This window comes from Janthinobacterium sp. NKUCC06_STL, assembly GCF_019345455.1.
GTDB classification, from domain to species: domain Bacteria; phylum Pseudomonadota; class Gammaproteobacteria; order Burkholderiales; family Burkholderiaceae_D; genus Janthinobacterium; species Janthinobacterium rivuli.
This window is the reverse complement of the sequence record NZ_JAHKQY010000006.1, coordinates 286,854-344,524: the sequence shown is the minus strand read 5'-3', so window position 1 is coordinate 344,524 and position 57,671 is coordinate 286,854. Positions and strand designations below refer to the sequence as shown.

Annotated in this window: 46 protein-coding genes and 1 pseudogene (2 of these 47 cut by a window edge); 30 read left to right on the top strand and 17 right to left on the bottom strand. The window is 62.1% G+C overall.

Annotated features, from left to right (window positions below):
• Window positions 1–175, bottom strand: the 5' end (the start) of a protein-coding gene (gene uraH / locus KO539_RS20305) for a hydroxyisourate hydrolase (RefSeq protein WP_070303439.1). The gene continues 179 nt to the left of window position 1, outside the view; the window shows 175 of its 354 coding nt (coding positions 1–175); the start codon lies at window positions 173–175; its stop codon lies off the left edge, out of view.
• Between the two features lie 121 nt (window positions 176–296).
• On the opposite strand from uraH, the gene puuE reads away from it, so the two are divergent.
• From puuE to KO539_RS20255, 10 genes are all read left to right on the top strand, one after another.
• Window positions 297–1,250: an allantoinase PuuE gene (puuE, locus tag KO539_RS20300; RefSeq protein WP_219311201.1), complete on the top strand. Its 954-nt coding sequence runs from the start codon at window positions 297–299 to the stop codon at window positions 1,248–1,250.
• Window positions 1,251–1,349: 99 nt separating this feature from the next.
• The gene (xdhA, locus tag KO539_RS20295) at window positions 1,350–2,816 is read left to right on the top strand and encodes a xanthine dehydrogenase small subunit (RefSeq protein ID WP_219311199.1); all 1,467 of its coding nucleotides are present in this window, start codon (window positions 1,350–1,352) and stop codon (window positions 2,814–2,816) included.
• Between the two features lie 10 nt (window positions 2,817–2,826).
• Window positions 2,827–5,172, top strand: a complete 2,346-nt coding sequence (xdhB, locus tag KO539_RS20290; RefSeq protein ID WP_219311197.1) for a xanthine dehydrogenase molybdopterin binding subunit — start codon at window positions 2,827–2,829, stop codon at window positions 5,170–5,172.
• A 9-nt stretch (window positions 5,173–5,181) separates the two neighbouring features.
• Window positions 5,182–6,249 (top strand): xanthine dehydrogenase accessory protein XdhC, encoded by a 1,068-nt coding sequence (gene xdhC / locus KO539_RS20285; protein WP_219311195.1) that lies wholly within the window; start codon window positions 5,182–5,184, stop codon window positions 6,247–6,249.
• A 9-nt stretch (window positions 6,250–6,258) separates the two neighbouring features.
• Window positions 6,259–7,575: a guanine deaminase gene (gene guaD / locus KO539_RS20280; protein ID WP_219311193.1), complete on the top strand. Its 1,317-nt coding sequence runs from the start codon at window positions 6,259–6,261 to the stop codon at window positions 7,573–7,575.
• A gap of 43 nt (window positions 7,576–7,618) precedes the next feature.
• Complete coding sequence (locus tag KO539_RS20275; RefSeq protein WP_219311191.1) at window positions 7,619–9,121, top strand: adenosine deaminase; 1,503 nt, start codon at window positions 7,619–7,621, stop codon at window positions 9,119–9,121.
• Between the two features lie 672 nt (window positions 9,122–9,793).
• Window positions 9,794–12,013 (top strand): TonB-dependent receptor, encoded by a 2,220-nt coding sequence (locus KO539_RS20270; RefSeq protein ID WP_257626367.1) that lies wholly within the window; start codon window positions 9,794–9,796, stop codon window positions 12,011–12,013.
• Window positions 12,014–12,171: 158 nt separating this feature from the next.
• Window positions 12,172–13,857 carry a bifunctional UDP-sugar hydrolase/5'-nucleotidase gene (locus KO539_RS20265; RefSeq protein WP_257626366.1) on the top strand — a complete coding sequence of 562 codons (1,686 nt, stop codon included), beginning with the start codon at window positions 12,172–12,174 and terminating at the stop codon, window positions 13,855–13,857.
• A gap of 16 nt (window positions 13,858–13,873) precedes the next feature.
• On the top strand, window positions 13,874–15,103 hold the full coding sequence (locus KO539_RS20260) for a phospholipase D-like domain-containing protein (protein WP_219311187.1): 1,230 nt from the start codon (window positions 13,874–13,876) through the stop codon (window positions 15,101–15,103).
• 8 nt (window positions 15,104–15,111) lie between these two features.
• A complete protein-coding gene (locus tag KO539_RS20255; RefSeq protein ID WP_219311185.1) occupies window positions 15,112–16,182 on the top strand; it encodes a S1/P1 nuclease in 1,071 nt (356 codons plus the stop codon).
• A gap of 49 nt (window positions 16,183–16,231) precedes the next feature.
• Here KO539_RS20255 and KO539_RS20250 read toward each other — a convergent pair whose 3' ends face one another.
• Window positions 16,232–16,996, bottom strand: a complete 765-nt coding sequence (locus KO539_RS20250) for a DeoR/GlpR family DNA-binding transcription regulator (protein WP_219311183.1) — start codon at window positions 16,994–16,996, stop codon at window positions 16,232–16,234.
• A gap of 85 nt (window positions 16,997–17,081) precedes the next feature.
• Here KO539_RS20250 and KO539_RS30290 point away from each other — a divergent pair.
• Window positions 17,082–17,666, top strand: a pseudogene (locus KO539_RS30290) (NUDIX domain-containing protein); the annotation flags it as partial.
• 419 nt (window positions 17,667–18,085) lie between these two features.
• Here KO539_RS30290 and KO539_RS20240 read toward each other — a convergent pair.
• The 7 genes from KO539_RS20240 to KO539_RS20210 all read right to left on the bottom strand — a co-directional run bounded on the left by KO539_RS20240 (window position 18,086) and on the right by KO539_RS20210 (window position 26,216).
• On the bottom strand, window positions 18,086–19,057 hold the full coding sequence (locus tag KO539_RS20240; protein ID WP_219311179.1) for an ABC transporter permease: 972 nt from the start codon (window positions 19,055–19,057) through the stop codon (window positions 18,086–18,088).
• Window positions 19,058–19,061: 4 nt separating this feature from the next.
• Window positions 19,062–20,141: an ABC transporter permease gene (locus KO539_RS20235; protein ID WP_219311177.1), complete on the bottom strand. Its 1,080-nt coding sequence runs from the start codon at window positions 20,139–20,141 to the stop codon at window positions 19,062–19,064.
• Window positions 20,138–21,667, bottom strand: a complete 1,530-nt coding sequence (locus tag KO539_RS20230; protein WP_035824977.1) for an ABC transporter ATP-binding protein — start codon at window positions 21,665–21,667, stop codon at window positions 20,138–20,140. Before KO539_RS20230 ends, KO539_RS20235 begins: the two co-directional genes overlap by 4 nt.
• Window positions 21,668–21,748: 81 nt before the next feature.
• A complete protein-coding gene (locus KO539_RS20225) occupies window positions 21,749–22,744 on the bottom strand; it encodes a BMP family protein (RefSeq protein ID WP_035824980.1) in 996 nt (331 codons plus the stop codon).
• 388 nt (window positions 22,745–23,132) lie between these two features.
• Window positions 23,133–24,035, bottom strand: a complete 903-nt coding sequence (locus KO539_RS20220; protein ID WP_219311175.1) for a LysR family transcriptional regulator — start codon at window positions 24,033–24,035, stop codon at window positions 23,133–23,135.
• A gap of 90 nt (window positions 24,036–24,125) precedes the next feature.
• Window positions 24,126–25,055 (bottom strand): pseudouridine-5'-phosphate glycosidase, encoded by a 930-nt coding sequence (locus KO539_RS20215; protein ID WP_219311173.1) that lies wholly within the window; start codon window positions 25,053–25,055, stop codon window positions 24,126–24,128.
• A gap of 3 nt (window positions 25,056–25,058) precedes the next feature.
• A complete protein-coding gene (locus tag KO539_RS20210; protein WP_219311171.1) occupies window positions 25,059–26,216 on the bottom strand; it encodes a carbohydrate kinase in 1,158 nt (385 codons plus the stop codon).
• A 374-nt stretch (window positions 26,217–26,590) separates the two neighbouring features.
• Between KO539_RS20210 and xapA the strand changes: the two genes are divergently transcribed.
• The 7 genes from xapA (at window position 26,591) to KO539_RS20175 (ending at window position 35,205) form a co-directional block, all read left to right on the top strand.
• Window positions 26,591–27,430, top strand: a complete 840-nt coding sequence (gene xapA, locus KO539_RS20205) for a xanthosine phosphorylase (protein ID WP_128140502.1) — start codon at window positions 26,591–26,593, stop codon at window positions 27,428–27,430.
• A gap of 119 nt (window positions 27,431–27,549) precedes the next feature.
• A complete protein-coding gene (locus KO539_RS20200) occupies window positions 27,550–28,743 on the top strand; it encodes a phosphopentomutase (RefSeq protein ID WP_219311169.1) in 1,194 nt (397 codons plus the stop codon).
• Window positions 28,740–29,699: a deoxyribose-phosphate aldolase gene (gene deoC, locus KO539_RS20195; protein WP_034785577.1), complete on the top strand. Its 960-nt coding sequence runs from the start codon at window positions 28,740–28,742 to the stop codon at window positions 29,697–29,699. Before KO539_RS20200 ends, deoC begins: the two co-directional genes overlap by 4 nt.
• A gap of 12 nt (window positions 29,700–29,711) precedes the next feature.
• Window positions 29,712–32,093 carry an aldehyde dehydrogenase family protein gene (locus tag KO539_RS20190; protein WP_374106464.1) on the top strand — a complete coding sequence of 794 codons (2,382 nt, stop codon included), beginning with the start codon at window positions 29,712–29,714 and terminating at the stop codon, window positions 32,091–32,093.
• 76 nt (window positions 32,094–32,169) lie between these two features.
• Window positions 32,170–33,492: a thymidine phosphorylase gene (deoA, locus tag KO539_RS20185; protein ID WP_219311167.1), complete on the top strand. Its 1,323-nt coding sequence runs from the start codon at window positions 32,170–32,172 to the stop codon at window positions 33,490–33,492.
• A gap of 83 nt (window positions 33,493–33,575) precedes the next feature.
• Window positions 33,576–33,983, top strand: coding sequence for a cytidine deaminase (locus KO539_RS20180; protein ID WP_219311165.1), 408 nt, complete (start codon window positions 33,576–33,578; stop codon window positions 33,981–33,983).
• A 4-nt stretch (window positions 33,984–33,987) separates the two neighbouring features.
• Window positions 33,988–35,205, top strand: a complete 1,218-nt coding sequence (locus KO539_RS20175) for a nucleoside deaminase (RefSeq protein WP_219311241.1) — start codon at window positions 33,988–33,990, stop codon at window positions 35,203–35,205.
• Here the strand turns inward: KO539_RS20175 and KO539_RS20170 are convergent.
• The 6 genes from KO539_RS20170 to KO539_RS20145 form a co-directional block, all read right to left on the bottom strand.
• Window positions 35,202–36,365: a dipeptidase gene (locus KO539_RS20170; RefSeq protein WP_219311163.1), complete on the bottom strand. Its 1,164-nt coding sequence runs from the start codon at window positions 36,363–36,365 to the stop codon at window positions 35,202–35,204. The two genes, KO539_RS20175 and KO539_RS20170, sit on opposite strands and share 4 nt — an antisense overlap.
• Before the next feature lie 11 nt (window positions 36,366–36,376).
• Window positions 36,377–36,799 (bottom strand): VOC family protein, encoded by a 423-nt coding sequence (locus KO539_RS20165; protein ID WP_128140497.1) that lies wholly within the window; start codon window positions 36,797–36,799, stop codon window positions 36,377–36,379.
• A 160-nt stretch (window positions 36,800–36,959) separates the two neighbouring features.
• Window positions 36,960–37,229, bottom strand: coding sequence for a hypothetical protein (locus KO539_RS20160; protein ID WP_219311161.1), 270 nt, complete (start codon window positions 37,227–37,229; stop codon window positions 36,960–36,962).
• A gap of 142 nt (window positions 37,230–37,371) precedes the next feature.
• Window positions 37,372–37,887 (bottom strand): hypothetical protein, encoded by a 516-nt coding sequence (locus KO539_RS20155; protein WP_081922693.1) that lies wholly within the window; start codon window positions 37,885–37,887, stop codon window positions 37,372–37,374.
• Between the two features lie 91 nt (window positions 37,888–37,978).
• On the bottom strand, window positions 37,979–38,656 hold the full coding sequence (locus KO539_RS20150) for a TetR/AcrR family transcriptional regulator (RefSeq protein WP_219311159.1): 678 nt from the start codon (window positions 38,654–38,656) through the stop codon (window positions 37,979–37,981).
• A 10-nt stretch (window positions 38,657–38,666) separates the two neighbouring features.
• The gene (locus tag KO539_RS20145; RefSeq protein ID WP_219311157.1) at window positions 38,667–40,124 is read right to left on the bottom strand and encodes a PLP-dependent aminotransferase family protein; all 1,458 of its coding nucleotides are present in this window, start codon (window positions 40,122–40,124) and stop codon (window positions 38,667–38,669) included.
• Between the two features lie 201 nt (window positions 40,125–40,325).
• On the opposite strand from KO539_RS20145, the gene KO539_RS20140 reads away from it, so the two are divergent.
• The 7 genes from KO539_RS20140 (at window position 40,326) to KO539_RS20110 (ending at window position 50,179) form a co-directional block, all read left to right on the top strand.
• Window positions 40,326–41,642, top strand: coding sequence for an aspartate aminotransferase family protein (locus tag KO539_RS20140; RefSeq protein WP_176390514.1), 1,317 nt, complete (start codon window positions 40,326–40,328; stop codon window positions 41,640–41,642).
• Between the two features lie 96 nt (window positions 41,643–41,738).
• A complete protein-coding gene (locus KO539_RS20135; RefSeq protein WP_374106465.1) occupies window positions 41,739–43,223 on the top strand; it encodes a CoA-acylating methylmalonate-semialdehyde dehydrogenase in 1,485 nt (494 codons plus the stop codon).
• A 46-nt stretch (window positions 43,224–43,269) separates the two neighbouring features.
• Window positions 43,270–44,637: an NAD(P)-dependent oxidoreductase gene (locus KO539_RS20130; protein WP_219311155.1), complete on the top strand. Its 1,368-nt coding sequence runs from the start codon at window positions 43,270–43,272 to the stop codon at window positions 44,635–44,637.
• Complete coding sequence (gene preA, locus KO539_RS20125) at window positions 44,637–45,917, top strand: NAD-dependent dihydropyrimidine dehydrogenase subunit PreA (RefSeq protein ID WP_219311153.1); 1,281 nt, start codon at window positions 44,637–44,639, stop codon at window positions 45,915–45,917. The genes KO539_RS20130 and preA overlap by 1 nt, the downstream gene beginning before the upstream one ends.
• 122 nt (window positions 45,918–46,039) lie before the next feature.
• A complete protein-coding gene (locus KO539_RS20120; protein WP_219311151.1) occupies window positions 46,040–47,524 on the top strand; it encodes an NCS1 family nucleobase:cation symporter-1 in 1,485 nt (494 codons plus the stop codon).
• Between the two features lie 17 nt (window positions 47,525–47,541).
• The gene (gene hydA / locus KO539_RS20115) at window positions 47,542–48,933 is read left to right on the top strand and encodes a dihydropyrimidinase (RefSeq protein WP_219311149.1); all 1,392 of its coding nucleotides are present in this window, start codon (window positions 47,542–47,544) and stop codon (window positions 48,931–48,933) included.
• A gap of 10 nt (window positions 48,934–48,943) precedes the next feature.
• The gene (locus tag KO539_RS20110) at window positions 48,944–50,179 is read left to right on the top strand and encodes a Zn-dependent hydrolase (RefSeq protein ID WP_219311236.1); all 1,236 of its coding nucleotides are present in this window, start codon (window positions 48,944–48,946) and stop codon (window positions 50,177–50,179) included.
• A 2-nt stretch (window positions 50,180–50,181) separates the two neighbouring features.
• Here the strand turns inward: KO539_RS20110 and KO539_RS20105 are convergent, their stop codons facing one another.
• Complete coding sequence (locus KO539_RS20105; RefSeq protein WP_219311147.1) at window positions 50,182–51,936, bottom strand: allantoate amidohydrolase; 1,755 nt, start codon at window positions 51,934–51,936, stop codon at window positions 50,182–50,184.
• 73 nt (window positions 51,937–52,009) lie between these two features.
• On the bottom strand, window positions 52,010–52,948 hold the full coding sequence (locus KO539_RS20100; RefSeq protein WP_034754583.1) for a LysR family transcriptional regulator: 939 nt from the start codon (window positions 52,946–52,948) through the stop codon (window positions 52,010–52,012).
• Between the two features lie 131 nt (window positions 52,949–53,079).
• Between KO539_RS20100 and KO539_RS20095 the strand changes: the two genes are divergently transcribed.
• The 5 genes from KO539_RS20095 to KO539_RS20075 form a co-directional block, all read left to right on the top strand.
• Window positions 53,080–54,312, top strand: a complete 1,233-nt coding sequence (locus KO539_RS20095; RefSeq protein WP_219311145.1) for a urate hydroxylase PuuD — start codon at window positions 53,080–53,082, stop codon at window positions 54,310–54,312.
• Entirely contained in the window at window positions 54,309–55,544 is a 1,236-nt protein-coding gene (locus KO539_RS20090; RefSeq protein WP_219311143.1) for a M20/M25/M40 family metallo-hydrolase, read from the top strand. The genes KO539_RS20095 and KO539_RS20090 overlap by 4 nt, the downstream gene beginning before the upstream one ends.
• A gap of 56 nt (window positions 55,545–55,600) precedes the next feature.
• On the top strand, window positions 55,601–56,515 hold the full coding sequence (locus tag KO539_RS20085) for a LysR family transcriptional regulator (RefSeq protein WP_219311141.1): 915 nt from the start codon (window positions 55,601–55,603) through the stop codon (window positions 56,513–56,515).
• A 174-nt stretch (window positions 56,516–56,689) separates the two neighbouring features.
• Window positions 56,690–57,361, top strand: a complete 672-nt coding sequence (locus tag KO539_RS20080; protein ID WP_219311139.1) for a DUF4286 family protein — start codon at window positions 56,690–56,692, stop codon at window positions 57,359–57,361.
• Between the two features lie 108 nt (window positions 57,362–57,469).
• Window positions 57,470–57,671, top strand: the 5' end (the start) of a protein-coding gene (locus KO539_RS20075; RefSeq protein WP_219311138.1) for an MFS transporter. Its footprint extends 1,127 nt past the window's final position; 202 of the gene's 1,329 nt are visible here — the first part of the coding sequence; its start codon is at window positions 57,470–57,472; its stop codon lies beyond the right edge, outside the window.

The window sequence follows — 57,671 nt, the reverse complement described above, 5'->3', positions numbered from 1 at the left end:
CCGCTTTCATGCTCTCGCCCTCCAGCAATGGCGTGCTGCAGCGGCCGTCGCTGTTCGTCATATCCATCTTCAATAGCACTTTTCCTTCCGGCGCGACTGAAAACAGGGCAACCTTGACGCCGGCTCCTGGCCTGCCGTGGGCGATATCGAGTACATGCGTGCTGAGTTTTCCCATTTGCTATCCTGTATATAGGGTGAGTGAATGTACTTATCGTGCAAATCATATACCGACGACTGCGCCTGGCTATATGATTGGGCATATAGCCAACATTGTCCTCCTATAGGTGCGCCTCCGCATGAACAATTACGAAGATTATCCACGCGACTTGATCGGCTATGGCCGCACGCCACCCCATCCGCTATGGCCGGGCAAGGCCCGCATCGCGCTGCAATTCGTCCTCAATTACGAGGAGGGGGCGGAAAACAGCGTGCTGCATGGCGATCCCGCGTCGGAAACGTTTTTATCGGAAATGATCGGTGCGGCCGCCTTTCCCGCGCGCCATCTGAGCATGGAGTCGATTTATGAATACGGTTCGCGCGCCGGGCTGTGGCGCTTGCTGCGCATGTTCGAGGAGCGGCGCCTGCCGCTGACGGTCTTCGGCGTATCGATGGCCTTGAAACGCAATCCGGAGGCGGTGGCCGCCTTCCAGCAATTGGGGCATGAAATCGCCTGCCATGGCTTGCGCTGGATTTCCTACCAAAACATGGACGAGGCGACGGAACGCGAACACATGCGCGAAGCCGTGCAGATCATTCGCGAATTGACGGGTTCCGCCCCGCAAGGCTGGTATACCGGGCGCGATTCGCCGAATACGCGCAAACTGGTGGTCGAGCATGGCGGTTTCCGCTATGACGCCGATTATTACGGAGACGACCTGCCATTCTGGGACAAGGTGGCGTACACGGATGCCGCCGGCATGCCGGCCGTGCAGCCGCAACTGATCGTGCCCTATACCCTGGATACGAACGATATGCGCTTTGCCGCCATGCAAGGCTTTAATTCGGGCACGCAGTTTTTTGACTATCTGAAGGATGCCTTTGATGTGCTGTACGCGGAAGGCGATCCGAACGGCTTGAATCAGCCGAAGATGCTGTCGGTGGGCTTGCATTGCCGCCTGGTGGGACGGCCTGGACGGGCCGCGGCGCTGGCGCGCTTCCTCGACTATGTGCAGGGCCATGAGCAGGTATGGATCACGCGCCGCATCGATATCGCCGAACATTGGCATGCGACGCATCCATTCCAGGACTGAGTTCTATTGAGATAAGATGATAAGTAAAATCAGTCTTTGCATATAGTTGTCTCATATGCCGGTGTTAATCTCCTATACTGGGACTATACCGAGGCCAGCATGTCAGAACCTATCCGCTTTTACTACCGTGGTGCCGTACAGGAAGTACGCGACGCCGCCCTTACGCAGACTGTGTTGCAGCACCTGCGCGAGGACTTGCATTGCACGGGCACCAAGGAGGGCTGCGCCGAGGGCGATTGCGGCGCCTGCACGGTGGTCATTGGCAGCCTGGTCGATGGCCAGGTCGAGATGAAGGCCGTCAACGCCTGCATCCAGCTTACGCCCACCCTTGATGGCAAGGCCCTGTTTTCCGTGGAAGACTTGCAGCAACCCGACGGCGCCTTGCACCCGGTGCAACAGGCGATGGTCGAGTGCCACGGTTCCCAGTGCGGTTTTTGCACACCCGGTTTTGTCATGTCCTTGTGGGGCATGTATCTGAAAAAAAACGGCGAGACGCCCACGCGCTGCGAAATCGACGACAGCCTGTCGGGCAATCTGTGCCGCTGCACCGGTTACCGGCCCATCATCGATGCCGCCAAACGCATGGGCGAATTGCCGCACGTCATGTTCGACCGCGATGCGTTGCGTGTGCAATTGCAGGCGCTGCAGCGTAGCAGCCTGACTACGTATGAACATGGCGGCCAGCACTTCCACGCGCCGCGCACCGTCGAGGAACTGGTGGCGCTGCGCGCGGAAAAGCCGCAAGCGTGTCTGCTGGCCGGCTCCACCGATATCGGCTTGTGGGTGACCAAGCAGCTGCGCGACTTGGGCGACATTATTTATCTGGGCAACGTTGCGGCGCTGAAAACCATCGCCGTGGACGATGGCAAGCTGCACATCGGCGCCGGTGCCAGCCTCAACGATGCCTATGCGGCGCTGTGCCAGCATTATTCTGATGAGCTGTCGGAACTGTGGCAACGCTTTGCCTCCTTGCCAATCCGCAACGCCGGCACTTTGGGCGGCAATGTGGCGAATGGCTCGCCCATCGGCGACTCGATGCCATGGCTGATTGCGCTGGGCAGCGAGATCGTGTTGCACGGTCCAGGTGGCCAGCGGATCATGCCGCTGGAAAACTTCTATCTGGCTTACCAAAAGAAAGATTTGCAACCCGGAGAATTCGTCGAAGCCGTGCGCGTGCCCTTGCCGCGTGCCGACGTACATTTCCGCACGTATAAACTGGCGAAACGCTTTGACCAGGATATTTCGGCCGTGTGCGCCGCGTTTGCCTTTGAACTCGATGGCGAGCGCATCGTCGATGCGCGCATCGCTTTTGGCGGCATGGCGGCCACGCCGCAGCGCGCCGCGCAAACGGAAGCGTTTTTGCGCGGACAGGCGTGGACGGAAGACAATCTGCTCATCGCCATGCGCTTACTGGCCGACGATTACGCGCCCCTGTCCGACATGCGCGCGTCGAATACCTACCGCATGACGACGGCGCAAAACCTGTTGCGCCGCTTCTGGCTGGAAACACGCCCCGGTGCGCCTTTGCAACGCACCGCCGTCAACGCCTACGCTTGCCGCGCCTGAAAGGACCAGCATGAACCATCCTGCCACGCCTGAATTGCAAGCGGCCACCTGGGCCGCCGTGGGCAAGCCCAGCCCGCATGAATCGGCGCAATTGCATGTGCTGGGGCAAGCCACGTACACGGACGATATCGCCGAATTACAGGGTACCTTGCACGCAGCGCTGGGCCTGTCGCAAAAGCCGCACGCGCGCATCACGGCCATGGATTTGTCGGCCGTGCGCAGTGCGCAGGGTGTCATTGCCGTCTACACGGCACACGACATTCCCGGCACCAACGATTGCGGCCCCATCATCCATGACGATCCCATCCTGGCTGCGGAACTGGTGCAATACGTGGGCCAGCCCATCTTCATCGTGGTGGCCGATACGCATGACCATGCGCGCCGCGCCGCGCGCCTGGCGCAGGTGTCGTACGAGGAATTGCCCGCGATCATGACGCCGCAAGCGGCCAAGGCCGCGCAATCGTATGTGTTGCCGCCAATGCAGCTGACGCGCGGCAATTACCAGGCCGCGTTCGAGGGCGCGCCGCACGTGGTCAAGGGGCAGCTGTATGTGGGCGGGCAGGAACAGTTTTATCTGGAAGGACAGATTTCCTACGCGATTCCGAAGGAAGCGCAGGGCATGCTGGTGCTGTGTTCGACCCAGCATCCGAGCGAGATGCAGCACGTGGTGGCGCATGCGCTGGGCGTGCATTCGCACAACATCACCGTCGAATGCCGGCGCATGGGTGGCGGTTTCGGCGGCAAGGAATCGCAGTCGGCCCTGTGGGCGGCGGCCGCATCGATTGCGGCGGCGAAACTGAAGCGTCCCGTGAAATTGCGCGCCGACCGCGACGACGACATGCTGGTGACGGGCAAGCGCCACTGTTTTTATTATGAGTACGAAGTGGGCTACGACGACGATGGCCGCATCCTCGCCGCCAAGGTCGACATGACCACGCGCGCCGGCTACTCGGCCGACTTGTCCGGCCCCGTCGCCACGCGCGCCGTCTGCCACTTCGACAACACCTATTATTTGTCCGATGTGGACATCCGCGCCGCCTGCGGCAAGACGAACACGCAGTCGAACACGGCTTTCCGCGGCTTTGGCGGGCCGCAGGGCGCCATTGCCATCGAGTACGTGATCGATGAAATCGCCCGCCACTTGCAACGCGATGCGCTCGATATCCGCCTGCTCAATTTCTACGGCCGCAACGATGCGGAAGGGCGCAACGTCACGCCGTACGGGCAGACCATCGTCGACAACGTCATTCATGAGATCGTTGCTGAACTGGAAGAGAGCAGCGATTACCGGGCGCGCCGCCGCGCCATCGATGCGTTCAACGAGGCCAGCCCCATCCTGAAAAAGGGCTTGGCATTCACGCCCTTGAAATTCGGCATCGCCTTCAACGTCACGCATCTTAACCAGGCCGGTGCTCTCGTGCACGTGTATGTGGATGGTTCCGTCTTGGTCAACCATGGCGGCACGGAAATGGGGCAGGGCATCAATACCAAGGTCATGCAAGTCGTGGCGCACGAGCTGGGCCTGGACCTGGAGCGCGTGCGGGCCACGGCCACCGACACCAGCAAGGTGGCGAACACGTCGGCCACGGCGGCGTCCACCGGTGCCGACCTGAACGGCAAGGCGGCGCAGGATGCGGCGCGCCAGATCCGTGAACGCCTGGCCGATTACGCGGTCAAACTGTACGGCGGTGAAGCGGCGTCCGTGCGTTTCTTCGACAACCATATCCACGTGAATGGCCATGCCGTGCCATTTGCCGAGTTGGTGCAGAAGGCGTATCTGGCTCGTGTGCAACTGTGGTCGGACGGTTTTTATGCCACACCGGGTTTATCGTGGGATGCAAAGACGATGACGGGGCATCCGTTTTCGTATTATGCGTATGGCGCGGCCGTGGCCGAAGTGGTGGTCGATACCTTGACCGGTGAATGGAAGTTGCTGCGCGCCGATGCCTTGTACGATGCGGGCCAGTCGCTCAATCCCGCGATTGATCTGGGTCAAGTGGAAGGCGCATTTATCCAGGGCATGGGCTGGCTGACGACGGAGCAGCTGTGGTGGAATGCGGCGGGCAAGCTGATGACGCACGCGCCATCGACGTATAAAATTCCCGGCATTTCCGATTGCCCGGAAGACTTCCGTGTGAACCTGTTCCAGAACCGCAATGTGGAAGACAGCATCCACCGTTCGAAAGCCGTGGGCGAGCCACCGCTGTTGCTGCCGTTTTCCGTGTTCTTTGCCATCCGCGACGCCATTTCCAGCGTGGGCCATCATGCCGTGCAGCCACCGTTGAATGCGCCTGCCACCAGCGAGGAAATCCTCAAGGCGGTCATGGCCGTGCAAGCGGCGCATGCCGGCGCCTAGGAGCAGCGGATGAGCGACTGGCTGACAGCAATCGAGAATGACACGCAGACATCCGTGCTGGTGACGGTCGCCCTGGTGGAAGGTTCCGGACCGCGCGAGGCGGGGGCGAAGATGCGCGTCACGCTCGATGGTCAAATGGACACTATCGGCGGAGGCCACCTGGAATTGCGCGCCGTGGAAATCGCCAAGACCATGCTGGCGACGGCAGATACCCATGCGCGGCTCGAACGTTTCGCGCTGGGTCCCAGTCTGGGGCAATGCTGCGGTGGCGTCGTTCACCTGGCTTTTGAATATGTCGATGCCAGCCTGCGTGCATTGCTGGCCGCCTTGCGCGAACGCCGTCAGCAAGACAGCTGGCGTTTGACGGCGCTCGACGGGGAACCCGCCTCGGCCCTGTTCGATGTTGCCGGTCGCTTCATCGCCGGCACTGGCGAACAGGCACCCGACACGTTTTCCCGCGAGCGCGCAACCCATGTGGCGCAGGGCAGCGAAGGGCGGCGCTGGCTGGTCGACCCATGCCTGGCGCCGCGCGCGCACCTGACCTTGTTCGGCGCCGGCCACGTGGGCGCCGCCATCGTGCGCGCGCTGGCCCACTTGCCCTGCACTATCACCTGGGTCGATGAACGCGAAGACATGTTTCCCGCGCAACTACCCGATAATGTGCGCATCGCCGCCACCGATACGCCCGAGGAGTTTGTCGCCATGGCGCCGCCGGGCGGCAGTTTTCTTGTCATGACGCATAGCCATGCGCTCGATCAACGCTTGACGCAAGCCATCATGGAGCGCGAGGATGCGGGCTGGTTCGGCTTGATCGGTTCGCACACGAAACGCAAGCAGTTCGAGCACCGCCTGCAGGCGCGCGGCGTGCCGGATGAGCGCATCGCCGCCATGGTGTGCCCGATCGGCATGCCCGGCATCCGCAACAAGGCGCCGGCCGTAATCGCCGCCTCCGTTGCCTGTCAATTACTGATGGTGTGGGAGGAAGCGGCTGCCGCCGCCCTGGCCACACCGCTGCGGCTGGCCTCTGCCGGCGCGCCACCGCGCCGCCAAGCACGCGCCGCCATTCACCCGTTATAGAAAGAAGTCATGCCGATTGTTCCTGCTACATTGCAAGCTTACCGTGCCAGCTTGCTGCACTTCCACGCCGATCCCGCCTTTAGCGAGGAGGCGCACGCCTGGCATGCGGATGGCTTGCTGATCGTGGCCGATGGCAAGGTCGTGGCCGCCGGCGATTATGCGCAGTTGCAACCGACTTTGCCGCCCGGCACCGAGATCATCGATTACCGGGGCAAGCTGATCGTGCCAGGTTTCATCGATACCCATTTGCACTTCCCGCAGACGGAAATGATCGCCTCGCCCGCGCCCGGTTTGCTGCCGTGGCTGGAAACGTACACCTTCCCCACCGAGCGCGCGTTTGAAAATCCTGAACATGCGCGCAACGTCGCCGAGTTTTTCCTCGATGAGCTGCTGCGCTGCGGCACCACGACGGCCATGGTGTATGGAAGCGTGCATCCGCAGTCGGTCGATGCCTTCTTCGGCGCCAGCGAGGCGCGCGGTTTGCGCATGGTGGCGGGCAAGGTCATGATGGACCGCAATTGTCCCGAGTTCCTGCGCGACACGGCCGAGTCCGGCGCGCGCGACAGCGAGGAGCTGATCCAGCGCTGGCACAAGCGCGGCCGCTCGCTGTATGCGATCACGCCGCGTTTCGTGCCGACGTCGACGAATGAACAGATGCATCTGGCGGGCGAGCTGGCGCGCGCTTATCCGGACACGTACTTGCAGACGCACGTGTCGGAAAACGAGGATGAATGCCGCTGGGTGCGCGAACTGCACCCGCAGGCGCGCAGCTACCTCGATGTGTATGACCAGTACGGGATGCTGCGCCCGCGCGCCATGTTTGGCCACTGCATCTGGCTCGACGAGCGCGACCGCGCGCGCATGGCGGAAACGTCGTCGGCGGCCGCCATTTGTCCTACGTCAAACCTGTTTCTCGGTAGCGGCCTGTTCGATTTCGAGCGGGCCGATGCGGCGAAAGTGCTGCTGTCGCTGGCGACGGATGTGGGCGGCGGCACCTCGTTCTCGATGTTGCAAACCATGAACGAAGCCTATAAAGTAGCACGCTTGAAAGGCAGTTATCTGCCCGCTTTGCGCATGTTTTACCTGGCGACTCTGGGCGCCGCGCGCGCCATGCAACTGGAAGGCACGCTGGGCAATTTCACGGCAGGCACGGAAGCGGATTTTATTGTGCTCGACAAGCAATCGACGCCGCTGCTCGAGCGCCGCACGGCTGGCTGTCAAAGCCTGGAGGAATTGCTGTTTGCCTTTGCGCTGCTGGGCGACGACCGTGCCGTTGCCGCCACCTATTCGGGCGGGCAATGCGTGCATGTGCGGGGGCAGGGCTGACCTACCCGTTGTTCCATACGATTTATCCTGAGCGAGAACGCGAATGCACAAGAAACTCACTGGCCTGGCGCTTGGCGCCGCGCTGGCATTGACCGGAACGGCGCAGGCCGCCAAGGCCGTGCCCACCCCGTCTTCCAACGAAGCGGCCACCGCGCGCCATTTTGCCGCCCTGGTCTCGGGCACCCAGCCGAAGACAGCCGAGCTGAGCCTGTTCTTTTCCATGATGCCCAAGGGCGGTGATCTGCATCATCATTACTCGGGCGCCATTTACGCCGAGCAATTTCTTGAGTGGGTCGACAAGGAAAACTATTGCGTCAACAAGACGACTTATCGCATCGAAAGCAACAAGGATGTCGTCGCGGCCGAGCGCGCCAAGCCGGCCTTGCAGCGTGGCTGCCTGTCGTCCACGGAAGTATTTGCCGACGCGGGCCTGTATGCGGAATTGCTGCAGCGCTGGTCGACCAAGGATTTCTATAACCACGGCGCCATCCAGACGCCGCCGGACCGTACTTTTTTTGACACCTTCGGCTACTTCGGCCCCGTCGCGTCGAGCAACACGGCCGATGGCCTGAAAACCCTGAAGCAGCGCGCCATCGCGGAAAACCTCAGCTACATCGAGACGATTTTCGAACTGTCGCCATTCGTGCAAAATGCGCAGTTCGACCAGCAAGTGCTGGCGCCGGGCTTGCAGCCGGCGGCGTTGCAAGCGGTGCTGGCCAACTGGACGCAAAACCTGGAGCAAGACGCCAGCTTCCAGAAAAGCATCACCGCCTACAACGACAACGTCAACGCCAGCAGCGCCGGCATCGACGATGCGAATTTCACCATGCGCTACCAGGCGTATGTGCTGCGTTTCCTGTCGCCATCGCAAGTGTTCTCGTCCATGGTGGCCGCCTTCAAGGCAGCGAGCCTGAATCCGCTGCTGGTGGGCGTGAACATCGTGGGCCAGGAAAGCGTGAACGTATCCATGCGCGACTACAGCCTGCACATGGAAATGTTCAAATTCCTCAAGGCTAAGTATCCGAACGTCAAGATCGCCCTGCACGCCGGCGAACTGGCGCTGGGCATGGTGCCGCCGGAAGGCATGACGTTCCATATCGCCGAAGCCGTCGATGTGGCGGGCGCCGACCGTATCGGCCACGGCATGGATATCGCGTACGAAAACAATGCGCTGGCGACCATGCAGAAAATGCGCGAGCGTAACATTCCCGTGGAAGTGAACCTGACCAGCAACGATTACATTCTTGGTATCAAGGGGCAGGCACATCCGATCACCCTGTACCGCAAGTATGGCGTGCCCTTCGTCATTTCCACCGATGACGCGGGCGTTTCGCGCAATACCTTGTCGAATGAATACGTGCTGTTTGCCAGCCAGTACAAGACCGATTATGCGGAAATCAAAAAGCTGTCCTACAACAGCCTGCGTTATTCGTTTTTGGCGGAAGCGGACAAGCAACGCTTGCTGAAAGCACTCGATGCCCGTTTCACCCGTTTTGAAGCCTTGATCGCAAATAGTGATCGCAAAGCAACTGTTGTAAAACCGTAAAAGTATTTCATCCCTCCTGCCTGCTACGCGACCGCAACTAGCGGTCGCGTAAGCTCCTGATCTTCATAGTTACAAAACCCTCCTTTTATCCATTTTGTTGTGTCTTTACGACAAAAAATGATGCGCTGGTAGTGCTTTCTTGCAATTATTTTCTGAAACAATTTCCAAGTGTTGCCGCTCATCTATAATTTCGCCCCGATGAGGTGAGCTTGCTCGGTTGATACAAAAAATGCGGCTTCCAGCGGTGATTTATATTTTTTATATATAAATTATTAAAAAAAAACGTATTTGTCAGCCTACAGACCTTAATGCATAGTTGGACGGCGAAGAGTTGAATAAGTCATTTTTGCTATCGCTTTTGTGACAATTCAGGATGTCTAGCGGCTCCTGTCACATTGCGGTCATATCCGTGTAACGGATTTGAAATATTCGATCTTTATACTGCCGTGTCTAGTTGGATAGTTTCCGTGTTTCACCACAATATAAGCAAGTCAAAATCTTGTAAGTTACAACACACTCTAGGGGGTTCAAATGCAGTTCATTCAACAACCAAAATTGCGACTAAGTATGATCGCAGTGGCATGCCAACTGGCTTGCTTCGGCATCTCTACTGCGCATGCGCAAAGTGCTGACGAAGCCACAAAAGTGGTCATTACCGCGAAAAAAACCGGTATGGGCCTGATGGTGACGGAAGATGCGCCAAAAGCACGCAGCACGATTACGGCAGAAGAACTGGAAAAGCAGCGTCCAACGGGCAATGCGTACGAAGCCCTGGAGATGTTGCCAGCTGTTAATAGCTACAACTACGATGCAACCGGCCTGTTCGGCGGCGGCCTGACACTGCGCGGTTTTAACTCCGACCAGATCGGCGCCACGATCAATGGCGTGCCGGTGAATGACTCCGGTAGTTTTGCCATCTACCCACAAGAATATGTCGACCAGGAAAATACCTGCTCGCAAACCGTGACCCAGGGTTCGACCGATGCCGATTCGCCACAAGTGGGCGCTACCGGCGGCAACTTTGGTATCAATACCTGCAATCCTGAAGACAAGCACCGCCTGCGCATGATGCAGACCTTCGGTCAACTGAACATGAAGAAAACCTTCGTGCGCGTCGACACCGGCCTGTTCTCGGACAAGCGCACCAAGATGTTCGTGTCCGCTTCGCATGCTGAAGCCGACAAATGGAAAGGCAAGGGCGGCGCCAAGCGCGACCATATCGACGCCGGTATCAACTACGACTGGGATCGCTTCAACTATATTCACGCCACCTTGCTGTACAACGAGGCGATGAACAACAACATCAATAACCTGACCTTGGCTGAAATCAACAAGAACGGTTATAACTTCGACTATGCTGATACTTTCAAGGGCCATCTGAAGCCGGTAAAAGGTGTGGAACAAAAGGAAAGTACCCAGTCGCCAGCCTTCTATAAACTGGGCATCAATCCATTCAAGAATGCCATCGCTTCGGCCACGGCAAAGTTCCGCCTGAACGAGAACTTGGATCTGAAAGTACTGCCATACATCTGGTACGGCTACGGTAACGGTGGCGTGCAACAGCGTGCCCAGTCGGAAAAAGCTTTCTATGACGCGACCACCGGCCTGCGCAATAGCGGCGTGGACTTGAACGGCGACGGCGATACCCTCGATACCATCCTGGTCGCCAACGCCAGCGTCACCAAGACCTTCCGTCCAGGTGTGACCGCGTCGCTGAACTGGTCGTCGGGTAACCACGATGTGCTCGGTGGTTTCTGGTACGAGCGCGCTCGCCATCAGCAAACGGGCCCGATGCTGGCATTGAGCAATGATGGTATCTCGCAAGATCCTTGGCTGCAAAACGGCCAGATCCTGCGCCCGGATGGCACGCCAGCGCAAAGCCGCAACTGGATGTCGATTTCGACCGCCTATCAGTTCTTCCTGCAAGACACGATCAGCCTGAATGATGACAAGCTGAAGATCAATATCGGCGTGCGCAGCCCTAACGTGAAGCGTGACTTCACCAACTACGGCGACGAAAACAACAACGTCAAGCCGTACAACCTGATCAAGAAATACAACACCCTGCTGCCGCAACTGGGTGCCCGTTATCGCATCACCAACGACGATCAAGTGTTCATTTCGGTCGCCAAGAACGTCAAAGCACCACCTAATTTCGTGTTTGGCAACATCGGCACCAGCGTGAAAGTGGTCAATGGCGTCGCCAACTTTGTTGGTGATGTGAAACAAGAATCGTCGTGGAACACCGATATCGGCTATCGCCACCAGGATGACAAGTTCATCGCTTCGGTAACGGCGTTCTTCGTCGACTTCAAGGATCGCCAGGCAACCACCTTCGATCCAATCACGCAGGCGAGCAGCTACACCAACGTGGGCCGCGTCAGCAACAAGGGCCTGGAATTTGAAATCGGCAATACGCCGATCAATGGCTGGGCAATGTACGGTTCGCTGGGTTTCAATAACAGCAAGATCAAGGACGACATGCTGTCCGCGACGAATGTGTACCTGCCAACGGCTGGCAAGGAAATGATCAACACGCCGAAGAAGAAAGCCGGCCTGTCGATCGAATACCAGAATGGTTCGTTCTGGACCCGCGTGAAAGCGCGCGCCACCGGCCAGCAGCAAGCATCGATGGTCAATGATGAAACGGCACCAGGCTACACCACCTTCGGTATCGATGGCGGCTACACCTTTGCCAACTTCGGTTACATCAAGCGTCCTAAACTGACGTTTAACCTGAGTAACATCACGGACAAGCAGTACCGCAATCCGTCCTCGACCACCGTTAAAAATACCCAGCCTATCGCTGGTGTGACGACGGCCGTTGATACCCAGCGTTACTACCTGGGCGCACCACGCTTCGTATCGGTCACCCTGTCGATCGATATCTAATCGGCGCTGACGCGCAGCCTGCAGGCCAGGCTGCGCGCGATGTGTTGCAACGGGCCTCAGGGCCCGTTTTTCTTTTCTGCCGGTGTTGTGCAGCCGGACCTTGTTTAACCCGTTTGCGCAATGCCGTATCCCGGCCCTTGCGCTATGCTGCGAAGCCTATGAAAACACTGCCCTTATCCCTGATCGCGGTGGCCATCGCCGCCGCCATGTCCGGTTGCGCCACCCATCCCGTGGCGCCCGTCGACATCAACCTGGTTGCCCTGAACGATTTTCACGGCAATCTCGACCGCAGCAAATTTAGCTACACGAGCGTTGCCGATGCCGAGCGCAAGACGGTGCAGGCTGGCGGCATCGATACCTTGTCCGGCGCCCTCACCGCATGGCGGCGCGAAGATGCGCAGCTGATTTTCGTCGGCAATGGCGACCTGGTCGGTGCCAGCCCCGCCATGTCGGCGCTGTGGGCGGACGAGCCGAGCATCGTGGCCATGAACATGCTGGGCATGAAGGCCAGTTCTGTCGGCAACCACGAATTCGACCAGGGCAAGGCGGAATTGCTGCGCCAGCAGCACGGTGGCTGCGAATCGTCGCGCGCCGACAAGGCGTGCAAGTTTACGCCGGACTTCAAGGGCGCCAGCTACACCTATATGGCGGCCAATGTCATCGATACGCAAACGGGCAAGCCCCTGCTGCCGGCCTACCGCATCGAAGAGGCGCATGGCGTCAAGGTGGGCCTGATTGGTGCCGTATTGAAAGATACACCGTCCGTGGTGACGGCCGCCGGCATTGCCGGCTTGCAGTTCGGCGATGAGGCGGACGCCATCAACGCCACCTTGCCGCAACTGCGCGCGCAAGGCGTGGGCGTGTTCGTCGTTCTGCTGCACCAGGGCGGCGAGACGAAGGAAGCCGTCGACCAGGCCGACTGCAGCCATTTGAAGGGCGAAGTGGTCGACGTGGTGAAGCGCCTCGACCCGGCGATTCAATTGGTCATCAGCGGCCATTCGCACCAGGGTTATCTGTGCCGTGTCGATGGCCGCCTCGTGACGCAAGCACAGATGGGCGGTCACATGTTGACGCGCATCAAGCTCAAGGTTGATCCCGTCAAGAATGCCGTCGTTGATGCCAGCGCGCAAAATGTCGTCATGCTGCCAGGCATGTATGAGCCGGACCCGGCCGTCGCAGCCTACCTGGAATCGGTCAAGCAGCGCAGTGCGGCGGAATTGTCGCGTCCCGTGGCCGCCATCGCCGTGCCGAACGTGGGCCGCAGCACCAAGGGCGGCGGCGCTTCCCCGCTGGGCGACCTGGTGGCTGACAGCACTCTGTTCGGCGCGCGCGCTGCCGGTGCGCAAATCGGTTTGATGAACAATGGCGGTATCCGCAAGGACCTGGAAGCGGGCGCCGACCTGATGACGAACGTGGGCCAGAACCAGGCAGTTGTCCCGTTCGGCAATACCCTGATCGTCGTGAGTCTTTCCGGCGCGCAAATCCGTACCTTGCTCGAGCAGCAATGGCCGGGTGCAGAGGCCGGCGAGGGCAATCTGCTGCAAGTGTCCGACGGTTTTACTTATCGCTGGGACAGCACCAAGCCGCAGGGGCAGCGCGTGCTGCCGGGCAGCATCATGCTGAATGGCATTCCCCTTGATGACAATCAACAATACAGAGTCGCCGCCAACAGTTTTCTGGCCGGCGGCGGCGACCGCTTCACCGTGCTGGCGGCCGGCACGCGCCGGCTCGACACGGGCGTGCGCGACATCGACGCCTTCAGCAATTACCTGATCGACCGAGCCCGTGCCGGCAAGCCGGCTGGCAGCGCCACGGCGGCCGGCCGCATCGTGCGCGTCAAATAATTTACAAGGAAAAACCATGCGTCGTTTATTTGTTTCCCTGCTCGTCACTACCCTGTTCGCGGGCACGGCCCACGCGGATTTCACCATTCCCGGCTTTGAGCTCGTGCACACCTCGCCCGTGGAAACCAGCCTGACGAATCCCGACCTGCGCGAGCCTGTTGCCGTGTGGAGCGAGCTGTTTGATTCGGCCAAGAAAGAGATCGTCATCGCCCAGTTCTATGCCGTCAGCAAACCGGGCACGGCTTTTGAAAAGGTGCTGGCCAGCCTGACGGCCGCCGGCCAGCGCGGCGTGAAGATCCGCTTCCTGCTGGACCAGAAGGGCGTGGGCTTGTCGGAAGCGGCCACCATCGCGCAGATCAAGGCGATTCCCAACCTGGACTTGCGCCTGATCGATTTCAATAAAGTCACGGGCAACGGCATCGTGCACGCCAAATACCTGGCCGTCGATGGCCAGGTGGCGTACATCGGCAGCCAGAATTTCGACTGGCGCTCGTTCGAGCACATCCATGAGACGGGCTTGAAGATCACGGAAGCCGCCATGGTTGGTCAGGTGCAGGCGATCTTCGAGCAGGATTGGCAAGCCCAGGCATTGACGTCGCAAGGCAGCCGCGCCACCGTACTTAACAGCAAGGTGGTGCCGGCCAATTACGCGCAAAACGCTTTCCTGCTGGCCAGCCCGAATGCCTACAACCCAGCTGGCGTGGGCGACTCGGAAACGGGCTTGCCCGCCTTGCTGGCCGAAGCGAAAAACGAAGTGCGCATCCAGTTGCTCGACTACGCGCCGCTGTCCTACGGCCCCAACCGCACGCGGCCGTACTACGCCGTGATCGACAATGCCGTGCGCGCCGCCGCCCAGCGTGGCGTGAAAATCAAGCTGATGGTGTCAAGCTGGAACACGGAAGCGCCGGCCATTGCCTACCTGAAAAGCCTGGCCCTGGTGCCGAACGTGGAAATCCGTATCGTGACGATTCCCGCGGCGTCGACCGGTTTCATCCCGTTCGCGCGCGTGATCCACAGCAAGACCATGAGCATCGACGGCAAGCTGGCTTGGGTCGGCACCAGCAACTGGGCCGGTGGTTATTTCGACCTCTCGCGCAACTTGGAAGTGGTGCTGCGCAACGAACAGATGGCACAGCGCATTGCCGCGCTGCATGAGCAGACGTGGAGCTCGGCGTATGCGCAGCCTATCGATATCAACAAGCAGTATCCAAAGCCGGCCAAGGCCGCGCCGCAAGGCAAGGAGTAATAGTGAACATGAAAAAACTGCTGAGCGTGCTGGCGCTGGGCGCCGCTTTCACCTCCGGCAATGTGCTGGCTTGGGGCAATGACGGCCACCGCGCCGTGGGCGCCATCGCCGATCAATTGCTCAAGGGCAGTGCGGCCCAGGCGCAAGTGGCCAAATTGCTGCTGCCGGGCGAAAGCCTGGAAAAGATCGCCAACTGGCCCGATTGCGTGAAGGGCACGTATTGCGGCCCGCAAACACCGGAAATGCTGACCTATGTCGCGGCGAACCCCAAGCATGGCGAATACCACTACACGAACGTGCCTTTCCAGAACGCGCACTACCATGACCATGGCGTGGGCACGGCCGACGACGATATCGTGCAAACGCTCAAGCAGGCGATCCTGGTATTGCAAGGTAAGGCTGATGCGGCCAGCAATCCGCACGGCTTCAGCCAGCGCGAAGCACTGATCCTGATCACGCATCTGGTGGGCGATATCCACCAGCCGCTGCATGTGGGCAATGCGTTTCTCGGCAAGGATGGCCAGTTTTTCGTGCCCGCCACGCAGGCGCAGATCGATGACGTCGGCATTTTCAATGCACGCGGCGGCAACGACTTGCTGCTTGACGATGCGAAGATGACGGCCTTGTCCGATGCCGTGATTCCTGCGCCGCTGCCGGCCGAGGATGGCGCGGCCAAGCCCGCCAGCAGCTATCCGAAATCGCCCACCAAGCCCCTGCATTCGTACTGGGATACGACCGTGGTCGATTACGCGATGCGCCGCCTGAGCACGCGCACGCCGCAGCAGTTCGCCCGCACCGTGATCGCCAGCGCGCCGGTAGTGAGCGCCAACAGCGGCGACCCTGCCACCTGGCCGTATCAGTGGGCCGATGCCTCGCTGGCGGCGTCGAAGGTTGCTTTCACGGACGTGGTGGCCGGCCCGGCCACGCAGCAGACCAGTCGCAAGGGCGATGTCTACAACGTCTGGAGCTTGACGGTGCCGGACAATTATCCCGTGCCCAGCTCGGCGCTGGCGAAGCAGCAGCTGATCGAGGGCGGCTATCACCTGGCGGCCGTGCTGCAGGCGATCTGGCCGCAGTAATTTGGCCGCAGTAAGATGTCATTCGAAAGCGGCCTGCGGGCCGCTTTTTTCATGCCAGTGTGATGGTGATCCCCATCTCGCGGTAGGGTGCGAGCAGGGCATCGTCCACGTCGCGGTGCACGATGATATCGTTGACCTGGCTCAAGGGCGCGATTTGGAACGGCGAAGCCGTGTTGAACTTTTCCGGCGAGGCCAGCACGACGGTGCGGTTTGACGCGTCGCTCAGCGCGCGTTTTACGCACGCTTCTTCATAATCGCCGGTGGTGATGCCCGCTTGCGGATGCAGGCTGGACACGCCCATGAAATACAAGTCGGCGCGGATGCGGCCGATGGCTTCCACGGTGGCGGCGCCGACGCCCACGATCGAGTGCTTGTACAGGCGCCCGCCCAGCATCAGCACCTCGATCGATGGATGATGCACCAGTTCGACGGCAATTGATGGACTGTGCGTGACGATGGTGGCGCGCAAGTCGCGCGGCAGCTGGCGCGCCAGCTGCACGGCGGTCGTGCCGCCATCGAGGAACACCACTTGTCCCGTTTGTATCATGGCGCCCGCCGCGCGGCCGATGGCGGGCTTGGCTTCGGAAGAAATCTGTTCGCGTCCCGCAAACGGCGCCAGCGCGGGCGAGCGCGGCAGCAAGGGCAGGGCGCCGCCATGCACGCGCTCCAACAACCCATCTTTTGCCAGTTCGCGCAGGTCGCGCCGTATCGTGTCTTCCGACAAGCCCAGGCTATCGCTGACGGCCCTGGCGACGATCTGGCCTTCGCGCTGGAGCAAGTCCAGCAGGTATTGTTTGCGTTGATGTGTTAGCATGGTTTTTCTTGTATTTTCTTGATATTGCACGAGTTTGCATGATAAAGTCGGCGAAGGCAAGTACATGCAAGCACAAGGAGACACTATGCGCGAAGAAAACAGCAAGCAGGAACGGGTGCGCATCCAGGGCGTGCAGACCCTGTCGCACGACTGGTATCTGTTGCAAAAGACCACGTTCGACTACCTGCGTCACGATGGCGAATGGCAGACGCAGACGCGGGAAACCTATGACCGCGGCGATGGCGCCACCATCCTGCTCTACAACAAAGTCCAACGCACGGTGATCCTGATCCGCCAGTTCCGCTTTCCCACCTACCGCGACGGCCATGATGGTTTCCTGATCGAAGCGGCGGCCGGCTTGCTGGAAGAGGCCAGCGCGGAGCAGCGCATCCGCGCCGAGGTGGAAGAGGAAACCGGTTACCGGGTGGGACAAGTGCACAAGGTCTTCGAAGCCTTCATGAGTCCCGGTTCCGTGACGGAGCGTTTGCATTTCTTTGTCGCTGAGTACGACCCGGCCAGCCGCATCGGCGACGGCGGCGGCCTGGCGCACGAGGGCGAAGACATCGAAGTACTGGAGCTGCCCCTGGCGCAGGCCATGCGCATGGTGGCCGATGGCCGCATCTGCGACGGCAAGACCATCATGCTGCTGCAGCATGCGCAATTGCAACTGATGCCGGTGAAGCGGGGCATGCAGATCCTCGTTGCCGGCCCGTATCGCTCCGGCACGGGCGATGATCCGGCCCTGATGGCGGCGAATGTGGCGGCCATGCAAGCAGTCTGCCTGCCGCTGTATGCCAAGGGCCACATGCCCGTGCTCGGTGAATGGCTGGCCTTGCCCATGCTGGCGCTGGCAGGCTCAAGCCAGGTGGGCGACGCCGTGTACGAGGAATTATTTCACGCGCATGCGACGCGTTTATTGAGTCATTGCGATGCCGTACTGCGTATTGGCGGCGCTTCCCAGGGCGCCGACCAGATGGTGGAAGTGGCGCGCAGCCTGGGGCTGCCCGTGTTTTTCTCGCTGGACACAATTCTTCAGGCGTAAAAAAGCGAAGCCCGTGAGCTTCGCTTTTTGTCAGCGCTCGCAGAAACTTAGCGGGACTTGACGAATGGAATGCCGATCGCTTTCGGCGCGATGGATTTCGCCATCAAGCCCGCCAGCACGATCACGGTAACGACATACGGCACCATCTGGATCAAGGAGCCGGGGATACGGCCCACGACGGGCAGATCCACGCCTTCAATTTGAATCTGGATGGCGGCGAAGAAGCCGAACATCAGGCAGCCAAGGAAAGTGTAGACGGGACGCCAGTTGCCGAACACCATGGCCGTCAGGGCCAGATAGCCGGCGCCGGCCGACATGTCGCGCAGGAAGAAGCCGCTTTGCACGATGGCCAGGTAGGCGCCCGAGAACGAACACAGGACGCCGGCCACCAGCATGGCCAGGTAGCGCGTCGCTTCCACGCTCACGCCGGCCGAGTCAGCCGCATGCGGGTTTTCGCCGCAGGCGCGCAGGCGCAGGCCGAAGCGCGTGTGGTACAGCAACCAGTGCACGAGCGGAATCAACAGGAAGGCCACGTAGACGAGGATGGAGTGGCCGCCGATCAAATGGGCATACACCCAGCCGATGAAGGGAATGTGTTCCACGTACTGTGTGCCCGGCAGGACCACGTCGAACAGGCGCGCCGAACCGAGGTCGGGCGTGCGGCCGCCTTGCTGGAAGAAAAATTGCGCCAGCACGAACGTCAGTCCGCTCATGGCGATATTGATCGCCATGCCGGCCACCAGCTGGTTGCCCTTTTGCGTGATGCTGACGTAGGCCTGCAGCAGGGCCAGGGCGACGCACACGAGCATGCCGGCAGCCATGCCGTAATACGGGTTTTGCGTCGTGTAGGCCACGGCGGCGGAAGCAAACGCGCTGGCCAGGATCTTGCCTTCCAGGCCGATGTCGATCATGCCGCTGCGTTCGGCGAACAGGCCGGCCATGGCTGCAAAGATCAGGACGGGCGCATTGCGCACGGTCGATACCAGGATGCTGGCGAATTGAAAGTCGTCGAGTGTCATGGTGTTAGCCTTTGGTGCGCTTGAGCAGGGCGGAAATGGCCGGTGCGTAGAAGTTTTCCATGGCGCCGCAGAACAGGATGATCAAGCCCTGGATGAAAATGAAAGTTTCCGTCGGGATATTCGGTTTTTCCAGCGACAGGTCGAAACCACCCTGGATCAACGCGCCGAACAGCACGGCCGACAGGAAGATGCCGACCGGATGCTGGCGGCCCATCAGGGCGATGGCGATGCCGATGAAGCCGGCGCCGCCAACAAAGTTGAGCGACAGATAATGCGTCGAACCCATGATGGAATTGACGGAACCCAGGCCCGCCAGCGCGCCCGAGATCAGCATGACGATGATGATCATCTTGCTGATCGACACGCCCGCATAGTGGGCCGCGTGCTTGTTAAGACCCGTGGCGCGCAGCTTGAAGCCCCACGACGAGCGCCACACCATCACGCCGTAGATCACCAGCGCGGCGATCGCCAAAATAAAACTGATGTTCAGCGGCGTGTCGCCCAAGGATGGGAACCAGGTACTTAAGCGCGGCATTTCGCCGCTTTCCGCAAACACGCGGCTGGCCGTGTTCTGCTCGCCCGGTGGGATCAGGTATTTCACGATCACGAAGTTCATCAGGCTGGCGGCGATGAAGTTGAACATGATGGTGGTGACGACGATGTGGCTGCCGCGCTTCGCTTGCAGGTAGCCGGGCAGGAAACCCCACAGCGCGCCGAACAGGGCCGCGCCTATCATGGCCGCTGGAATCAAGAGCCAGGCGGGCAGGGTCTGGTCGAAGGCCAGCATGGCCACCGTCAAGCCCAGGCCGCCGATATACATCTGGCCTTCGGAACCGATATTGAACAGCCCGGCCTGCATCGCCACGGAGACCGACAGGCCCGTGAAAATGAAGGTGCTGGCGTAGAACAGGGTGTAGCTCAAGCCTTCCGGATTGAGGATGGCGCTGTGGATCAGGATCGACAGCGATTCGGCCGGGTCTTCGCCCAGCATATAAATCACCAGGGCGGCGACCAGCAAGGCCGACAGCAGGTTTAACATGGGCATGACAAAGGCTGTCGCCCAGCGTGGCAAGTCGTTATTCATGATTTATGCATTCCCCCCATCAACAGACCGATGCGGGTGGTATCGAATTCTTCAATTTTCAGTTCGCCGGTGATGCGTCCGCCGCACATGACGAGAATGCGGTCGGCCAGCGCCCGCACTTCTTCCAGTTCGACCGACACCAGCAGGATCGCCACGCCCGCGTCGCGCAGGGCCAGCAATTGCGTATGGATGCTTTCGATGGTGCCGATGTCGACGCCGCGCGTGGGTTGCCCCACCAGCATCAGCTTCGGCTTGGCCAGCACTTCGCGCGCGATCACCACCTTTTGCTGGTTACCGCCCGACAACAAGCCGATGCGCAGGTCCGGATTGGCCGGGCGCACGTCGAAGGTTTTCAGCAGTTCCGCGCAGCGGGCGCCGATGGCCTTGAAGTTGAACAGGCCCCAGCGGTTTTTCAGGTGATCCTGGTAACCAAGGATGGTGTTTTGCATGACGGAGAAATTCTTTACTACGCCATCGCGCAAGCGGTCTTCCGGAATGTGGGCAATGCCCAGCTCGCGGAAGGCCAGCGGCAAGCCGTCGGCATCGTGGCGTTTGGCAAACGGCAAGTCCTTGTCGAGAAAACGCAGCTTGCCCGAGGTGGGCAAGCGCATGCCCGAGAGGATTTCCAGCAGTTCGCTCTGGCCATTGCCGGAGACGCCCGCGATGGCGACGATTTCGCCGGCGCGCAAGTTGAAACCGATGTCGGCCAGCAGTTTCACCTGTTGCTCGTCGGCCAGTTGCAGACCGTCCACTTCCAGCACCGTGGCGCCCGGATTGTACGGTGCACGGGGCAAGTGGCTCTGGATGGGGCGGCCGACCATCATGTTGGCCAGTTCCTCTTTCGAGGTGCCGGCCGTCGCCACGGCGCCCACCACCGTGCCGCCGCGCATGACGGTGACGTTGTCGGTGATTTCAAGGATCTCTTGCAGCTTGTGCGTGATCAGGATGATGGTCTTGCCTTGTTCCTTGAACAGGCGCAGGATTTCAAACAGCGAGGCCGTTTCCTGCGCCGTCAGCACGGCCGTCGGCTCGTCGAGGATCAGGATATTGGCGCTGCGGTAAATCTGCTTGAGGATTTCCACGCGCTGCTGCGCCCCGACGGAAAGGTCTTCAATCTTCGCCAGCGGGTCGACGTCGAGGCGGTAGCGCGCGCAAATTTCGCGCAATTTCGCTTCCGCTTCCGTGCGGTGGCTGGCCAGGCGAAAACCGCCTTCCGTGCCCAGCATGATATTGTCGAGGACGGTGAAGTTCTCGACCAGCATGAAATGCTGGTGCACCATGCCGATGCCGAGGTTGATCGCTTCCTGGCTGTTGCGGATAGGCTGTACTTTTCCGTCGAGCAGGATTTCTCCGCCGTCGGCACGGTAATACCCGTACAGGATGCTCATCAAGGTCGATTTGCCGGCGCCGTTTTCCCCCACCAGGCCATGGATACTGCCCTTGGCGATGGAGAAACTGACGTCGGCGTTCGCCTTCACATGTCCAAACTGCTTGGAAATGCTGCGAAATTCTACTGCTGGCTGCATAGGTTCATAACTGGATAGTTTCATGGAAACGCGCCGCGCGGAGACTGGCCCCGGCGGCGCGCTAAAAGATACGGAGAAAAATTAAACCGGGCAGCTGCTGCCGACGCGGTAATCGATCACTTTGATCTTGCCATCGATAATGTCCTTACGCGCACCCAACACGCGCTTTTCGATTTCCGGCGTGATCAGCTTGCGGTTGTTCGCATCGAGCGCCCAATCCACGCCGCCTTCTTTCAAGCCTTTATAGCTGACGCCGCCCTTCCAGGTGCCGTTCTTGACTTGCATGAAGCTGTCATAGACCGTGTTGTCGACGCGCTTGACCATCGAGGTCAGGATGCTGCCTGGATACAGATGATTCTGGTTCGAATCGACGCCGATGGCCAGCTTGCCTTTTTCCTTGGCCATTTGCAGGGTGCCCATGCCGCTGCCGCCAGCGACGGCGAAGACGACATCGACGCCGCGCTCGAATTGCGAGCGGGCCAGTTCGCCACCCTTGGCCGGGTCATTCCAGGCGCCGGACGTGGTGCCGACCATGTTTTGCGTGATTTCCGTCTTCGGATTGACGGCCTTCGCGCCTTGCGCGTAGCCGCAGGCGAAGTTGCGGATCAATGGAATATCGATGCCGCCGATGAAGCCGACTTTCTTGCTCTTGCTGGCCATGGCTGCAGCCACGCCCACCAGGTAGGAGCCTTCTTCTTCCTTGAAGACGACGGAATTGACGTTGCTGCCGGCGGCCTGGCCGTCGATCAGCACGAATTTCACGTTCGGGAATTCCTTGGCGACCTTTTGCACGGCTTGCGTTTGCGCAAAGCCGATGGCGGCGATCATGTCGAGTTTCTTGCGGGCCAGGCCACGCATGACTTGTTCAGCCTGCGTATCGCTCGATGCCTGCACTTCGATGAAGGAAATGCCCGTGTCTTTTTTGAAGCGCGATGCGCCTTCGAAAGCGGATTGGTTGAACGACTTGTCGAACTTGCCGCCCGCGTCATACACGACACCCAGTTTTGGGGTAGCCGCGGACGCTTGAGCAGTCAAAAATACGGCTGCGATCGTCAAACTAAATTGTGTAAGTTTCATGAATTGGCTCCTGGAAGATCGATATTGTATATTTTTTATAGGTGAAACATATAATTTGGGGCCGATTTAGCCTGTTTTTGATGCACGAGGTGATAATTCCTTATCAACATTGCACTGTATTGCACAAGATCATTGCTGACCTCTTCTGCTTTCATGCCGTCAGTGTGATGCTCATGCAACAGTCGCGCCCCGTCTCTTTTATAGGTACAACATCGAATGGGGCTGCCGGAGCGGGCTGGGATGCGCCGTCAGATGACGGGCAGGGCAAGCACGGGACCGGCGCCGCGATGGGCGTCCGAATCACTATGCATCATGCCAGATATGTATGACAAATACGTTTTTGTTTATGTATTTATATGCAGGGCATATAAATAGGTGGTGCCGCCGATTAGACGGCGGGGGGATTGAGGATATTCAGGAAGGCCCGCACGACGGGAGCGTCGTCCAGCGTCGTGTAGCTGATGTACAGGTTGGCCGATGGGGGATTCGTCTTGATCGGCAGAAACACGACGCCGGGCCAGCCGATGCGGCTCGTCGTTTCCGGCACCAGGGTCACGCCCAGGCCCGCGCCCACCATGGCCAGCAGGGTCTGCGGTTCGCTTGCTTCCTGGAAGATCACGGGTTCGAAACCGGCGTTGATGCAGCATTGCACCAGGTAGCGGGGAAACGCGGATTTGTCGAGGTTCAGGGTCAGCATCGGCTCGTGGGCGATGTCGATCAGCTCGATGGACGTGTTTTTCGCCAGCGGATGATGTTCATTGACGGCCACGCAGACGTTTTCGCGGAAGCACAGTTCCTGGCGCAGATTATCGTGACGCAAGTCGTCGTCGTTGAGCTTGGGTTCGCGCCAGAAGCCCACGTCGATCTGCTTGGCGCGCAGCGCTTCATATTGGACTGTGGGACCGAACTCATGGATGGTCCAGGTGACGCGGGGAAATTTGGTCTGGAATTCTTCCAGCAAGCTGGGGATGGGGCCCCACATGGCCGAGCCGACGATGCCCACGCGCAAGCGGCCCACTTCGCCGCGGTCGATCTGGCGGATGGTGTCGATGGTCATGCGCATCTTGGCCAGCAGGTCGGCCGCCTCGTTCATCAGCGCCTTGCCCGCCACGGTCAGCTCGAAGGTGCGCGTGGTGCGCGCAAACAGGCGCACGCCCAGTTCGCTTTCCAGTTTCATGATCTGCTGGCTCAACGGCGGCTGCGAGATATGCAGGCGCTCGGCGGCGCGGCTGAAGCTTTTCTCCTCGGCAACGGCAAGAAAATACTTTAACTGTTTCAGATCGATGGACATGCTTTCCTTGCATTACCTGATGCTAAGCGGGAACCTAAGCGGGAACGGCGCGCGAACCTGAGGGCCGCGCGCTTCTTTACAGCAGTCCTATTATCGTGCCACGACTGCCTGCATGGCAATGGCCAGCGCGGTGCCGACTTGGGCATTGTGCTTGACCAGCGCGATATTCGTCGCCAGGCTGCGGCCATTCGTCAGTTGCTTGATGCGCGACAACAGGAATGGCGTGACTTGTTTGCCTTTCACGCCGCCCGCGTCCGCTTCCTGCAGCGCTTGCGCCGTGATCGCATCGATCTCTTCCTTCGGCATCGCTTGCGCGGCCGGCACGGGGTTGCTGACGATCACGCCGCCCTTCAAGCCCAGCTGCCACTTGGTGCCGATGAAGGCGGCCTGTTCGGCGGCCGTATCGAGGCGGAAATCGGCCTTGAAGCCGCTTTCGCGCGTAAAGAAGGCGGGAAAACCTTCCTGGCCCACGCTGATGACGGGCACGCCGTGGGTTTCCAGGTATTCCAGGGTCAGGCCGATGTCGAGGATGGATTTGACGCCCGCGCAGACGACGGCCACCGAGGTTTGCGCCAGTTCCTGCAAGTCGGCGGAAATATCGAAGCTCGTTTCCGCGCCGCGGTGCACGCCGCCGATGCCGCCCGTGACGAACACGGCAATACCGGCCAGTTCCGCGCAGATCATGGTGGCGGCCACGGTGGTGGCGCCCAGTTTACCCTGCGACAGGACGAACGGCAGGTCGCGGCGGCTGACCTTCATGGCGTCGGGCGAGGTGCCCAGCAGTTCCAGTTGCTCGGGCGACAGGCCCACGCAGATCTTGCCGCCGATGATGGCGATGGTGGCCGGCACGGCGCCGCCGTCACGGATGATCTGCTCCACTTCGCGCGCCATTTCCACGTTTTGTGGATACGGCATGCCGTGCGAAATGATGGTCGATTCCAGCGCCACGATGGCCTTGCCGGCGGCGCGCGCGTCGAGCACTTCTTGCGAGAACAAGAGGAAATTCTGTAATTGGGTCATGGTTCAGTCCTGTTGAAAGAGGGTAGGGGGAGGCGGCGCCAGGTCGGCGTCGTCAATGTTGTCGAGCGCGCCGGCGGAAATCTGGGGCGAGACGGTGGCAGCCGATTCCAGTGTCATGGCGGCCAGCTTCAGGCCGCGCCGGCACGCTAGTTTCAAATCGCTGCTGTCGTGGTAGAGCGACCAGCAGACGGCGGCGGAAAACGCGTCGCCGGCGCCCGTCACGTCGACGGCGTCCACTTCGCGCGCGGCCAGATGCACGATGGGGGCGTCCAGGCTGTCGCCATCCGTGAAGTACACGCCTTCGCCGCCGCAGGTGACGATCACCTGGCGTGCGCCCTGGCGCTGCACTTCGCGGCAGGCGGCGCGCAGATCGGTTGCCGTGGGCAAGGCCCGCGCCACGCGCGTTTCCAGTTCGCCCCGGTTCAGGATCAGCAGATGCAAGCCCGTCAGGTCTTGCGGCAGGTGCGCCATCTTCGGCTGCGAGACGGCGACGATGACGAGCGGCGTCGCGTGCGTCGCATCCTGGCGCGCGTCGGCCAGCAGGGCCTGCACGCTGTCGTGGCCCAGGTTCAGGTCGCAGACGGTGAGGGCGGCGGCGGCGCGCTGTGGCTGGCGGCTGTGCAGAAAAGCCGGTGTCAGCTGTTCATAGAGTTGCATGTTGGCCATCGCCAGCAGCATTTCGCCATGTTCGTCGAGCACGGCCGTGTACGTGCCGCTGCTGGTGTTACTCAGATGCAAGCTGCCGCGCATGTCGATGCCCGCGTCTTCCGCGTGCGTTTGCAGGGCGTGGCCGGCCGCGTCGTCGCCCAGCGCCGTCAGCAGGGCCACGGGGATAGCCAGGCGTGCGAGGTTTTCCGCGATGTTGCGGCCCACGCCGCCAAACACTTCTTCCGAACGCACGGGATTCGATGTGCCCATCTGCAAGGTCGCCAGGGTGCGCATCTTGCGGTCGAGGTTGGCGGCGCCTATGCACAGCACGGGGCGGCTGTCGGGCAGCACGTAGGCGCGTCCCAGCAGGCGCCGCTCGCGGATCAATCCGGCGATGTGGCCGGCGACGGCCGAGCGCGACAAGCCCAGCTCGCTCGCCAGGTCTTGCTGCGAGATGAAAGGGTTGTTGCGGATCAGCGTGTACAGCTGGTCTTTTTTATTGGTATCGGTCACAGGGTTTTCGCTGAGGTTTAAACATTTGTCTGGAACTGTAAACATTTGTCTTTATGATGTCAAGCGCGTGTCAAGTGCATGCGAAAAACCTTCGTATGGAGCTTGTATGCACGGATTTCCCGGGCATGGCGGGCCTGGGCATGCCTCGACTATAATATCGGCGATTTATATTTGAATTGTATAAATGGGCAAGAAAAATGGTATTTGCCATACATATTCCGTTTGATGCATAGTGGCGGCAAATAGAGGCAATACGCATTTCGATATACCTGTAACACCATACATACCCATACATACCCGATACCTGGGCGATACTTTTCGTACACCGTCGCGCAGGCAGCAACCCATCATCATTAGTCAATCAGAGGATAACCATGTCGAACAACACCCCTTTCCACGCCGCCGAAATCATCCGTGCCCGCGCTCCTGAAAATTTCAAGCCGCGCGTGGCGATGATCCTCGGCTCCGGCCTGGGCGTGTTGGCCGAGCAGATGACGGACGCCGTCAGCATCAGCTTTGACGAATTGCCAGGCTTCCCGATCAGCACCGTGCACGGCCATGCCGGCGAACTGGTGATCGGCACCCTGTCGGGCGTCGCCGTCGTCTGCATGAAGGGCCGTGGCCACTTCTATGAAGGCTATGGCATGGGCGTGATGACGAGCGCCATCCGCACCCTGAAACTGCTGGGCTGCGAAATGCTGTTCGTCACCAACGCCGCCGGCTCCCTGCGCCCTGAAGTGGACGCCGGCAGCCTGGTGGCCATCAGCGACCACATCAACCTGCTGCCAGGCACGCCGATGGTCGGCCCGAACGATGACCGCTTCGGTCCGCGCTTCTTCAGCATGGCCAACGCCTACGATGCGGACCTGCGCAATCTGGTCAAGGACACGGCCGCTTCGAACGGCATCACCCTGCATGAAGGCGTGTTCGTCGCCTACCCTGGTCCGAACTTCGAGACGGCCGCCGAAATCCGCATGATGGCCCGCCTGGGCGCCGACACGGTCGGCATGTCCGTGGTGCCGGAAGTGGTCTCGGCCCGCCATTGCGACCTGAAAGTGGTGGGCGTGTCCGTCATTACCAACCTGGCCGAAGGCATGTCGCCATTCGCCCTGTCGCACGAACAAACCCTGAAATACGCGGCCATCGGCGCGAAAGACCTGGTCAAGCTGATCCTGGCCTTCCTGGCCACCGTGGCCACCAAACCGCAAGCCTAAGCACTTTTCTTGACGCAGTAGCGGCGCGCCATCTACTGGCGCTGCCGCGCGGCAGGCCGGGAAAATCCGGCCTACACTGTTCGCATCATCCCGCATCACTCCATAAAGCGAGCCTTATCATGTCACGCGCATTTATCCTCCTGCTTGATTCCTTCGGCCTTGGCGCGACGCCAGACGCCGCCAAGTATGGCGACGCAGGTGCCAATACCTTTGGCCACATTGCCAGCACTGTCGCCAAAAGCGGCAAGACCTTGAAACTCCCGAACATGGAACGCCTGGGCCTGGGCGCCGCCGCCCACCTGGCCAGCGGCGAATGGGCCACGGGCTTCGACCAGCGCGACGGTTTTACCGGCGCCTACGGCGCGGCGCGCGAGCGCTCCACCGGCAAGGACACGCAGAGCGGCCACTGGGAAATCGCCGGCGTGCCCGTCGAATTCGACTGGGGATATTTCCCCCGCACCACGCCGTCGTTCCCGGCCGACCTGACCGACAAGCTCAAAGCCATGTCGGGCGTGCCGGGCTTCCTCGGCGACTGCCATGCCTCGGGCACGGACATCATCAACAAGCATGGCGACGAGCACGTCGCCACCGGCAAGCTGATTATCTATACCTCGGGCGACTCGGTGATGCAGATCGCCGCGCATGAAGAATCGTTTGGCCTCGAGCGTCTGTACGAAGTGTGCGAAATGGCCTTCAAGCTGGTCGAGCCGTACAACATCGGCCGCGTCATCGCCCGCCCGTTCACCGGCAGCAATGGCAACTACACGCGCACGTCCAACCGCCACGACTACGCCGTCGCGCCGCCAAGCAAGACCCTGCTCGACCACGTCAAGAATGCGGGCGGCGAAGTCGTCGGCCTGGGCAAGATCAGCGACATTTTCGCTACCCAGGGAATCTCGCGCGTCGTCAAGGGCGTCGACAACATGGCGCTGTTCGAAGCGCTGTTGAAGACGGCCGATGAAGTGCAGGACAAGTCGCTCACCTTCGTGAACTTCGTCGATTTCGACCAGGCTTTCGGCCACCGCCGCAATGTCGAAGGCTATGCCGACGCGCTGCGCGAAATGGATGGTCGCCTGCCGGAATTCATGGCCAAGCTCAAGGAAGGCGACCTGGTCGTGATCACCGCCGACCATGGCTGCGACCCGACCTGGCACGGCTCCGACCACACCCGCGAACACATACCGATGATCTTCTTCGGTCCCGGCGTCGCCCCGCGCGCACTGGGTATTTCCGAGTCGTTCTCCGATATTGGCCAAACCCTCGCCAAACACCTTGGCGTACCACCACTTGCTAATGGAACCAGCTTGTTATGACACTCATGCACCCCGAATTCAAGCGTAATGAGGCCGTTGGCCTCGACCTGGGCTGGATCAACCAGATCCGCGTCAACCGCGCCGCGACGGACCGCCGCGCGGCCAGCCTGGCGAACCGCCGTACGGTGAAAAAGGAATACCAGGCCGCCTGGCTGGTCAAAGCCATCCAGATGATCGACCTGACCACCCTGGGCGGCGACGATACGCCCGGCCGTGTGGAACGCCTGTGCATGAAAGCCATGCGCCCGCTGCGCGCCGACCTGATGGATGCACTGGGCCTGACGCAATTGAGCACCGGCGCCGTGTGCGTGTACCACGAGATGATCCAGCCTGCCGTGAAAGTCATCCAGGGCCGCTTGCCCATCGCCGCCGTGTCGACGGGTTTCCCGGCCGGCCTGACGAGCATGGAAACGAAGCTGCGCGAGATCGAGCTGTCCGTCGCCGCCGGCGCTTCCGAGATCGATATCGTCATCACGCGCCAGCACGTCCTGAACGGCAACTGGCAAGTGCTGTACGACGAAATGCTCGCCTACCGCAAGGCGTGCGGCGAAGCCCACGTGAAGGCGATTCTCGCCACGGGCGACTTGCTGACCATGGAAAACGTGGCCAAGGCGTCGTGGGTCTGCATGATGGCCGGCGCCGATTTCATTAAGACCTCCACCGGTAAAGAGGGCGTGAACGCCACCATTCCCGTGGCCCTGACGATGGTGCGCACGATCCGCGAATACCACGAGCAGACGGGCTTCCAGGTGGGCTTCAAGCCGGCCGGCGGCGTCAGCTCGGCCAAGAGCGCGCTGCAATACCTGACCCTGATGAAGGAAGAACTGGGCAACGAATGGCTGCAGCCGCACCTGTTCCGCATCGGCGCTTCCAGCCTGCTGACCGACATCGAGCGCCAGCTTGAGCACTACGTCACCGGCAGCTACTCGGCCAATCATCGTCACGCACAACCTTAAAGAACAATCGTCATGCCAACAATTAACGAGATTCTCAATACTATGGACTACGGCCCTGCTCCCGAAAGTCAAAAAGAAGCGCAAGCGTGGCTCGATGGCCACCAGCGCACATTCGGTTTGTTCATCGACAATGCCTGGAGCACGCCGGCGGAACTGTTCGCCTCGACCAATCCTGCCGATGGCACGCAGCTGGCCGAACTGACGCAAGCGACCGACGCGGACGTCGAACGGGCCGTCGAAGCGGCGCGCCGCGCGCTGCCCGTCTGGCAAGGCATGGGCGGCCACGGCCGCGCCAAAGTCATGTACGCGCTGGCCCGTCTGCTGCAAAAGCATTCGCGCCTGTTCGCCGTGCTCGAAACCCTGGACAACGGCAAGACCATCCGCGAAACGCGCGATATCGACTTGCCGCTGGCCGCGCGCCATTTTTATCATCACGCCGGCTGGGCGCAGCTGCAGTCGGAAGAATTCGCCGACTACCGCGCCGTGGGCGTGGTGGGCCAGATCGTGCCATGGAATTTCCCCCTGCTGATGCTGTCGTGGAAAATCGCCCCGGCCCTGGCGGCCGGTAACACGGTCGTCTTCAAGCCGGCCGAATTCACGTCGCTGACCGCCATGCTGTTCGCCGAATTGTGCGTGCAGGCAGGCGTGCCGGCTGGCGTCGTCAATATCGTCACCGGCGACGGCAGAGTGGGCTCGGCCATCGTCAACCATCCTGGCGTCGACAAGATCGCGTTTACGGGCTCCACGGAAGTGGGCCGCCTGATTCGTGAAGCGACGGCCGGCAGCGGCAAGAAGCTGTCCTTGGAGCTGGGCGGCAAGTCGCCGTTCATCGTCTTTGAAGACGCGGACCTGGACGGGGCCGTGGAAGGCCTGGTCGATTCGATCTGGTTCAACCAGGGCCAGGTGTGCTGCGCCGGTTCGCGCCTGCTGGTGCAGGAATCGATCCAGGAGCGCTTCCTGAACAAGGTACGCGCCCGCATGGAAAACCTGCGCCTCGGCTCGCCGCTGGACAAATCGATGGACGTGGGCGCGCTGGTCGACCCCGTGCAGCACCAGCGCATCGCCGCGCTGGTCGATTCTGCCCGCGCCGAAGGCTGCGACGTGTGGCAGCCGGCGTGCGAATTGCCGGCTGACGGCTCGTGGTTCCCGCCGACCCTGATCACGGGCGCGTCGACCTCGGCCGCCGTCGCACAGGCTGAAATCTTCGGCCCCGTGCTGGTGGCCATGAGCTTCCGCACGCCGCCCGAAGCGGTGCAGCTGGCGAACAACACGGTGTACGGCCTGGCCGCCAGCGTGTGGACCGAGTCGATCAGCCTGGCCCTCGATATCGCTCCCGCCATCAAGGCAGGCGTGGTGTGGATCAACAGCGCCAACCAGTTCGACGCCGCGTGCGGTTTCGGCGGCTACCGCGAATCGGGCTTCGGCCGTGAAGGCGGCCGCGAAGGCATGCTGGAATACATGACGGCCCTGGCCGAAGATGCGCGCCCGGCCTTGCCGGTGGTGGAAGCGAAAGCCAAGGGCAATGCGAAACCGGCGCCAGCCGATCCGTTCGCCATTGACCGCACGGTCAAGATGTACATTGGCGGCAAGCAGGCGCGCCCTGACAGCGCCTACAGCACCCCGGTGTTTGGCGCGAACGGCGCCCTGCTGGCCGAAGTGGGCGTGGGCAGCCGCAAGGATATCCGCAATGCCGTCGAAGCTGCCCATAAAGCGTCCGGCTGGACCGGCGCCACGGCGCACAACCGCGCGCAAGTGCTGTACTACATCGCCGAAAACCTGGCAGCGCGCGCCGACGAATTCGCCGCCCGCATCGCCGCCATGACGGGCAGTAAAAACCCCGAGAAGGAAGTGCAGGCATCGATCGAACGCCTGTTCTACTACGCCGCCTGGGCTGATAAATACGACGGCCTGGCGCACCAGCCGCCAACCAAGGGCATCACCGTGGCGCTGAACGAAGCGGTCGGTGTGATCGGCATCGTCTGCCCGAACGAAGCGCCTTTGCTCGGCTTCATTTCGCTCGTCGCCCCGGCCATCGCGCTGGGCAACCGCGTGGTGGTGGTGCCATCGGAAGCGCATCCGCTTTCCGCGCTGGACCTGTACCAGGTGTTCGACACGTCCGACTTGCCGGGCGGCGTCGTCAACATCATCAGCGGCAACGCCGATGAACTGGCGCGCACCCTAGCCACGCACGCCGACATCGACGCCGTCTGGCGCCATGACGGTTCCGCTGAAGGTTGCGCGGAAGTTGAGCGCCTGTCAGCCGGCACCCTGAAGCGCACCTGGGTCGGCGGCGCCAAGGGCCGCGACTGGTACAGCGCCGCGCAAAGCGGTGGTCGTGCCGTGCTGGCGCATGCGTCGCAAGTGAAAAACGTGTGGATTCCTTACGGCGTCTGATAAGCAACTAGCGTTACAAAGCTGGGGTCAGAACCGCAGGGACTGACCCCAAATTTATTATGATCGGAGTTAAACCATGTTTTTAACCCAGGAAATCATCCGCAAAAAGCGCGACAAGGGCGTGCTGAGCGCCGAGGAAATTCAGTTTTTCGTGCGTGGCATCACTGACGGCAGCGTCAGCGAAGGACAGATCGCGGCGCTGGGCATGGCCGTCTATTTCAACGACATGAACATGGACGAGCGCGTGGCGTTCACCCTGGCCATGCGCGATTCCGGCCAGGTGCTGGACTGGCGCTCGTTGAACCTGCCCGGTCCCGTCGTCGACAAGCATTCGACGGGCGGCGTGGGCGACGTCGTCTCCCTGCTGCTGGGTCCCATGGTCGCCGCGTGCGGCGGTTACGTGCCGATGATCTCGGGCCGCGGCCTGGGCCACACGGGCGGCACCCTGGACAAGTTCGACGCCATTCCCGGCTACTGCACGGTGCCGGACAATGCACTGTTCCGCAAGGTGGTGCAGGAGATCGGCGTGGCCATCATCGGCCAGACGGCGCAGCTGGCGCCGGCCGACAAGCGTTTCTACAGCATCCGCGACGTCACCGCCACGGTGGAGTCGGTGGCCATGATCACCGGCTCCATCCTGTCGAAGAAACTCTCGGCCGGCCTGGACGCGCTGGTGATGGACGTGAAAGTGGGTTCGGGCGCCTTCATGCCGACCTACGACAAATCGGTGGAACTGGCCGAGAGCATCGTCGCCGTCGGCAATGGCGCGGGCATGCAGACGTCGGCCATTCTGACGGACATGAACGAATCGCTGGCGCCGTACGCGGGCAATGTGCTGGAAGTGCGCGGCGCCATGGATTACCTGACGGGCCGTTCGCGTCCCGCGCGTCTGCATGAAGTGACCCTGGCGCTGTGCGCCGAGATGCTGGTGCTGGGCGGCCTGGCCGCCACCGAAGAGGAAGCGCGCGTGAAATTGACGGCGGCCCTCGATTCGGGCGAAGCGGCCGAGCGTTTCTCGCGCATGGTGTCCGCCCTGGGCGGCCCGGCGGATATCGTCGAGCATCCGGACAAGCACCTGGAAACAGCGCCATTCATCGTGCCGGCACCGGCGCTGTCGGCCGGTTTTGCCAACGTGCGCGATTGCCGCGCCATCGGCCTGGCCGTCGTGGCCCTGGGCGGTGGCCGCCGCCGTCCGACCGACAGCATCGATTTCGCCGTCGGCCTGACGGACCTCGTGAGCCTGGGCGAGCAAGTGGCCGTTGGCCAGCCGCTGGCCATGGTGCACGCGCGCACGGAAGCGGCGGCGCAGCAAGCCGTCAGGGAAATCCAGCAAGCGTATGCCATCAGCGCGGTGGCGTTGACGGGCAATCCGGTGATTTACCGTACGATACGACCTTAAACTAAACCCAGAAGCAAAGTCTGGGGTCGTACCCTCAGGGTACGACCCCGGCATCTTGCTGCTGGGGTTGAAAAGAAAATCAAATGAACAACCAAGAACTGATCGCCGAAGCCAATGCCGGCCGCGAACTGGCGTACGCGCCATATTCGCGCTTTAAAGTGGGCGCGGCGCTGCTGTGCAAGGATGGCCGCGTCTTCCGCGGCTGTAACGTGGAAAATGCGGCGTATGGCCTGTGCAACTGCGCCGAGCGCACGGCGTTTTTCAGCGCCATCGCGCAAGGCTGCAAGCCGGGCGACTTCGCCAAATTGGCCGTCACGGGCGACACGGTCGAACCGATCTCGCCGTGCGGCGCCTGCCGCCAGGTGATCTTCGAGATGGGCGGCGCCGACCTGCCGGTCATCCTGACGAACCTGAAAAACGATGTCATGGAAGTGACGGCGGGCTGGCTGCTGCCGCACGGCTTCGGCAATTCCGACCTGGACATGAAGTAACAGGATTCGCTTGAACAAGACGATCGACATCCAGGCCGCCGTGGCGATTGCCGCGGCCGAAGCCATGGCCGCCAAGACGCAGGGCACCTTCGGCGTGGGCGGCGTGCTGCTCGATGGCGCCGGCAACGTGCTGCAATCGATGCATAACAATGTCGTGCGCCAGGGCCTGGTGTTCGACCCCACGGCGCATGGCGAACGCCAGCTGGTGGACTGGTATTTTGCCGAACGGGCCAAGGGCACGCCCTTGCCGCCGCCGGGCGAACTGACCATCGTCACCTCGCTCGACCCCTGCTGCATGTGCACGGGGGCGATTCTGACGGCCGGTTTCAACGTGGTGGTGGCCGCGCCCGACGTCAAGGCGGGCATCAATTACGATGGCAGTGCCACGTTCACGGCTTTGCCGGCGCCGCTGCAGGCGCAGGCAGGCCGCAGTTTTTGTTATCCGGCCGTGCGCGGCGCCACGGAGTATGCGCGCCTGCCATCCGGCGCCGCGCCCAAATCTTTTTTCATCGGCAAGAGCATCCATGAGGCGACGCAGGCACTGTGTTCGCTTGTGTTCGAAGCGACATCGGCGCAGGTGATGCAGCTGCTGAACGCGGGCGACGACGTGCATTTGCGCGATCCCGCCACCTTGCCATCCGAGCATGCCGTGGTGCGCGCCCTGCGCCGCCGCTATCCGGACGCCCTGACTTACCGTTGCGCGCCGCATGCGCCCGATGCCGGCCTGGCACCGTTCCTGCAGGCGGCCATGGAGCAGGATGTGCGCGATGGCGGGCAGGGCGACGCTGCCGCCTTGCTCGATTCCTTCGGCAACCTGCTGCTGTGCATGCCGGGAAAATTGGCGCAGTCGGTCATCCGCACGCCGTTCATGGAATGCACGCGCCAGTACGCGCAGCTGCGCTTTGAATTGATGGCGAATGCCCAGCCGGCGCTGCAGGAAGAAATCAAAAGTTATCTGGGCCACCCCAAGCATGGCACCTTCGTGCTGGCCATCGGCCCGGACGACGGCGCCGCCAGTTTCATGACCCTGGGCGCCTACGGCTCCACCATGGAAGGGGCGCTGCCGGAGAATAATCCCGCGCAATTCCAGTATGTGCGCCCGGCCATGGAGGAAGACGCGCTGCTGGCGCTGTGCGAGTCGATGCCGCCGCTGTACCGCAAGCTGATACGCATCCGGCCGCGCCAGGTGGTGAGTCTGGACTTGATCAGCGCCCTGGGCTAAGCATCATCGTCCGGCAGATTTTTGAGTAAAAAGTCGCGTACGTTCTCGCCCGCCACGCGGCGTATCTGCGCTTCCGACAGGCCAGCGTCGAGCAGCGCCTGCGTCAAGCGCGGCAAGCCCGTCGCATCGATGGCCGTGGTGACGGCGCCGTCGAAGTCCGAGCCATAGGCCACGTGGTCGGCGCCGATCAGTTTGACCGTGTACTTGATGGCGCGCGCGATGGACGCCACGTCCTTGCCGCAGACGGCCGTATTCCAGAAACCGATGCCCACCAGGCCACCCTGGGCGGCGATGCGTTTCAGTTGTGCGTCGCTGAGGTTGCGGCCGTTGGCGCAAGTGCCGCGCACGCCGGTGTGCGACACCATCACGGGGCGTTTCGCCATCGTCAACACGTCGTCGATGGTGGCCGGCGAGGCATGCGCCAGGTCGACGATCATCTTGCGCTGTTCCATGGCGCGCAGCCATTGCTTGCCCAGCGGCGTCAGGCCGCCTTTTTTCATGCCGTGCTGTGAACCTGACAGTTCCGTGTCGAAGAAATGCGTGGGCGCGGCCATGCGGTAGCCGGCCCGGTACAGGGTATCGAGATTCTCCAGCTTGCCCTCGAGCGCATGCGCGCCTTCCAGGGTCAGCCAGCCGGCCAGCAGGTTCGGATCTTTTTCGCGCGCGGCGATGAAGCTGCGCAGCTGGGCGCGGCTGCCGATGACGCGCACCTTGCCATCGCTCCTGGCCGCTTGCTGGCGCAGCTCGTCGGCCTGGTAGGTGGCGCGCGCCAGCAGGCTGTTCCAGGTGGCGGGCGGCAAGCCTTGCGCCACGACCAGGGCCGTGATGTTGTCCGTGTCGCTGCCATTGCGCTCGATATTCATCTTGCGCGGCGTCTTGGTGACGACGGAAAAGGCTTGCAGCGCCACGTTGGCCCGCTGCAGGCGGGGGAAGTCGACATGCCCGCGCTGGCTGTCGCGGTTCAGATTGCGTTGCCACAGCAGGCTGTCGGCGTGCAGGTCGGCGATCCACAGGCTCTGGTGCAGGGCCACGGTGGCTGCCGATGGCGCCTTGCCGGACGACGGATGGACACGGTTGAGGTGTTCGTCGACGAGGACGGGAGCGGACAGGAAACCGCCGATCAGCGCAAGGCTGGCGGCGGCGAAGGTACTGATAATCATTGTTCTCCGTTTTACCATGGATCGTAGGTGCCCAGGCTCCAGATGTGGCCTTCCGGGTCGCGGCAGGTAAAGCCCCGTCCGCCGTAATCTTCATCCTTGATGTCGAGCACGATCTCGGCGCCGGCTTCGCGCGCGCTGCGGTAGACGGCATCAGCATCACTGACGACCAGGTAGCAGCTTTGCGTGTTGGCGCCGCCGACGTCGCCAGGCAGTTTCATCAGGCGGCCATAGTCGCTGTCGATGGCTGGCGCCACCATGACCATGCCATTGCCAAAGCTCAGTTGTGCATGGGCGACGCCGCCGTTGCCGTCAGGCACGATCAATTGTTTTTCAAAGCCGAGCGCCTTGCACAGCCATTCGATGGCGGCGGGCGCGTCGCGGTAGCGCAGGCAGGGTATGGTTGTCGCTGCTGTCGCTTTTGCTGTCGTGGTCATCAGAAAACTCCTATGGCTGTGGGGGAGTAGCTTCGATCATGGATACTGTCTGGCGTTCCATATCCATACCAACCATCGGGATAGGGTTGATGCCCGTCAGTGCTACGTCCCTCCATAGTGCCATAGAACAATCCTTGCACTCTTGCCACAACGCAAATTTTTATTGCGGTGACTGCGACGAGTTCGCTGCCTTCGTATCCGTGTCCGTGTCGTCGCCGTTGCTTGCCCATCTGAGCAGCATCACAAGCGCAAACAGCATGATGGCCAGCGGCAAGATGGTGAGCAGGAACGCCAGGCCCAGGCAGCATGCCAGCAGCATGGGCCAGGACATGGCGCGCAAGGCGGCCAAGCCCTGGCGCGTGTAGGCGCACAGCTCGTTCCAGAAAGCGCTGAAGGAAGTGCTGCCCGGTGCCGCATTGAGGTCTTTCATGCCGTTCTCCTGTCGTGTGAATGCCGCTGCCGTATGCATGCTGGCAATGAAGCCACTATAGGCAAAACCTTGCTGCCGGGCATCGCGTATGCGACGAATGGCAGGAATGGCGGACCGAACGGTGACAGGCAGGGACAAACGGTTATTCAAACACCTTGAGTTTCAGCTGGAAACTGAGCGCGCCATACAGGCGGTCCTTGTAGGACGGCACGATGGCGATATTCACGCCCACGCGCTGGTATTCATAGCTGATGGTGGGCACCAGGGCCGGGAACCAGCCGCCATCGCGCATCTTCGGATAGCCACTGAAGCCGCCAACGACGGCGCCGACGCGCAGCGGACCCACCTTGATCGGCTGGTAGTACACGCCCAGGTAGTTCGAGTAGGCGCGGTCGCTATTGTAGAAGCGGCCAGCCGTGACCGAGGCGACCGTGGAAAAGCGGTATTCGGCGCCCAGGCCCGGATTGCTGTCGTTCAGGTTCTTGTCGCGCTGAAAGTGATACGAATAAAAGCCCGCGTTGAGCCAGGTTTCGCTCAGCGGCTGATTTTCTATCATGCCGACTGTCTGCGCCTGTGCCGCGCCCGCCACTGCCAGCAGCGCCGCGCAGGCGGCTTTGCCCAGCAATGACGCGGTGCGCGCCGATGACCATTGTTTCATGCCTGTTCCTTGTCCTGTCGATATGGCGCCGCCAATGCAAGCGCTCCAGCGCGTCATGCTATCACTGCCAGATTGTTCATTGGAAATTTCATCACGTGCCCGGCGCAGCGCCAGGCAGGGCGATGGCCGCCTGCACCATGTGCGTGAGCAGGATTTCCGCGTCCTCGTAATCCTTGCGCGTGAGCTGCTTGCGCTCCAGCACCAGGGTCATCTGTGCTGAAAAATCCGCATACGATTGCGTCATGGCCCAGATGGCGAACATCAGGTGCGTGGCGTTGACGGGCGCGATCCTGCCGGCGGCGATCCACGCCTCGAAGACGGCGATATCCTTGCGCAGCAGGGGCACGACTCTTTCTCGTATCTGCGCGCCGTACAGGGGCGCGCCATTGATCACCTCCAGCGCATACACGCGCGAAGCCCACGGCTGTTCGCGCGAAAAACGCAGCTTGGCGCCGATGTACGCGCGCAGCACGTCGCGCGGCTCGTCGTGTTCATTGGCCAGCATGTCCATGCGTGCCAGCCAGTCGTCGAGCACGTCGTCGAGCACGCGCTGGTACAGCAGCTGCTTGGATGGGAAGTAATACATCAGGTTTTGCTTCGACAGGCCGGCCCGCTCGGCGATGGTGGCGATCGACGCGCCCTCATAGCCGCTTTCCGCAAATACGCGCACGGCTTGTTCCAGGATGTCCGCTTCCAGGCGGTCGCGGTTTTGCAGGCGCCGGCCGCCGGCGTTTTTCACGGGAGGGGCAGGGGATTTGTCGCTGGCCATGGCGGGTTCTTTAGCGTGGGCGGATCGATTGCAGGAATGCCTGCAGCACGGGGGTATCGGTGTAGGCCACGTTGAAGCGGAACCACACCGTCTCGGGCGCGCGCAGCATGAAAAATTCGTTCGGCGACAGCAGGATGCCCGCCTTCAAGGCCATGTCGGCGATGATCTTGCCATTCCATTCCGGTGTCTGGATAGTGGGCCAGCCAGCGCTGACGAACATGCCGCCACGGGGACGTGCCACGGGCGCCATGCCCGCCTGCGCCAGGCAGTCGATGCTGCGCTCGCGGGCCGCATCGAGCTGCGCCACCAGCCGTTCCACCATGCGCTTGTAGGGCCGCGCGGACACGGCGTGGTAGACGGCGCGCTCGTTGATTTCCGACGTCGTCAGCCCCGCCAGCATTTTCACGCGCACCAGTTCGGCCACCAGCGACGGCGAGGCGCAAATCGACCCCACGCGCAGCACGGGCGACAGGGTCTTGGAAAAACTGCCCACGCGGATCACGCGGCGCAAGCCATCCATGGCCGCCAGTGACGCTTCGCCGCGCGCCGCCAGTTCGCGGTAGATATCGTCTTCCACCAGCCAGAAATCGAATTGCTCGGCCAGTGCCAGCAGGCGGTGCGTTTGCGCCTGGCTGAGCGATGTTCCCAGCGGATTTTGCAGCACCGTGTTGACGAACATGAGCTTGGGCTGCGTGCGCGCAGCCTCGCTGGCCAGCGCATCGAGATCGAGGCCCGTCTCGCCGCGCGCAATGCCCACGGGGATGCAGCCGTGGTGGCGGATCAGCGACTGCAGATTGCTGTAGCCGGGGTCTTCCACCAGCACCGTGTCGCCCGGCTTGGTCAGGCTGCGCAGGATCAAGTCAAAAGCATGCGTGGCGCCGTGCGTCAGCAAGACCTGGTCCGGCTCCACCTGGAACAGCTCTTCCGACAAGGTGGCGGCCAGGCGCTGGCGCAGCGAGGGAAAACCGAGCGGGTGGCCATAGCCGCGCAATCGGCTGGCGGGTATGCGCATGGCCTGGCGCACGGCGTCGAGCACGGTCGCCTCGCCATACATCTCGGGCGGCAGCCAGCCCGCGCCCACGGGCAGGGCGTCGGACACGCCCGAATACAGGTCCGGCGTGAGGGCGTCGATGGCGGTGGGACTCGCGTGTACGGCGGCCTGCGGCGAGGCGGCGATATCGTGGCGCGCGACAAAATAGCCGGAGCCGCGGCGCGACGACAGCAAGCCGAGGTTGACCAGCCGATCATACGATTCGACGACGGTGAACGTCGACACGCCATTGCAGCGGGCGAACTGGCGCACGGACGGCATGCGCGTGCCGATGCGCAGGGCGCGGCTGCCCACCATGACGCTGATGGCGATGACGATCTGCTCGACGAGGCCGCCCTTCTTCTGGCGGTCGATGTCCAGCACGGGCCAGCCGCTTGCTTGCTCGGGGGCATCGTCTGTGCTGTCGCTGTGCTTCACGGTGGCTCCTTTTGCTGCCTTGCACAAAACTGTAGTGGTTTTTTGACCTGTACGGTTGGGGTACTTTGCCGTTTGTGTATCTGTGCCATTGGGGATGGCCTGTCTATTATTACATCAGCTTTTTGCCAACTGGTAAATTATTTTACGCTTCGTCAAAAACGATCCTGGCCCCGCGCCAGCCCCCATCCCAAGGAGAAGGTCATGAACGAAACAAGGCCGGAATCGATGTCGGCATTCTGGATGCCGTTTACGAACAACCGTGATTTCAAGGCCAACCCGCGCCTGCTCGTGTCGGCCGAAGGCATGTACTACAAGGACGTCGATGGCAACGCCATCCTCGACGGCACGGCGGGACTGTGGTGCGTGCCGTGCGGCCATGCGCAGCCGAAAATCGTCGGCGCCATCCGCGAGATGGTGGGCCAGCTGGACTTCGCGCCCACCTTCCAGATGGGCCATCCGGCCGCCTTCGAGCTGGCGGAAAAACTGATGGACTACACGGGGCATAAATTTGGCCACGTCTTCTACACCAATTCCGGTTCCGAAGCCGTCGACACGGCGTTGAAGATCGCGCTGGCCTACCACCGGGCGCGCGGCGAGGGCGCACGCACGCGCCTGATCGGCCGTGAACGCGGTTACCACGGCGTGGGCTTCGGCGGCATTTCCGTGGGCGGCATCGGCGGCAACCGCAAAACCTTCGGCCCCTTGCTGCCCGGCGTCGACCACCTGCCGCACACGCACAACCTGGACAAGAACGCCTACACGGTGGGCGAGCCCGAATACGGCACCCACCTGGCCGATGAACTGGAACGCATCGTCGCCCTGCATGACGCCTCGACGATTGCCGCCGTCATCGTCGAACCGGTGGCCGGTTCCACTGGCGTACTGATTCCGCCGAAAGGCTATCTGAAACGCTTGCGCGAGCTGTGCACCAAGCACGGCATCCTCTTGATCTTCGATGAAGTCATCACGGGTTTCGGCCGCATGACGACGCCGTTCGCCGCCGACTATTTCGACGTCGAGCCGGATCTGATGACGACGGCCAAGGGCCTGACCAACGGCATGGTGCCAATGGGCGCCGTGTTCAGCAAAAAGTATATCCACGACGCCTTCATGGATGCGCCGGCCGGCATCGAACTGTTCCACGGCTACACGTATTCCGGCCACCCGCTCGCGTGCGCCGCCTCGCTGGCGACCCTGCAAGTGTTCGAAGAACAGGACATCCTCGGTCACGCCAAAGCGATGCAGGCATATTGGAGCGACGCCGTGCATTCGCTGAAAGGCTTGCCGCACGTGATCGACTTGCGCAGCATCGGCCTGATCGCCGGCATCGAACTCGATCCCATCGCCGGCAAACCCGGCACGCGCGCCTTCAACGCCTTCAAGCAGGCCTTCGCCGACGGCGTGCTGATACGCACGACGGGCGACATCATCGCGTTGTCGCCGCCGCTGGTGCTGGAAAAACAGCATGTCGACGAGCTGTTTGGCAAGCTGGCGACGGTGCTGAAAAACCTTGATTAAGCCCCGGGGTCAGACCCGCCGGGTCTGACCCCAGAATTTGCCCTTGGGGTAAAGAGAGGAAATAACGTGAACCAAATTAACACACAGCTCGACACCATCACCCACTTCATCAACGGCGCCAAAGTCGACACCCACAGTGGCCGCTACGGCGACGTCTACAACCCCGCCCTGGGCGAGCCCGTGGCCCGCGTGGCGCTGGGCACCGTGGAAGACGTGGATGCGGCCGTGCAGGCGGCCGCCGCCGCCTTTCCCTCCTGGTCGGCCACGCCGCCCTTGACGCGTGCCCGTGTCCTGTTCCGCTACCTGCAGCTGTGCCAGCAGCACACGGACGACTTTGCCGCCATGCTCACGCGCGAACATGGCAAGACCTTTGCCGATGCCCAGGGCGAGGTGGCGCGCGGCATCGAGATGGTGGAATTTGCCGTCGGCATTCCGCAGTTGTTAAAGGGCGAATTCACGGACCAGATCTCGCGCGGCATCGACGCCTGGTCCATGCGCCAGGCGCTCGGTGTGGTGGCTGGCATCACGCCATTCAACTTCCCCGTGATGGTGCCGATGTGGATGTTCCCCGTCGCCATCGCCTGCGGCAATACCTTCGTCTTGAAACCGTCCGAGCGCGATCCGTCGGCGTCCCTGCTGCACGCCAAACTGCTCAAAGATGCGGGCTTGCCCGACGGCGTCTTCAACGTGGTGCAGGGAGATAAAGTGACGGTCGACGCCTTGCTCGACCACCCCGTCGTGCAGGCGATCAGCTTTGTCGGCTCGACGCCGATCGCCGAATACATCTATGCGCGCGGCAGCGCCAGCGGCAAGCGCGTACAAGCCTTGGGTGGCGCGAAAAACCATATGGTGGTGATGCCCGATGCGGACATGGACATGGCGGTCGACGCCCTGATCGGCGCAGCTTACGGTTCGGCGGGCGAGCGCTGCATGGCTATCTCCGTCGTGGTGGCCGTGGGCGACGCGGGTGACAAGCTGATCGATGCACTGGCAACGCGCACGGCCGCACTGAAAGTGCGCGACGGCATGGAAGATGGTGCGGAAATGGGACCGGTCGTGTCGCTGGTCGCCAAGCAGCGCATTGAAAAACTCATCGCCTCCGGCGTGGAGCAGGGTGCGACCCTGGTCGTCGATGGCCGTAATCACGTGGTGCCGGGCCGCGAGAACGGCTTCTTTGTCGGCGGCACCTTGTTCGACCACGTCACTCGCGACATGAGCATCTACAAGGAAGAGATTTTCGGCCCCGTGCTGTGCGTGCTCCGGTGTCCTGACGTGGTGCATGCGGTGGAACTGATCAACGCCAACGAGTATGGCAACGGCGTGGCCATCTACACGCGCGACGGCGGCGTGGCGCGTGAATTCGTGCGCCAGATTCAGGTCGGCATGGTGGGCGTCAATATCCCCTTGCCCGTGCCGATGGCCTTCAACAGTTTCGGCGGCTGGAAGCGCAGCATGTTCGGCGATCACCACGCCTATGGCCCCGAAGGCGTGCGTTTCTACACGCGCCACAAGGCCGTGATGCAGCGCTGGCCGAACACGGCAAGCGCTGGTGTGGAATTTGCTTTTCCCCAGATGAAGTAAAGCTTTCAAATCACAAGCCGGCCGCACATAACAAGAGGAATACGCGATGATCGAGTCTTTGAACTATTTGCCGCATCCCACCCTGCCCAACGAGGAACTGGCGGGCCACTTCACGGACCTGGCGCCGCCGCTCACGGCACGCCAGGCCGCCATCGAAAGCGCCCGCTGCCTGTATTGCTACGACGCGCCGTGCAGCCGCATCTGTCCGTCGGAAATCGACGTGGCCAGCTTCATCCGCAACATCCACGACAAGAACATCAACGGCGCCGCCGCCGGCATCCTGAAACAGAATATCCTGGGCGGCAGCTGCGCCAGGGTCTGTCCGACGGAAATCCTCTGTGAAGACGTCTGCGTGCGCAACCACGACGCCGAAGGCCAGCCCGTCAAGATCGGCCTCTTGCAGCGCTACGCCGTCGACCACGCGCATTTCGCGGCGCACCCGTTCAGGCGCGCGGCTGCCACCGGCAAGACGGTCGCCATTGTTGGCGCAGGGCCGGCCGGCCTGTCGTGCGCGCACCGGCTGGCCATGCTTGGCCACGATGTGGTGATCTTCGAGAAGGAAGGCAAGGCGGGCGGCCTGAATGAATACGGCATCGCCAAATACAAGCTGACGGACGACTTCGCGCAAAAGGAAATCGACTTCCTGCTGGACATCGGCGGCATCGAGATCCGATGTCGCCAGGTGCTGGGCGAGAACCTGCAGCTGCGCGACTTGCACGCGCAGTACGACGCCGTGTTCCTGGGCCTGGGCCTGGGCGCCAGCCGCAAGCTGGGCTTGACGGGCGAGGATGCGCCGGGACTCCTGGCCGCCGTCGATTACATTAGCGCGCTGCGCCAGGCGGACGACCTGGCCGCGCTGCCCGTGCCGAAACGGGCGGTTGTCATTGGCGCCGGCAATACGGCCATCGACATGGCGGTGCAGATTCAAAGGCTCGGCGCCGAGGAAGTCACCCTCGTCTACCGGCGCGGCTTCGACGCCATGACGGCCACCCACCATGAACAGGAAATCGCCAAGGCCAACCAGGTGCGCATGCTGACATGGGCCCAGCCGCAGCAGGTGCTGCTCGACGCGGCTGGCAAGGTGGCGGGCATGCGTTTCGAAAAAACAAGCATGCAGGGCTCACGCCTGGCTGGCACCGGTGAAACATTCGACGTGGCGGCCGACGCCATCTTCAAGGCCATCGGCCAGAGCTTCGACACGGAAGTGCTGCATGACCCGATGGCGTCATTGCTGAAACGCAAAGGCGACAAGATCGCCGTCGATGGGGGCTTTCGCACGGTGCTGCCGGGGATCTACGCGGGCGGCGATTGCGTGGCGCCGGGGCAAGACTTGACGGTGCAAGCCGTCCAGCATGGCAAGCTGGCCGCACTGGCCATCCATTCCGATTTGTTCAATAAAGTGGAGGCTGCATAATGGCTGATCTCAGCATCGAATTTTGCGGCATCAAGGCGCCGAATCCCTTCTGGCTGGCGTCCGCACCGCCGACGGACAAGGCCTACAACGTGGTGCGCGCCTTCGAAGCAGGGTGGGGCGGCGTCGTGTGGAAAACCCTGGGGGAAGACCCGGCCGCCGTCAACGTGTCGTCGCGCTATTCCGCCCTGTATGGCAAGAACCGCGAAGTGGTGGGCTTCAACAACATCGAGCTGATCACCGACCGCTCGCTGGAAATCAACCTGCGCGAAATCACGCAGGTGAAAAAGGACTGGCCCGACCGCGCCATGATCGTCTCCCTGATGCTGCCGTGCGAAGAGCACTACTGGGCCGACATCCTGCCCAAGGTCGAGGCGACGGGAGCGGATGGCATCGAACTCAATTTCGGCTGTCCGCACGGCATGCCGGAGCGGGGCATGGGCGCGGCCGTGGGTCAGGTTCCCGAGTATGTGCAGATGGTCACCGCCTGGTGCAAGAAGCACAGTCGCTTGCCCGTCATCGTCAAGCTCACGCCCAACATCACGGACGTGCGCATGCCGGCGCGCGCTGCCAAGGCGGGCGGCGCGGATGCCGTCTCGCTGATCAACACCATCAACTCGATCACCTCGCTGGACCTGGACCGCATGGTGGCCTTGCCCATCGTCGGCGGCGCGAGCACGCACGGCGGCTATTGCGGCGCGGCCGTCAAACCGATCGCCCTGAACATGGTGGCCGAAATCGCCCGCGATCCGCAGACGCGCGGTTTGCCCATTTCCGGCATCGGCGGCATCGGCAACTGGCGCGACGCGGCCGAATTTCTCGCCCTGGGTGCCGGCTGCGTGCAGGTATGCACGGCCGCCATGCTGCATGGTTTCCGCATCGTCGACGAGATGAAGGATGGCCTGTCGCGCTGGATGGATGAAAAGGGCTATGCACGCATCAGCGATTTTTCCGGCAAGGCCGTGGCCAACACGACGGACTGGAAATACCTGGACATGAATTACCAGGTGATTGCGCAGATCAACCAGGACGACTGCATCAAATGCGGCAAGTGCTATGTGGCTTGCGAAGACACCTCGCACCAGTCGATTTCGCAACTGATCGACGCCGCCGGCACGCGCACCTATGAGGTGATCAAGGAGGAATGCGTGGGCTGCAATCTGTGCGAAATCACCTGTCCGGTGCAGGGCTGCATCACGATGGTGCCGCAGACGACAGGCAAGCCATACATGAACTGGACGCAGGATCCGCGCAACCCTCGGGCATTGGCGGAGTCGGCATAGGGCACGGTTATTGCGTGCGTTTTATTTGTAAACAGCGGCCGGCCTTTGCGGTAAGCTAGATTGACTTAAAGGTCGCGCCGTTTCTATAAAACCGATCCCCTCCCAACCGATGGAGCATACCTGTGAACCACGACTATTCAGGCAACACGCAACTCTGGAATGAAGACCTGGCGCCCACCACTGCGGCGCAGCGCACTTGGCGCTGGTATCACTTTGCCGCGCTGTGGGTCGGCATGGTGATGTGCATTCCCGCCTACACCCTGTCGGCCAGCCTGATCGACAGCGGCATGTCCGGTTACCAGGCCGTGCTCACGGTATTTCTCGCCAACGCCATCGTGCTCCTGCCCATGCTGCTGATCGGCCATGCGGGCACCAAGTACGGCATCCCGTATGCCGTGCTGGCGCGCGCCTCGTTCGGCACCATGGGCGCGCGCCTGCCCGCCCTGATGCGCGCCATCGTCGCCTGCGGCTGGTATGGCATCCAGACCTGGTTCGGCGGGCAGATGATCTATACCCTGATGGGCGTGCTGGTGGGCCATGAACTGGGCGGCGAGAAGATCGCGGGCCTGGGCATCAACGGCAGCCAGCTGCTGTGCTTTTTGGCTTTCTGGGCCATCCAGTTCTATTACATCCTGCATGGCATGGAATCGATCCGCAAGCTCGAAACCTACACGGCGCCGCTGAAAATCCTCATCTGCTTCGTGCTGCTGTACTGGGTGCACAGCAAGGCTGGCGGCGTGGCCAGCCTGCTGGACCAGCCATCGCAATTCATCCCCGGCGGTAAAAAGGCGGGCCAGTTCTGGAGCGTCTTCTGGCCATCGCTGACGGCCATGGTGGGTTTCTGGGCCACCCTGGCATTGAACATCCCCGACTTCACGCGCTTCGCCAAGACGCAGCGCGACCAGGTGATCGGCCAGTCGATCGGCTTGCCGGTGCCGATGGGCCTCCTGGCCATGCTGGCCGTGATCGTCACGGCAGGCTCCGTCGTCATGTACGGCAAGGCCATCTGGGATCCCGTCGATCTGGCCAGCCGCATGACGGGCGCCGCCGTGCTGATCGCCCTGATCATCCTCCTGATCGACACGGTCAGCGTCAACCTGGCCGCCAACCTGGTGGGCCCGGCGTACGACTTTTCCTCGCTGGCGCCGAAGCAGATTTCGTACAAGATGGGCGGCTACATCACGGCTTTCATCGCCATCGTCATGATGCCGTGGAAGGTGCTCGAGTCGACGCAGGGCTATATCTTCACGTGGCTGATCGGCTACTCGGCCCTGCTGGGGCCCATCGCCGGCATCCTCATCGTCGACTATTATTTTGTGCGCAAGACGCAGCTCGACGTCAAACAACTGTACCGCGACGACGGCGTCTACTCGTACGGCAATGGCTGGAACATGGCGGCGCTGATCGCCTTTGTCATCGCCGTGCTGCCGAATATCCCGGGCTTTTTGAATGCGGCCTTTCCCACGGCGTTTCCCGGCGTGGGCGAAGGATTCAAAACCATCTACACCTACGCCTGGTTCGTGGGCGTGGCCATCGCCGCCGTCGTGTACGGCGTCATGATGAAGGGCAAGGCCGTGGCGCACGTGCAGCAGGCGCCGCAGTCGTAATCACTCAAGGAGACAAGATGACTACACTGATACGTGGCGGTACCGTCGTCAACGCCGACCGCGCCTTTCGCGCCGATGTGCTGATCGAGGGCGACACGATTGCCGCCGTCGGCGAGAACTTGCCGGTGCCGGTGGGCGCCACGGTGATCGACGCGGGCGGCCTGTACGTGATGCCGGGCGGGATCGACACGCACACGCACATGAATTTGCCCTTCATGGGCACCGTGACGTCCGACGATTTTTTCACCGGCACGGCAGCGGGTCTGGCGGGCGGCACCACCACCATCATGGACTTCGTCATTCCCGCGCCCAAGCAGTCGCTGATCGAAGCGTACCACCAGTGGCGCGAATGGTCGGCCAAGGCGGCCGGCGACTATACCTTCCACGTGGCGATCACATGGTGGAGCGAGCAGGTACATGAAGAAATGGGAGTGCTGGTGCGCGAGCATGGCGTAAACAGCTTCAAGCACTTCATGGCCTACAAAAACGCCATCATGGCCGACGATGAGACGTTGGTGAAAAGCTTTACCCGTTCGCTGGAGCTGGGCGCGCTGCCCACCGTGCATGCGGAAAATGGCGAGCTGGTTTTTCAATTGCAGCAAGCCTTGCTCAAGAAGGGGATCACGGGGCCGCAGGCGCACCCGCTGTCGCGCCCACCGGCCGTGGAAGCGGAGGCAGCCAACCGCGCCATCGCCATTGCCAACGTCCTCAATACTCCCGTGTACATCGTGCACGTCTCGTGCGCGGAATCGCTCGACGCCATCGCGCGGGCGCGCGCCAACGGCCAGCGCGTGTATGGCGAGGCGCTGGCGGGCCACCTGGTGATCGACGACAGCGTCTACCAGAGCGACGATTTCGACTACGTGGCGGGCCACGTCATGAGCCCGCCGTTTCGCGGCAAGCACCACCAAGCGGCCCTGTGGCACGGCCTGCAAAGCGGCAACCTGCACACGACGGCCACCGACCACTGCACCTTCTGTGCCGAGCAGAAGGCGGCCGGCAAGGACGACTTTACGCGCATCCCGAACGGCTGCGGCGGCGTCGAGGAACGCATGGCTGTCGTGTGGGACGCTGGCGTCAATTCCGGCATGCTCACGCCTTCCGAATTCGTCAAGGTCAGTTCCACCAATGCGGCGCAGATCTTCAATATGTATCCGCGCAAGGGCGTCATCGCCGCAGGCAGCGACGCCGACATCGTGCTGTGGGACCCGCAGGGCACGCGCACCATTTCCGCCGCCACGCAATTCGCCAAAGGGGGCTTCAACGTCTTCGAAGGGCGCACCGTGCGCGGCATCCCCAGCACCACGATTGCCGCCGGCAAGGTGGTGTTCCACAAGGGCGAACTGATGGCCGTCGAAGGGGCCGGGCGCTATATCGAACGCCCAGCGTTTTCCGCCACCACCGCATAAGGAGTTGATGATGGATGCATTGCGTATCAATGGCGAACGACTGTGGGCGGCCCTGATGGAGCTGGCGCAGATAGGCGCGACAGCGAAGGGCGGCGTCAAGCGCCTGGCCCTGACGGACCTGGACAAGCAGGGACGCGACCTCGTGGTGGGCTGGGGGCGCGAAGCGGGCATGAGCATCACGATCGACCAGATCGGCAATGTCTTCATGCGCCGCGACGGCGTGGATAATACCTTGCCGCCCGTGATGACGGGCAGCCATATCGACACGCAACCGACGGGCGGCAAGTTCGATGGCAATTACGGCGTGCTGGCCGGCCTGGAAGTGGTGCGCACCCTGAACGATTTGCACATCAAGACGCAGGCGCCCATCGAGGTGGCTTTCTGGACCAACGAGGAAGGCTCGCGCTTCGTGCCCGTGATGATGGGGTCCGGCGTGTTCTGCGGCGCCTTCTCGCTGGAGACGGCGTATGCGGCCAAGGACACGGAAGGAAAGACCGTGGGCGAGGAGCTGGCGCGCATCGGATACAAGGGCGAGCAGGTGCCGGGCGACCATCCGATTGGTGCCTATTTTGAAACGCATATCGAACAGGGCCCCGTGCTGGAAGACGCCGATAAAGTCATCGGCGTGGTGCCTGCCGTGATGGGCCTGTCGTGGTACGACTGCGTGGTGACGGGCATGGAAGCGCATGCGGGACCCACGCCTATGGGACTGCGCAAGGATGCGCTGCAAGTGGCCACGACCATCATGCAGGAAGTCGTCGCCATTGCCAACCGCTACCCGCCGTATGGGCGCGGCACGGTGGGCATGGTGCAAGTCTTCCCGAACAGCCGCAACGTGATCCCCGGTGAAGTCACATTCAGCATCGACCTGCGCAATGTGAACGACGAACTGCTCAACACCATGCATGGCGAGATCACGGCTTTTATTGACGCCACACGCGAAAAAACAGGCTTGGGTATTTCACTGGAAAGGGTATCCTATTACCCGCCATGCCCATTCCACCCCGACTGCGTGGGCGCCGTGCGCAACGCCACGGCAAAGCTGGGCTACTCCGTGATGGACGTGGTCTCCGGCGCGGGCCACGACGCCATCTACGCGGCCCGGCTGGCGCCGGCAGGCATGATCTTCGTGCCGTGCAAGGACGGCATCAGCCACAATGAAATCGAAGACGCCAAGCCCGAGCACCTGGAAGCGGGCTGCAACGTGCTGCTGCACGCGATGCTGGAGCGGGCCGTGGCCGTGTAATCTCAGGGCTTCGGCTGGAAGCTGCGCAAGAACGCCAGCAGCGCGCGCGCCGCGATGTCGGCGTCGTCCGCCGTCATGGTTTCCAGCGGGTTGTGGCTGATGCCGCCATTGCCGCAGCGGGTAAACAGCATGGCCACGTCGGTGATGGCGGCCATGGCCATGGCGTCGTGGCCGGCGCCCGACAGCAATGCGAATGGTTCGATGCCGACGGATTCCACGGCTTGCGCCAGCTGCGCCATCAGCCATGGCGCGCAGGGCGCCGCACGCGCCGACAGCAGCAGTTCCAGCTGGTAGTCGATCTGGCGCCGCGCGCAGATGGCGGCGATGCCATCGAGAATATCGTCGACGGCCGCCTGACGCACGGCATCAACAGCTGCGCGGATATCGAGCGACAGGGTACAGGCGCCGGCGATCACATTGACGGAGCCGTTGGGCACGTACAGCTGGCCCACGGTGCCCACCAGCGCCTCGCCCTGGTTGCAGCGCTGTTCCACCAGCAGGATGATTTCGGCGGCCGCGCTGGCGGCATCCTTGCGCATGGTCATGGGCGTGGTGCCCGCGTGGCTGGCCACGCCGTCAAGATTGACCAGGTAGCGCGAGCTGCCGGCAATCGCCGTGACGATCCCCAGCGGCAGGTCGCGTTCCAGCAGCACGGGACCCTGCTCGATATGCACTTCCACATAGCCGAGCAAATTCGCCGGATCGCGCGCGATGGCGCCGATGGCGCTCGCCTCGTGGCCGGCGGCGGCCAGCGCGTCGCGCATGCTCACGCCATCTGCATCGACCTGCTCCAGCAGCGACACGTCGAACTTGCCCGTGATAGCCGTGCTGCCCAAAAACGTGCTCTTGAAGCGCACGCCTTCTTCCTCGGCGAAGCCGACGACCTCGAAGTGGAAGGGCAGCTTTTCGCCTCGCTCGTGGAGATGGCGCACGACGGCGATCGGCAGCACGATGCCCAGCCGGCCGTCGTACTTGCCGCCATTGCGCACCGTGTCGTAGTGCGATCCCGTCATCAGGGTCTTCGCGCCGGGGATATCGGACAGATAGCGGCCGACCACATTGCCGACGGCGTCGATGTGCACCTGCATGCCGGCGTCCCGCATCCAGTCGGCCAGCTGCGCGGCCGTTCTCTGGTGCGCCGGCGTCAGGTAGGCGCAGGTCAGGTTGTAATCGCTGTCGCTCCAGCCGGCCAGGGTTTCGGCCTGCTGCATGATGGCCGGGCCGAAGTCCAGGCGCACGTCGAACAGGTCGTTCAGGCGCAGTTCGGCGATGCGCTTGATCTGCCGTAGCGATTCGGCCAGTTCATCGGCGCGCCGGTTCTTCAGGCGCCGCGCAAACGTGGCGATGATGTCCTGCCGCGTCAAACCTTCACCCGTCGGGCCCTTGACGGCCAGGATGAAGGGAAAGCCGAACTTGGCGTTGTATTCACTGTTGAGGCGCTGCAGGGTGGCAAATTCGTCGGCGCTGCACAGGTTCAGGCCGGACTTGGCTTGCTCGCGCGTCGATTCCGCCGTCAGCTGGCCCGCGATGGCGGCCTTGCCGGCCAGTTCGGGGTGGGCGCGGATCAGCCCCAGCTGCTCCTCAGGCGAGGCGTGCGCCAGCACGCGCTGCAGCTCCGTCTTGAGTGCCGTCAGACTGGCAAACGGCCGGGCGGCGGCCGCGCGCTGGGCGATCCAGGGCGAATGTTCATAGATGCCATGCAGCCGTGCGATAAAGTCTGCCGGGCTGCCGGCGTTCAGGTCTGAAAGGGTGGTCATGGTTTTCCGATCATGCAAGCGGTGATGATAGCGCCCCGTTCCTGCGTCCATTATATGCGCGTGCTGATAGCTGCTATCTCTGCACCAGCGCCTTGGCGGCCGCGCTGACCTGGTCGCGCAGCCATTTGTGCTCGGGCGCCTGGTGCACGCGCTGGTGCCACAGCTGGTAAAAGCGCATGGGCGGGAATTTCAAGGGCACGGTATACGTTTTCAGCGGCAGCGTCTTTTCATAGAAGCGCATGAATTGCCGGCCCGTGGTCAGCACCAGGTCCGTCTGCGTCAGCATGTAGGGGATCAGGCCGAAATACGCCGATTCCACCACCACGTTGCGCTGCAGGTTTTGCCGTTCGAGGAAGGAGTCGATGACGCCGTGGTAGCCGGGCATCATCTGCGACGGCGCCACGTGGGGCAGGCTCAGATAGTCGTCGAGGGTCATGGCGTCGCTGGCCGTGCGCCGCGCATAGGCGTTTTCCGCATGCATGGCGCAGATGATGGGGTCTTCGAACAGCTTCGAGATGTGCAGGTGCGCGGGCGGCTCGTCCCAATTGGCGATCACCAGGTCGAGGCCACCATCGGACAGCTGGCGGATATGGTCGATGCCCGGTCCCAGGCTGTGCAGCACGACGCGGCTTTTCGGCGAGCCGCGGCGCAGCAGGGCCACCACGTTGGGCAGGAACTGGCTGTCCAGGTAGTCGGGCGCGGCGATATGGAAGGTGCGCGCCTCTTCCTGCGCCACGAACGGCGTCTTCTTGACGAACAGGCTTTCCGTCTGGTCGAGGATGCGCTTGGCCGGATTGAGCAGGCTTTCGCCATGCTGGGTCGGCACCATGCCGCGCGCCCCGCGCACGAGCAGCGGGTCACCCGTCAGTTCTCTAAGCTTGCGCAAGGAGGCGGAAATCGAGGGCTGCGGCTGATTGAGCTTCAATGCCACGCGCGAGACATTCTTTTCCACCAGCAGCAGGTAGAGGATGCGGATCAGGTGCAGGTCGAGGTGTTGCGGCAGGCTGGACATGTGGCGGCGCCTCTGTTGTATATCGATTTGAATATGTCAAATATACGATATATTTCATGTGATGGGCGGTAAATCCGTTTATCTTGTGTAGATTGGCACGAATATTGGTTCGGTCTGACTAGAGGAAATTTATGGAAGTATTCGCCTACCTGATCCCGTACGGCCTTGAGTGGCTGAACCTGATCGTCCGCTGGCTGCACGTCATCACGGGCATCGCCTGGATCGGTGCTTCCTTTTATTTCGTCTGGCTCGATAACTCGATCCGCCCGCCCGCACCGGGCTCCGAGCTGGCGAAGAAGGGCGTGTCGGGAGAACTGTGGGCCGTGCATGGCGGCGGTTTCTACAACCCGCAAAAATACCTGGTGGCGCCGGCCGAATTGCCGAAGGAACTGCACTGGTTCAAGTGGGAAGCGTATTCGACGTGGCTGTCCGGTTTCGCGCTGCTGACCATCGCGTATTACTTCAATGCCCAGGCCATGATGATCGACAAATCCGTGGCCGATATCAGCAGTGGCCAGGCCGTCGGCATCGGCATCGCCACCCTCGTCATCGGCTGGACCGTGTACGACCTGCTGTGCAGGTCAAAATTGGCGCAGTATGAACTGTGGTTCGGCGTGACCGTGTTCGCGCTGATCGTCGGCGCCGCCTATGTGCTCACGCATTTGCTCAGCGGGCGCGCCGCCTACATCCACGTGGGTGCCATGATCGGCACCATCATGGTGGCCAATGTGCTGATGCTGATCATTCCCGGCCAGCGCAAGATGGTCGAGGCCATGGCTGCCGGCAAGCTGCCCGACCCAAAGCACGGCCTGAAGGCCAAGCAGCGCAGCGTGCATAACAATTATTTTACGTTGCCGGTGCTGTTCATCATGATCAGCAACCACTACGCGATGACTTACCGGAACGACCACGCATGGCTGGTGCTGGCGCTGGTCATGGCGGCCGGCGTCTTCATTCGCCACTTCTTCAACCTGCGCCACAAGGGACGTGTCGAGTGGCGCTATCCGGCCATCGGCGTGGCCTTGCTGCTGGCCGTGGCTATCGCCATCGCACCGAAAGCACCGGTGGCCGTGGCGGCTGCGCCGGCGGTGGACCCTGTCGCGCAGTTCAAGAGCGTGCATGCCATCATCGCCCAGCGCTGCGCCACCTGCCATTCGGCCCAGCCCACGCAAGCCGGTTTCGCCACGGCGCCGGCCGGCATGATGCTCGATAATGAAACCCAAATCCGCCAGCACGCGGCGCAAATCTACAAGCAGGCCATCGAATTGAAGGCCATGCCGATCGGGAACCTGACGAATATGACGGAGGCCGAGCGCAGCGAATTGGGCGCCTGGCTGCAACAGACCATGCAAGGAGCAAAATGACTACGCACGCAGAAAAAATCACGGCCTGGATCGACGACCACTTCGATGAAGAAGTCGCCTTTTTACAGCAGGTGGTGCAGCAGCCGACGGATACGCCGCCCGGCAACAACGCGCCCCATGCGGAGCTGGTGGCGCAGTTGCTGCAGGCGTATGGCTGGCACGCCGAAAAACACGCGGTCCCTGCCGACCAGGTGGAAGCGTACGGCATGCAGAGCATCACCAATTTGATCGTGCGCCGCCCCTACGGCGCAGGCGGGCCGACCGTGGCCCTGAATGCGCATGGCGACGTGGTGCCGCCCGGCGACAACTGGACGTATCCGCCATATGGCGGGCAGATCGACGGCGGCTATATGTATGGCCGCGCGACGGCCGTCTCAAAAGGCGATTTCGCCACCTATGTGTTTGCCGCGCGCGCGCTGGAAGCCCTGGGCATTCCCTTGAAGGGACAGCTGGAACTGCATTTTACGTACGACGAGGAATTCGGCGGTTTGCTGGGGCCGGGCTGGCTGCTGGAACAGCAACTGACGAAGCCCGATTTCGTCATCGCCGCCGGTTTCAGCTACGGCATCGTCACGGCGCACAACGCCTGCCTGCAGCTGGAAATCACCGTGCATGGCAAGTCGGGCCACGGCTCCATGCCGGAGACGGGGCATGACGCGCTGCAGGCGGCCAACAAGATCCTCAACGCGATCTATGGCCAGTTGCCGGAGCTGAAAAAGATCAAGTCCAAAGTGGCCGGCATCGACTCGCCCACCATGCTGGTGGGCCGCATCGACGGCGGCACGAATACCAATGTGGTGCCGGGCAGGGTGGTCATGAAGATGGACCGCCGCATGATTCCCGAAGAAGACCCGGTGGCGGTGGAGGCGCAGGTGCGCGCGCTGATCGAGGACGCCGTGCGCGGCGAGCCTGGCATCCGCATCGAGATCCGCCGCCTGCTGCTGTCGCATGCGCTGCGCCCCTTGCCCGGTTCCGAACAGCTGGTCGGCAGCCTGCAGAAAAACGCGCAAGCCATCCTCGGCGAAACCATACCCGCCGTCGGCACGCCCCTGTATGCGGATGCGCGCCTGTATGGCGAACGGGGCATCCCCGCCGTGCTGTATGGCGCCGGCCCGCGCACGGTGCCCGAATCGAACGCGAAGAAGGCCGACGAGCGCCTGGCGCTCGACGATTTGCGCAAGGCCAGCAAGATCGTTGCCCTGACCTTGCTCGACTTCCTGGGCGCGAAATAGAACGGACGCTTTGGCTTACAATGGGGCGGACACTCAACCTGTGAAGAAGAGCTCCATTGAATACCCGTTTTCTCGAAGCGTTTGTCTGGGCCGCGCGCCTGGGTAGTTTTCGCACGGCCGCCGACAAGCTGCACATCACGCAGGCGGCCATCTCGAACCGCATCGCCTCGCTGGAGCAGGACTTCGGCACGCGTCTGTTCGACCGCGACGCGCGTGAAATCCGCCTGACTTTTGCCGGGCGCAACCTGCTCGTGTACGCCGAGCGCATGCTGGAACTGTGCCGCGACATGTATGCGGCCAATTCCTCGCCCGCGCTGATCACGGGCGAAGTGCGCATCGGTGTCATCGAAACCATCGTGCATACCTGGCTGATCCCGTTCCTGCAGCGCGTGCAGGAGCGCTATCCCGGTATCGAGATTCAACTGACGTCCGAATCGACGCGCCGCCTGCACGAACAGCTGCAGCAGGGCGAGCTTGATATCGCGCTGCAGACGGATATGCTGACGGGCGACCATATCCGCAGCACGGGCAGCGGCGCCATCGCCATGGGCTGGGCAGGGCGGGCCGCCGACTGGCCCGATACGGGCAAGCCGTTCACGGTGGCGCAACTGGCGCAGCATCCGATCATCACCATGAACCGGGGCTCGCAGCCGCATTCCGCTTTAAAGGCGCTGTGCCAGGACGAGGGCGTGCAGCTGGGCCGCGTCCACTGCGTCAGCTCGATCTCCGCCATCGTGCGCCTGGTCAAAGCGGGCTTCGGCATCGCCGTGCTGCCGCTGGCGCCCCTGCGCGAGGAAATCGAACAGGGCCACATCGCCCTGATTCCCTGCACCAGCAGCCTCGCGCCGCAGCGTATCGTCATCAGCTACAGCGAAGACATCACCACGGAGGCGATCCAGCTGGTGGCCATGCTGGCGTGCGAGGAGGCGGCCCGGTTTAGCGTGGGACTCGCTGACGAGTACGGAGCTTGACGCTGTGGCGTAGGTCGGATTAGCGCCCAAGCGCGTAATCCGACAACATTGTTGGCCTCATCTCCACCCACAAGAAAAACTTATCAGTCGCGTTCAGAATAACCCGTTTGCCAAGTGATGGCGCGCCACCTATTCTGGGTTGGCATACCACCCATAACGCAGAACGGAACCATCATGACGACGTCCCCCACCTTGCCAGGCATCCTGTTTGTCTGGACCAGCGCCGACCCGGAACACGAACGCGATTTCAACCGCTGGTACGATCGCGAACACGTGGAAGAGCGCGTGCGCATTCCCGGCTTCGTCAGCGGCACGCGCTACCAGAGCGTGCGCGGCCCGCGTAAATACCTGGGCCTGTACCGCACCGTGTCGCTGGGCGCCTTCCAGACGCCCGACTACTTCAAGGCCTTCGGCCAGCAGACGCCATGGTCGCTGACGAACTTGCAGCGCATGGTCGACCCGATGCGCCGTGTATGTGCCATCGAGGCGGAAACGGGCATGGGCACGGGCGCCTGGCTGGCCGTGCTGCGTCTGGGCGCGCCAGCCATCGGCCAGGACGCGCAAGCCGTGGACGCCATGGCCACGCTGGGAACGAAGCTGCTGCAGATCGACGGCGTCATTGCCACGCGCCTGCTGACACCTGACGCGAAGCTGTCCGGCCCCCTGCCTGCGGAGCAGAAGGAGGGCCGCGTGCTCGATCCGATTTTCCTGATCGACGCCTCGTCGGAAAGCGCCGCCGCGGCGGCCGCCGATGCCGCCAGCGCGGCGCTGGGCCTTGATGGCGCCGAGGCGGCCATCCTGCAACTGTCCTGGCAACTGCGCGAGGCCGACCTGCACGCGGCCTGACATCGCCGCGCGCATCTTGCCGGCACGGATAACACGAGACACGGGCCACGGCGCAGGGCAAAGCATCCTGCGCCGGGCCTGCAATAAAACTGACGAGAGAGGTAGGCAATGAGCACATATACGAACGCTGCGCATCCGGCGGCCCAGGCACCGGGCGAGAAGGCTACGACGGCCAAGACGGGCCGCCTGGCCACGGCCAGCATGGTCGGCACGACCCTGGAATGGTATGACTTCACCGTCTACAACACCATGGCCGCACTGATCTTCAACCACCTGTTCTTTCCCTCGTTCGACCCGCTGACGGGCACCA

Coding starts and splice junctions, on each gene's coding strand:
- puuE (WP_219311201.1), top strand. CDS start 297: ATGAACAATTACGAAGATTATCCACGCGACTTGATCGGCTATGGCCGC.
- xdhA (WP_219311199.1), top strand. CDS start 1,350: ATGTCAGAACCTATCCGCTTTTACTACCGTGGTGCCGTACAGGAAGTA.
- xdhB (WP_219311197.1), top strand. CDS start 2,827: ATGAACCATCCTGCCACGCCTGAATTGCAAGCGGCCACCTGGGCCGCC.
- xdhC (WP_219311195.1), top strand. CDS start 5,182: ATGAGCGACTGGCTGACAGCAATCGAGAATGACACGCAGACATCCGTG.
- guaD (WP_219311193.1), top strand. CDS start 6,259: ATGCCGATTGTTCCTGCTACATTGCAAGCTTACCGTGCCAGCTTGCTG.
- KO539_RS20275 (WP_219311191.1), top strand. CDS start 7,619: ATGCACAAGAAACTCACTGGCCTGGCGCTTGGCGCCGCGCTGGCATTG.
- KO539_RS20270 (WP_257626367.1), top strand. CDS start 9,794: ATGGGCCTGATGGTGACGGAAGATGCGCCAAAAGCACGCAGCACGATT.
- KO539_RS20265 (WP_257626366.1), top strand. CDS start 12,172: ATGAAAACACTGCCCTTATCCCTGATCGCGGTGGCCATCGCCGCCGCC.
- KO539_RS20260 (WP_219311187.1), top strand. CDS start 13,874: ATGCGTCGTTTATTTGTTTCCCTGCTCGTCACTACCCTGTTCGCGGGC.
- KO539_RS20255 (WP_219311185.1), top strand. CDS start 15,112: ATGAAAAAACTGCTGAGCGTGCTGGCGCTGGGCGCCGCTTTCACCTCC.
- KO539_RS20250 (WP_219311183.1), bottom strand. CDS start 16,996: ATGCTAACACATCAACGCAAACAATACCTGCTGGACTTGCTCCAGCGC.
- KO539_RS20240 (WP_219311179.1), bottom strand. CDS start 19,057: ATGACACTCGACGACTTTCAATTCGCCAGCATCCTGGTATCGACCGTG.
- KO539_RS20235 (WP_219311177.1), bottom strand. CDS start 20,141: ATGAATAACGACTTGCCACGCTGGGCGACAGCCTTTGTCATGCCCATG.
- KO539_RS20230 (WP_035824977.1), bottom strand. CDS start 21,667: ATGCAGCCAGCAGTAGAATTTCGCAGCATTTCCAAGCAGTTTGGACAT.
- KO539_RS20225 (WP_035824980.1), bottom strand. CDS start 22,744: ATGAAACTTACACAATTTAGTTTGACGATCGCAGCCGTATTTTTGACT.
- KO539_RS20220 (WP_219311175.1), bottom strand. CDS start 24,035: ATGTCCATCGATCTGAAACAGTTAAAGTATTTTCTTGCCGTTGCCGAG.
- KO539_RS20215 (WP_219311173.1), bottom strand. CDS start 25,055: ATGACCCAATTACAGAATTTCCTCTTGTTCTCGCAAGAAGTGCTCGAC.
- xapA (WP_128140502.1), top strand. CDS start 26,591: ATGTCGAACAACACCCCTTTCCACGCCGCCGAAATCATCCGTGCCCGC.
- KO539_RS20200 (WP_219311169.1), top strand. CDS start 27,550: ATGTCACGCGCATTTATCCTCCTGCTTGATTCCTTCGGCCTTGGCGCG.
- deoC (WP_034785577.1), top strand. CDS start 28,740: ATGACACTCATGCACCCCGAATTCAAGCGTAATGAGGCCGTTGGCCTC.
- KO539_RS20190 (WP_374106464.1), top strand. CDS start 29,712: ATGCCAACAATTAACGAGATTCTCAATACTATGGACTACGGCCCTGCT.
- deoA (WP_219311167.1), top strand. CDS start 32,170: ATGTTTTTAACCCAGGAAATCATCCGCAAAAAGCGCGACAAGGGCGTG.
- KO539_RS20180 (WP_219311165.1), top strand. CDS start 33,576: ATGAACAACCAAGAACTGATCGCCGAAGCCAATGCCGGCCGCGAACTG.
- KO539_RS20170 (WP_219311163.1), bottom strand. CDS start 36,365: ATGATTATCAGTACCTTCGCCGCCGCCAGCCTTGCGCTGATCGGCGGT.
- KO539_RS20165 (WP_128140497.1), bottom strand. CDS start 36,799: ATGACCACGACAGCAAAAGCGACAGCAGCGACAACCATACCCTGCCTG.
- KO539_RS20160 (WP_219311161.1), bottom strand. CDS start 37,229: ATGAAAGACCTCAATGCGGCACCGGGCAGCACTTCCTTCAGCGCTTTC.
- KO539_RS20155 (WP_081922693.1), bottom strand. CDS start 37,887: ATGAAACAATGGTCATCGGCGCGCACCGCGTCATTGCTGGGCAAAGCC.
- KO539_RS20150 (WP_219311159.1), bottom strand. CDS start 38,656: ATGGCCAGCGACAAATCCCCTGCCCCTCCCGTGAAAAACGCCGGCGGC.
- KO539_RS20140 (WP_176390514.1), top strand. CDS start 40,326: ATGAACGAAACAAGGCCGGAATCGATGTCGGCATTCTGGATGCCGTTT.
- KO539_RS20130 (WP_219311155.1), top strand. CDS start 43,270: ATGATCGAGTCTTTGAACTATTTGCCGCATCCCACCCTGCCCAACGAG.
- preA (WP_219311153.1), top strand. CDS start 44,637: ATGGCTGATCTCAGCATCGAATTTTGCGGCATCAAGGCGCCGAATCCC.
- hydA (WP_219311149.1), top strand. CDS start 47,542: ATGACTACACTGATACGTGGCGGTACCGTCGTCAACGCCGACCGCGCC.
- KO539_RS20110 (WP_219311236.1), top strand. CDS start 48,944: ATGGATGCATTGCGTATCAATGGCGAACGACTGTGGGCGGCCCTGATG.
- KO539_RS20105 (WP_219311147.1), bottom strand. CDS start 51,936: ATGACCACCCTTTCAGACCTGAACGCCGGCAGCCCGGCAGACTTTATC.
- KO539_RS20100 (WP_034754583.1), bottom strand. CDS start 52,948: ATGTCCAGCCTGCCGCAACACCTCGACCTGCACCTGATCCGCATCCTC.
- KO539_RS20095 (WP_219311145.1), top strand. CDS start 53,080: ATGGAAGTATTCGCCTACCTGATCCCGTACGGCCTTGAGTGGCTGAAC.
- KO539_RS20090 (WP_219311143.1), top strand. CDS start 54,309: ATGACTACGCACGCAGAAAAAATCACGGCCTGGATCGACGACCACTTC.
- KO539_RS20080 (WP_219311139.1), top strand. CDS start 56,690: ATGACGACGTCCCCCACCTTGCCAGGCATCCTGTTTGTCTGGACCAGC.